Origin of the sequence: Pseudomonas sp. ANT_J28 (assembly GCF_008370005.1) — a bacterium.
GTDB lineage: Bacteria > Pseudomonadota > Gammaproteobacteria > Pseudomonadales > Pseudomonadaceae > Aquipseudomonas > Aquipseudomonas frigoris.
Genome location: NZ_VOBM01000044.1, coordinates 1 through 55353 on the forward strand (window position 1 = coordinate 1; position 55353 = coordinate 55353).

53 protein-coding genes are annotated in these 55353 nt (G+C 58.0%); 20 read left to right on the forward strand and 33 right to left on the reverse strand.

What is annotated here, in order from left to right:
* Positions 1 to 150: 150 nt before the first annotated feature.
* The 9 genes from FQ187_RS24495 to FQ187_RS24535 form a co-directional block, all read right to left on the reverse strand.
* Positions 151 to 480: a GlpM family protein gene (locus FQ187_RS24495; RefSeq protein WP_178122759.1), complete on the reverse strand. Its 330-nt coding sequence runs from the start codon at positions 478 to 480 to the stop codon at positions 151 to 153.
* Between the two features lie 8 nt (positions 481 to 488).
* Entirely contained in the window at positions 489 to 1817 is a 1329-nt protein-coding gene (locus FQ187_RS24500) for a sigma-54 dependent transcriptional regulator (RefSeq protein ID WP_149631451.1), read from the reverse strand.
* Complete coding sequence (locus FQ187_RS24505; protein ID WP_149631452.1) at positions 1814 to 3715, reverse strand: sensor histidine kinase; 1902 nt, start codon at positions 3713 to 3715, stop codon at positions 1814 to 1816. Before FQ187_RS24505 ends, FQ187_RS24500 begins: the two co-directional genes overlap by 4 nt.
* 64 nt (positions 3716 to 3779) lie before the next feature.
* Positions 3780 to 4514 carry an amino acid ABC transporter ATP-binding protein gene (locus FQ187_RS24510; RefSeq protein WP_149631453.1) on the reverse strand — a complete coding sequence of 245 codons (735 nt, stop codon included), beginning with the start codon at positions 4512 to 4514 and terminating at the stop codon, positions 3780 to 3782.
* On the reverse strand, positions 4511 to 5182 hold the full coding sequence (locus tag FQ187_RS24515; RefSeq protein ID WP_149631454.1) for an amino acid ABC transporter permease: 672 nt from the start codon (positions 5180 to 5182) through the stop codon (positions 4511 to 4513). Before FQ187_RS24515 ends, FQ187_RS24510 begins: the two co-directional genes overlap by 4 nt.
* Positions 5182 to 5928 (reverse strand): amino acid ABC transporter permease, encoded by a 747-nt coding sequence (locus FQ187_RS24520; protein WP_149631455.1) that lies wholly within the window; start codon positions 5926 to 5928, stop codon positions 5182 to 5184. Before FQ187_RS24520 ends, FQ187_RS24515 begins: the two co-directional genes overlap by 1 nt.
* Before the next feature lie 350 nt (positions 5929 to 6278).
* Positions 6279 to 7205: a glutamate/aspartate ABC transporter substrate-binding protein gene (locus FQ187_RS24525; RefSeq protein WP_129438050.1), complete on the reverse strand. Its 927-nt coding sequence runs from the start codon at positions 7203 to 7205 to the stop codon at positions 6279 to 6281.
* 325 nt (positions 7206 to 7530) lie between these two features.
* Positions 7531 to 7941, reverse strand: a complete 411-nt coding sequence (locus tag FQ187_RS24530; protein WP_129438048.1) for a DUF4440 domain-containing protein — start codon at positions 7939 to 7941, stop codon at positions 7531 to 7533.
* A complete protein-coding gene (locus FQ187_RS24535) occupies positions 7922 to 9289 on the reverse strand; it encodes a DHA2 family efflux MFS transporter permease subunit (RefSeq protein ID WP_149631456.1) in 1368 nt (455 codons plus the stop codon). Before FQ187_RS24535 ends, FQ187_RS24530 begins: the two co-directional genes overlap by 20 nt.
* Before the next feature lie 105 nt (positions 9290 to 9394).
* Here FQ187_RS24535 and FQ187_RS24540 point away from each other — a divergent pair, with 105 nt between their 5' ends.
* A complete protein-coding gene (locus tag FQ187_RS24540; RefSeq protein WP_149631486.1) occupies positions 9395 to 10282 on the forward strand; it encodes a LysR family transcriptional regulator in 888 nt (295 codons plus the stop codon).
* 62 nt (positions 10283 to 10344) lie between these two features.
* Here the strand turns inward: FQ187_RS24540 and glpD are convergent, their stop codons facing one another.
* The 4 genes from glpD to FQ187_RS24560 form a co-directional block, all read right to left on the reverse strand.
* Positions 10345 to 11883, reverse strand: a complete 1539-nt coding sequence (gene glpD, locus FQ187_RS24545) for a glycerol-3-phosphate dehydrogenase (protein ID WP_129438042.1) — start codon at positions 11881 to 11883, stop codon at positions 10345 to 10347.
* 299 nt (positions 11884 to 12182) lie between these two features.
* Entirely contained in the window at positions 12183 to 12938 is a 756-nt protein-coding gene (locus FQ187_RS24550; protein WP_007916700.1) for a DeoR/GlpR family transcriptional regulator, read from the reverse strand.
* 275 nt (positions 12939 to 13213) lie between these two features.
* Positions 13214 to 14719 carry a glycerol kinase GlpK gene (gene glpK / locus FQ187_RS24555; protein WP_149631457.1) on the reverse strand — a complete coding sequence of 502 codons (1506 nt, stop codon included), beginning with the start codon at positions 14717 to 14719 and terminating at the stop codon, positions 13214 to 13216.
* A gap of 75 nt (positions 14720 to 14794) precedes the next feature.
* On the reverse strand, positions 14795 to 15646 hold the full coding sequence (locus tag FQ187_RS24560; protein WP_129445064.1) for an MIP/aquaporin family protein: 852 nt from the start codon (positions 15644 to 15646) through the stop codon (positions 14795 to 14797).
* A gap of 370 nt (positions 15647 to 16016) precedes the next feature.
* Here FQ187_RS24560 and ybaK point away from each other — a divergent pair, with 370 nt between their 5' ends.
* Entirely contained in the window at positions 16017 to 16487 is a 471-nt protein-coding gene (gene ybaK, locus FQ187_RS24565) for a Cys-tRNA(Pro) deacylase (protein WP_007971306.1), read from the forward strand.
* A 106-nt stretch (positions 16488 to 16593) separates the two neighbouring features.
* Positions 16594 to 17376, forward strand: a complete 783-nt coding sequence (locus tag FQ187_RS24570) for a PhzF family phenazine biosynthesis protein (RefSeq protein ID WP_149631458.1) — start codon at positions 16594 to 16596, stop codon at positions 17374 to 17376.
* Between the two features lie 113 nt (positions 17377 to 17489).
* Here FQ187_RS24570 and FQ187_RS24575 read toward each other — a convergent pair whose 3' ends face one another.
* Both FQ187_RS24575 and argF read right to left on the reverse strand, forming a co-directional pair.
* The gene (locus FQ187_RS24575) at positions 17490 to 18599 is read right to left on the reverse strand and encodes an ABC transporter ATP-binding protein (RefSeq protein WP_149631459.1); all 1110 of its coding nucleotides are present in this window, start codon (positions 18597 to 18599) and stop codon (positions 17490 to 17492) included.
* Positions 18596 to 19516, reverse strand: coding sequence for an ornithine carbamoyltransferase (gene argF, locus FQ187_RS24580; RefSeq protein WP_149631460.1), 921 nt, complete (start codon positions 19514 to 19516; stop codon positions 18596 to 18598). Before argF ends, FQ187_RS24575 begins: the two co-directional genes overlap by 4 nt.
* A 415-nt stretch (positions 19517 to 19931) precedes the next feature.
* Between argF and FQ187_RS24585 the strand changes: the two genes are divergently transcribed.
* The 3 genes from FQ187_RS24585 to grxD all read left to right on the forward strand — a co-directional run bounded on the left by FQ187_RS24585 (position 19932) and on the right by grxD (position 22901).
* Positions 19932 to 20222 (forward strand): hypothetical protein, encoded by a 291-nt coding sequence (locus FQ187_RS24585; protein ID WP_008155590.1) that lies wholly within the window; start codon positions 19932 to 19934, stop codon positions 20220 to 20222.
* Between the two features lie 134 nt (positions 20223 to 20356).
* Positions 20357 to 22462: a molybdopterin oxidoreductase family protein gene (locus FQ187_RS24590; protein ID WP_149631461.1), complete on the forward strand. Its 2106-nt coding sequence runs from the start codon at positions 20357 to 20359 to the stop codon at positions 22460 to 22462.
* 97 nt (positions 22463 to 22559) lie between these two features.
* Positions 22560 to 22901 carry a Grx4 family monothiol glutaredoxin gene (gene grxD, locus FQ187_RS24595; RefSeq protein ID WP_149631462.1) on the forward strand — a complete coding sequence of 114 codons (342 nt, stop codon included), beginning with the start codon at positions 22560 to 22562 and terminating at the stop codon, positions 22899 to 22901.
* 85 nt (positions 22902 to 22986) lie between these two features.
* On the opposite strand, the gene bfr is transcribed toward grxD, so the two are convergent.
* Positions 22987 to 23460: a bacterioferritin gene (gene bfr, locus FQ187_RS24600; protein WP_008155586.1), complete on the reverse strand. Its 474-nt coding sequence runs from the start codon at positions 23458 to 23460 to the stop codon at positions 22987 to 22989.
* Between the two features lie 199 nt (positions 23461 to 23659).
* Positions 23660 to 23878, reverse strand: a complete 219-nt coding sequence (locus tag FQ187_RS24605) for a bacterioferritin-associated ferredoxin (protein ID WP_123368466.1) — start codon at positions 23876 to 23878, stop codon at positions 23660 to 23662.
* Between the two features lie 314 nt (positions 23879 to 24192).
* Between FQ187_RS24605 and FQ187_RS24610 the strand changes: the two genes are divergently transcribed.
* Positions 24193 to 24795, forward strand: coding sequence for a peroxiredoxin (locus tag FQ187_RS24610; RefSeq protein WP_149631463.1), 603 nt, complete (start codon positions 24193 to 24195; stop codon positions 24793 to 24795).
* A gap of 68 nt (positions 24796 to 24863) precedes the next feature.
* On the opposite strand, the gene rnt is transcribed toward FQ187_RS24610, so the two are convergent.
* Both rnt and pyrC read right to left on the reverse strand, forming a co-directional pair.
* On the reverse strand, positions 24864 to 25541 hold the full coding sequence (rnt, locus tag FQ187_RS24615) for a ribonuclease T (protein WP_149631464.1): 678 nt from the start codon (positions 25539 to 25541) through the stop codon (positions 24864 to 24866).
* Entirely contained in the window at positions 25538 to 26584 is a 1047-nt protein-coding gene (gene pyrC, locus FQ187_RS24620) for a dihydroorotase (RefSeq protein ID WP_149631465.1), read from the reverse strand. The genes rnt and pyrC overlap by 4 nt, the downstream gene beginning before the upstream one ends.
* Before the next feature lie 159 nt (positions 26585 to 26743).
* Between pyrC and FQ187_RS24625 the strand changes: the two genes are divergently transcribed.
* Positions 26744 to 27652 (forward strand): OmpA family protein, encoded by a 909-nt coding sequence (locus FQ187_RS24625; protein ID WP_149631466.1) that lies wholly within the window; start codon positions 26744 to 26746, stop codon positions 27650 to 27652.
* A gap of 129 nt (positions 27653 to 27781) precedes the next feature.
* Positions 27782 to 28999: an argininosuccinate synthase gene (locus tag FQ187_RS24630; protein ID WP_007898502.1), complete on the forward strand. Its 1218-nt coding sequence runs from the start codon at positions 27782 to 27784 to the stop codon at positions 28997 to 28999.
* Between the two features lie 184 nt (positions 29000 to 29183).
* Here the strand turns inward: FQ187_RS24630 and FQ187_RS24635 are convergent, their stop codons facing one another.
* Positions 29184 to 29816 carry a hypothetical protein gene (locus tag FQ187_RS24635; protein ID WP_149631467.1) on the reverse strand — a complete coding sequence of 211 codons (633 nt, stop codon included), beginning with the start codon at positions 29814 to 29816 and terminating at the stop codon, positions 29184 to 29186.
* Between the two features lie 579 nt (positions 29817 to 30395).
* On the opposite strand from FQ187_RS24635, the gene FQ187_RS24640 reads away from it, so the two are divergent.
* A complete protein-coding gene (locus tag FQ187_RS24640; RefSeq protein WP_149631468.1) occupies positions 30396 to 31022 on the forward strand; it encodes a response regulator transcription factor in 627 nt (208 codons plus the stop codon).
* An 88-nt stretch (positions 31023 to 31110) separates the two neighbouring features.
* Here the strand turns inward: FQ187_RS24640 and FQ187_RS24645 are convergent, their stop codons facing one another.
* From FQ187_RS24645 to metG, 8 genes are all read right to left on the reverse strand, one after another.
* Positions 31111 to 31290, reverse strand: a complete 180-nt coding sequence (locus tag FQ187_RS24645) for a PA3496 family putative envelope integrity protein (RefSeq protein ID WP_149631469.1) — start codon at positions 31288 to 31290, stop codon at positions 31111 to 31113.
* A gap of 106 nt (positions 31291 to 31396) precedes the next feature.
* The gene (nth, locus tag FQ187_RS24650) at positions 31397 to 32035 is read right to left on the reverse strand and encodes an endonuclease III (RefSeq protein ID WP_149631470.1); all 639 of its coding nucleotides are present in this window, start codon (positions 32033 to 32035) and stop codon (positions 31397 to 31399) included.
* A 25-nt stretch (positions 32036 to 32060) separates the two neighbouring features.
* Positions 32061 to 32648: an Rnf-Nqr domain containing protein gene (locus tag FQ187_RS24655; protein WP_149631471.1), complete on the reverse strand. Its 588-nt coding sequence runs from the start codon at positions 32646 to 32648 to the stop codon at positions 32061 to 32063.
* On the reverse strand, positions 32641 to 33252 hold the full coding sequence (locus FQ187_RS24660; protein WP_149631472.1) for an RnfABCDGE type electron transport complex subunit G: 612 nt from the start codon (positions 33250 to 33252) through the stop codon (positions 32641 to 32643). The genes FQ187_RS24655 and FQ187_RS24660 overlap by 8 nt, the downstream gene beginning before the upstream one ends.
* Positions 33249 to 34241, reverse strand: a complete 993-nt coding sequence (locus FQ187_RS24665) for an RnfABCDGE type electron transport complex subunit D (protein WP_149631473.1) — start codon at positions 34239 to 34241, stop codon at positions 33249 to 33251. Before FQ187_RS24665 ends, FQ187_RS24660 begins: the two co-directional genes overlap by 4 nt.
* Positions 34228 to 35238: an electron transport complex subunit RsxB gene (gene rsxB, locus FQ187_RS24670; RefSeq protein ID WP_149631474.1), complete on the reverse strand. Its 1011-nt coding sequence runs from the start codon at positions 35236 to 35238 to the stop codon at positions 34228 to 34230. The genes FQ187_RS24665 and rsxB overlap by 14 nt, the downstream gene beginning before the upstream one ends.
* Entirely contained in the window at positions 35235 to 35804 is a 570-nt protein-coding gene (locus FQ187_RS24675) for an electron transport complex protein RnfA (protein ID WP_149631475.1), read from the reverse strand. The genes rsxB and FQ187_RS24675 overlap by 4 nt, the downstream gene beginning before the upstream one ends.
* A gap of 142 nt (positions 35805 to 35946) precedes the next feature.
* Positions 35947 to 37998, reverse strand: a complete 2052-nt coding sequence (gene metG / locus FQ187_RS24680; protein WP_149631476.1) for a methionine--tRNA ligase — start codon at positions 37996 to 37998, stop codon at positions 35947 to 35949.
* Positions 37999 to 38179: 181 nt separating this feature from the next.
* Between metG and apbC the strand changes: the two genes are divergently transcribed.
* A complete protein-coding gene (gene apbC / locus FQ187_RS24685; protein ID WP_149631477.1) occupies positions 38180 to 39274 on the forward strand; it encodes an iron-sulfur cluster carrier protein ApbC in 1095 nt (364 codons plus the stop codon).
* A gap of 130 nt (positions 39275 to 39404) precedes the next feature.
* Here apbC and FQ187_RS24695 read toward each other — a convergent pair whose 3' ends face one another.
* On the reverse strand, positions 39405 to 40163 hold the full coding sequence (locus FQ187_RS24695; RefSeq protein WP_149631478.1) for an SDR family oxidoreductase: 759 nt from the start codon (positions 40161 to 40163) through the stop codon (positions 39405 to 39407).
* Between the two features lie 170 nt (positions 40164 to 40333).
* On the opposite strand from FQ187_RS24695, the gene FQ187_RS24700 reads away from it, so the two are divergent.
* The 4 genes from FQ187_RS24700 (at position 40334) to groL (ending at position 43846) form a co-directional block, all read left to right on the forward strand.
* Complete coding sequence (locus FQ187_RS24700; protein ID WP_149631479.1) at positions 40334 to 41065, forward strand: HugZ family protein; 732 nt, start codon at positions 40334 to 40336, stop codon at positions 41063 to 41065.
* Between the two features lie 66 nt (positions 41066 to 41131).
* Positions 41132 to 41611, forward strand: a complete 480-nt coding sequence (locus tag FQ187_RS24705; RefSeq protein ID WP_033057490.1) for an FxsA family protein — start codon at positions 41132 to 41134, stop codon at positions 41609 to 41611.
* A 248-nt stretch (positions 41612 to 41859) separates the two neighbouring features.
* Positions 41860 to 42153 carry a co-chaperone GroES gene (locus FQ187_RS24710; RefSeq protein WP_007948593.1) on the forward strand — a complete coding sequence of 98 codons (294 nt, stop codon included), beginning with the start codon at positions 41860 to 41862 and terminating at the stop codon, positions 42151 to 42153.
* 49 nt (positions 42154 to 42202) lie between these two features.
* The gene (gene groL / locus FQ187_RS24715; protein ID WP_129438004.1) at positions 42203 to 43846 is read left to right on the forward strand and encodes a chaperonin GroEL; all 1644 of its coding nucleotides are present in this window, start codon (positions 42203 to 42205) and stop codon (positions 43844 to 43846) included.
* Positions 43847 to 44046: 200 nt separating this feature from the next.
* On the opposite strand, the gene FQ187_RS24720 is transcribed toward groL, so the two are convergent.
* Both FQ187_RS24720 and FQ187_RS24725 read right to left on the reverse strand, forming a co-directional pair.
* Positions 44047 to 44790, reverse strand: a complete 744-nt coding sequence (locus FQ187_RS24720) for a phosphatase PAP2 family protein (RefSeq protein ID WP_149631480.1) — start codon at positions 44788 to 44790, stop codon at positions 44047 to 44049.
* A gap of 54 nt (positions 44791 to 44844) precedes the next feature.
* Positions 44845 to 46794 carry an LTA synthase family protein gene (locus FQ187_RS24725; protein WP_149631481.1) on the reverse strand — a complete coding sequence of 650 codons (1950 nt, stop codon included), beginning with the start codon at positions 46792 to 46794 and terminating at the stop codon, positions 44845 to 44847.
* Positions 46795 to 46998: 204 nt separating this feature from the next.
* Between FQ187_RS24725 and colR the strand changes: the two genes are divergently transcribed.
* The 5 genes from colR (at position 46999) to FQ187_RS24750 (ending at position 50728) form a co-directional block, all read left to right on the forward strand.
* Positions 46999 to 47682 carry a two-component system response regulator ColR gene (colR, locus tag FQ187_RS24730; RefSeq protein ID WP_008155536.1) on the forward strand — a complete coding sequence of 228 codons (684 nt, stop codon included), beginning with the start codon at positions 46999 to 47001 and terminating at the stop codon, positions 47680 to 47682.
* Positions 47672 to 48949 (forward strand): HAMP domain-containing sensor histidine kinase, encoded by a 1278-nt coding sequence (locus tag FQ187_RS24735; RefSeq protein WP_149631482.1) that lies wholly within the window; start codon positions 47672 to 47674, stop codon positions 48947 to 48949. Before colR ends, FQ187_RS24735 begins: the two co-directional genes overlap by 11 nt.
* 162 nt (positions 48950 to 49111) lie before the next feature.
* Positions 49112 to 49780 carry a class I SAM-dependent methyltransferase gene (locus FQ187_RS24740; protein WP_149631487.1) on the forward strand — a complete coding sequence of 223 codons (669 nt, stop codon included), beginning with the start codon at positions 49112 to 49114 and terminating at the stop codon, positions 49778 to 49780.
* 4 nt (positions 49781 to 49784) lie between these two features.
* Entirely contained in the window at positions 49785 to 50498 is a 714-nt protein-coding gene (locus tag FQ187_RS24745; protein ID WP_149631483.1) for a lipopolysaccharide kinase InaA family protein, read from the forward strand.
* Positions 50499 to 50500: 2 nt separating this feature from the next.
* On the forward strand, positions 50501 to 50728 hold the full coding sequence (locus FQ187_RS24750) for a hypothetical protein (RefSeq protein ID WP_111451973.1): 228 nt from the start codon (positions 50501 to 50503) through the stop codon (positions 50726 to 50728).
* A 104-nt stretch (positions 50729 to 50832) separates the two neighbouring features.
* On the opposite strand, the gene FQ187_RS24755 is transcribed toward FQ187_RS24750, so the two are convergent.
* Together FQ187_RS24755 and FQ187_RS24760 are read right to left on the reverse strand one after the other, a co-directional pair.
* Positions 50833 to 53859, reverse strand: coding sequence for a multidrug efflux RND transporter permease subunit (locus tag FQ187_RS24755; protein ID WP_149631484.1), 3027 nt, complete (start codon positions 53857 to 53859; stop codon positions 50833 to 50835).
* Positions 53860 to 53872: 13 nt separating this feature from the next.
* Positions 53873 to 55021, reverse strand: a complete 1149-nt coding sequence (locus FQ187_RS24760) for an efflux RND transporter periplasmic adaptor subunit (protein ID WP_149631485.1) — start codon at positions 55019 to 55021, stop codon at positions 53873 to 53875.
* Positions 55022 to 55353: the final 332 nt, after the last annotated feature.

Sequence of the window (55353 nt, forward strand, 5' to 3'; positions counted from 1 at the left end):
AGAAGACAGGGATTGATCAATCGAACTATGATTTTTCATGGACTCGCCCTCGCTGTCGTTGGCTGTTTAGACTGCCACCGTGGCGCATTGACGCCTCGGCTTGGGCGAGTCCATCCAATTACAGGCGGGTTTCGGGCAGGATCAAAAATCTCAGCCGTGAAGGCGCACCCAAACGCTGACCAGCACCGTCGCCGCCATTAACCAAGCCACCGCCGCTACAGCGAGCGAAGCCTCCAGCCGCATCCGGTCCACCATCACATACAACGTCGCCAGGTAGATGAAGTAAGGAATGATCGACCACATCCCAAACACGATGGTGGTCTTCAAATCCTCCAGCGAACGGCCCTTGCCGACGATGTAATGAGCAATCAGCGCAAAGGTCGGAAACAGCGGCACCAATCCTGCGATGTAATAGTTTTTGGTTCGGGCCAGGGTGGCGAGGATCACCACCACGGCCGCGCCCAGGGTTGCTTTGAGAATCAGGTCCATCAGTGGCTCAGCCCGTACTTCTTCACTTTGTCGAACAGGGTGGTCTTGGCCATGCCCAGTTCCAGACTGGCCTGGGTCAGGTTGCCGCCGCTGCGCTGCAAGGCGTCGTTGAGCAAGTTGCGTTCGAAGGCTTCCACCGCTTCGGCGAAGGCCAAGCCCTGATTGCTGCCGCTGGTACCGGATTTCTTGAAGGCCGGCAGACCGAGGGCAAAGCGCTCGGCGACGTTGCGCAGTTCGCGTACGTTGCCCGGCCAGTCGTGGCTCATCAGGTTCGACAGGGTCTGGTTGTCGAGGTCCGGCACGGCACGGTCGAAGCGCAGGGACGATTGCTGCAGGAAGTGTTCGAACAATTGCAGGATGTCTTCGCGGCGCTCACGCAGCGGCGGTAATTCAAGGGTCACTACGTTCAAGCGGTAATACAGGTCGCTGCGAAACTCGCCCGCCTTGCTCGACTCATCCAGATCGGACTTGGTCGCCGCGATCACCCGGCAATCCACCGCCACACTCTGGTTCGAGCCGAGGCGTTCGAGGGTGCGTTCCTGCAACACCCGCAGCAGTTTGATTTGCAGCGGCAGCGGCATGCTTTCCACTTCGTCGAGAAACAGCGTGCCGCCGTCGGCGTGTTCGATCTTGCCGATCCGCCGCTTGCCGGCGCCGGTAAAGGCGTTGGCTTCGTGGCCGAAGATTTCGCTTTCGAACAGGTTTTCCGGCAGGCCACCGCAGTTCAGCGCGACGAACTGCTTGGTGTGCCGCCGACTGAAGTCGTGCAGGCAACGCGCAACCAGCTCTTTACCTGTGCCGGTCTCACCTTCGATCAGCACGTTGGCCGACGTATCGGCAACGTTGGCGATCAATTCCCGCAGGTTCTGCATGGCTGGCGAGCGGCCGATGATCCGGCCTTCGAGAGAATCCCGTTCCGCCAGTTGCCGACGCAACGAAGAGACTTCCCGCGCAAGGCTGCGTTGCTCCAGCGCACGGCGCGCCACATCGACCAGACGTTCGGGGGAGAAAGGTTTCTCCATGAAGTCATAGGCGCCTTTCTGCATCGCATCGACAGCCATGGAGATGTCGCCGTGACCGGTGATCAGCACCACCGGCAGGCTGCGATCGCGAGCCTTGAGGCGGGTCAGCAATTCCAGGCCATCGATACCCGGCAGGCGGATGTCGCTGATGACGATGCCGGCAAAGTTATCGCCGACTCGCTCCAGCGCTTCTTCGGCGCTACCGACGCCCACGCAGGGAATGTCTTCCAGGGTCAGCGCCTGTTGGCAGCCGAGCAGCACATGGGGGTCGTCTTCGACGATCAGCACACTAAGGTCGTTGTTCATATTGGCTCGGCGTGAGTGGGGCTTACCAACGGTAAACTGAGGACGAAGGTGGTACCACCGCTGGCCGGGTGCTCGACCCCCAGATGACCGCCGGTGGCGGCGGCCAGGCTGGCGGAAAGGGTCAGGCCAAGGCCCAGGCCCTGTTCGCCGGGTTTAGTGGTGAAGAACGGTTCGAACAAATGTTTGCGTGCTTCGGCGTCGATGCCATGGCCGTTGTCGCGTACACGAAGGCGATATTTGCCATCGAACTCTTCGCCTTCGAGCCACAACTCTGGCAGCGGCTGCGCCTGCATGGCGTCGAGGGCGTTGCCGATCAGGTTGACCAGAATCTGCTCCAGACGCGTCTGGTCGATCTGCACCTGCAGATCGGCGAAGTCTCGGTGCAGTTGCAAATGAGCGCTTTCCACGCGACCACCCAGCAGTTGCAAGGCTGCATCCACCGCTTTGCCGAGGCTGGCCTGACCTTTGTCGTCTCCGCGGCGAGCGAATGAACGCAGGCTGGCGGTGATCCGGCCCATGCGGTCGATCAGTTCGTTGATGGTCTTGAGGTTGGTGCTGGCAACGTCCAGCTGACCGCGTTCCAGAAACCGCACGGTGTTGCCGGACAAGGTCCGCAGCGCCGCCAGTGGCTGGTTCAATTCGTGGGCGATGCTGGTGGACATCTGGCCGATCGCCGCGAGTTTACCGGCCTGTACCAGTTCATCCTGGGCGCGGCGTAGCGTCTCTTCGGCCAGACGCCGTTCGCGGATCTGGCCCTTGAGCCGTTCGTTGCTGGCGCGTAGATCAGTGGTGCGTTCGGTAATCCGACGCTCCAGTTGATTGTTGGCCTCCTGCAAGGCTTCCCGGGCGGCGAGGCGTGTGGCAATGACCTTGCGCCGCTCGTTCCAGGCGATCAGCAGGAACGCCACCAGGGCAAACGCCACCGCCACCAGAATCCCCTGATTGATCGCTTCGCGACGCAAATCCTGCAGGGGGGTGAGCAGGGTGAAATTCCACGGGGTGTCGCTCAATGGCCGGGTTTGCGACAGGTAGCTGATGTCCTCTTCATTGGATTCCACTTCACTGTTGGAGGGGAAGGTGAGTTTTTCCTCGCCTTCGGCCAGTCGTTCACGGGCCAGCGGTTGCAGTTCGTTCAGTGGGAACCAGTAGTACTGAAGGCTGCGGGCCAGTTTTTCCTTGGTCTCGTCGCTCAGCGGCACAACCGATTTCAGGCGCCGTGCCGGATCGCTGGAAAGAATGATGATGCCGTTTTCATCGCTGACGAAAGCTTCCAGCCGCGCGCGCTGCCAGCGTTCTTCCAGGGCTTCGAGGCGGACCTTGACCACTGCGACGCCGATGATCTTTCCGTGTTCTTCCAGTCCATGAGCCAGGTAATAACCGGGCTCGCCGTTGGTGCTGCCGATGCCGTAGAAACGCCCCGGCTGACCACGAACGGCATTCTGGAAATAGGCGCGGAAGGACAGGTCTTCGCCCAGGTAACTGTCGACATCGCGCCAGTTACTGGTAGCCATGACACGGCCGGTGGTGTCCATCACGTAGATAGCCCGACTGCGGCTGCGCCGGTTCAGGCCTTCGAGGTATTCATTGACCGTCTGCCGGTGTTCCGGCGACGGGTCGGCCAACAGCTTCGAAACGCTGGACTCGAGTTCCAGCAGGCTGGGCAGGTAGGTGTATTTGCTGATCTCGCTCTCGACAGCGCGGGCGTGCAGTTCCAGCTGACGCTGGCCGTTCTCGCTGAGGCTGCGGATCCCGTAGTGGTCACTGACCCAGAAGCCGAGGTAGCCCAATCCGATCATCAGGGCGATGACCAGCGGCGGCAGGAACAGATGGCGAATCAGACGGGGTTTCACGGCGAGTGATGGCGGCGCGGCGCGATAGAGAGTGGGGTCGCATTTCATCACAGATGCCTTGGGTCAACCACCTGCATTCCCCGACAATTGCTGTCGGGGAATGCAGCGGGCTTTAGTGCTGCAGAATCTTGTTGAGGAAGTGCTGTGTACGCTCGGCGCGAGCGTTGATGTCGCCGAAGAACTCCTCTTTCTTGCAGTCTTCGATGATTTTGCCCTGGTCCATGAAAATCACCCGGTCCGCCACTTTACGGGCGAAACCCATTTCGTGGGTCACGCACATCATGGTCATGCCTTCGTGGGCCAGTTGCACCATCACGTCGAGTACTTCGTTGACCATTTCAGGGTCCAGCGCCGAGGTCGGTTCGTCGAACAGCATGACGATCGGGTCCATCGCCAGCGCACGGGCAATCGCCACACGCTGTTGCTGACCACCGGAGAGCTGGCCCGGATGCTTATGCGCATGGGCAGACAGCCCGACGCGCTCAAGCAGTTGCAGGCCTTTCTTGGTGGCTTCTTCCTTGCTGCGGCCCAAGACCTTGATCTGCGCGATGGTCAGGTTTTCGGTGATGGTCAGGTGCGGGAACAGTTCGAAATGCTGGAACACCATGCCAACGCGCGAACGCAGTTTCGGCAGGTTGGTCTTCGGATCGGCGATGGACGTGCCATCGACCACCACGTCGCCTTTCTGGAAGGGTTCCAGGGCATTGACGCATTTGATCAGGGTGGATTTGCCGGAGCCGGACGGCCCGCACACCACAATCACTTCGCCTTTTTTGACCTCGGTGCTGCAGTCAGTCAGTACCTGGAAGTCGCCATACCACTTGTTGACATTCTTGATAGAAATCATACGGCAAACCTTTTTTGCAGACGCTTGACCAGCAGCGAGGCGGCAAAGCTGATTGTGAAGTACGTGAGACCTGCAAAGATCAGGAACTCGTTGGAGCGACCGATGATGTCGCCACTGGCACGCGAGGCATTGAGGAAGTCCACCAGACCGACCGCGTATACCAGCGAGGTGTCCTGAAACAGGATGATGCTCTGTTGCAGCAGCAGCGGGGTCATCTTGCGGAATGCTTGCGGCAGGATGATCAACCGCATCATCTGACCATACGTCATGCCCAGGGCTTGGGCTGCACCCATCTGACCCTTGGAAATCGACTGGACGCCGGCCCGGACGATTTCGCAGAAGTACGCCGCTTCGAACATCATGAATGCCACGATGCACGAGGCAAACGCGCCGATCGGGGTGTCTTCGCCGGTGATCCAGCGCAGTACGAACGGCACCGCCAGGTAGAACCAGGTGATCACCAGCAGCAGTGGAATCGAGCGGAAGTAGTTAACGTAGGCGCCGGCAATGTTCGACAGCCATTTGCTGTGGGACAGGCGCATCAGCGCCAGGATCGTGCCGAGGATGATCCCACCGATGACGCCCAGCGCCATCAGTTGCAAGGTCATGACCATGCCGTTCCACAAGCCCGGCAGGGACGGGATGATGCCCGAGAAGTCGAATTCCATCATTTACCCCCTACGGAGATCAGGCCCGGTACGGCTACTTTCTTCTCGACCATGCGCATCAGCAGCATCAGGCCCATGTTCAGCGTGAAGTAGATCAGCGTTGCCAGGGTGAAGGCTTCGAACAGGTTGGCGGAGAACTCGGCGGTCTGTTTGGTCTGCGCGAGCAACTCCATCAGGCCGATCAGCGACGCGACGGAAGAGTTCTTGAATACGTTCAGGAATTCCGAGGTGAGCGGCGGAATGATGATCCGGTAAGCCTGGGGCAGCAGCACGTTCCAGTAGATTTGCGGCAGCTTGAAGCCCATGGCGCGAGCGGCGGATTCCTGGCCGCGAGGCAGCGCCTGGATACCGGTACGCACCTGTTCGCAAACACGGGCGGCGGTGAACAAGCCCAGGCAGACGACGACGCTCAGGTAAGCCGAGGTGGTCGGATTGAGATCCTGCTTGTACCACTCTTGCAGGTCCGCAGGCAGCAGATCGGGCACCAGGAAGTACCAGATAAACAGCTGAACCAGCAGCGGCACGTTACGGAAGAGTTCGACGTAACAGGTCGCGATGCCCGATACGATGCGGTTCGGCACGGTGCGCATGACGCCCAGAATCGAGCCCAGCAGCAGGGCAACGATCCAGGCCACGACGGCGATGGCGATGGTCCAGCCCAAGCCGGAGATGTACCAGTCGAGATACGTCTCGCTGCCCACGCCGGTGGACTTGAAGAACACGCCCCAGTCCCAGTTGTAATTCATTAGGGTCTCCCCTCAGATCGTTCGATGTACAAGTGCCCGCCTGGGGAAGCTCCGTTCCCGCCCGACCTAGGTGGCCTGTGTGGTCAGTTCTGTCAGCTCAACTCCGGCCCCGGAAGTCCATCTCCTGCGTTGCTGTTCCTCGCCATAGCGGGCTATGACTCGTCACAGCGCCTTGGATATGAACTTCCGGCACCGAATTTGAGCTAACGAACTGACCGTACAGGCCACTACGATCAGGCACACACGAGCGGCTCGACAGCCACCGGTTCGAGTGTTTCCAGAAATGCCAGCAGGGAGTGACTATCCCCTGAAAGGGCAGAGCCCTGTCAGGAGATAAGGTTAGTTAGAATTCAGGACTTTTTTTCTACAGGCTTGTCGTCAGCCGCTTTATCGGTCGGATTGGCGATCAGGGCCTTGAGCTCGTTGCTCATCGGGAAGCTCAGGTTCAGGCCTTTTGGCGGAATTGGCTGCATGAACCATTTTTCGTAGATCTTGTTGATCTCGCCGGACTTGTAAGTCGCGACGATCGCGTCGTCGACAACCTTCTTGAACGGCTCGTCGCCCTTGCGGACCATGCAACCGTAGATTTCGTAGGACTGTGGAGTGCCGGTCACGGCCCAGTCATCCGCCTTCTTGGCTTTGGCGGCTTCACCGGCCAGCAAGGCGTCGTCCATCATGAACGCAACGGCACGGCCCGATTCCAGCATCTGGAAGGACTCGCCGTGGTCTTTGGCGGAGATGACGTTCATGCCCATTTGCTTGTCGGCGTTCATCGACTTGAGGATGCGCTCGGACGTGGTGCCGGCGGTGGTCACGACGTTCTTGCCTTTGAGGTCGTCGAAATCCTTGTACGCGGAATCTTTCTTGGACAGCAGGCGGGTACCGATTTCGAAGATGCCGACGGAGAAGTCAACTTGCTGCTGACGCTCGACATTGTTGGTGGTGGAGCCGCACTCGACGTCCACGGTGCCGTTCTGCACCAGCGGGATACGGGTTTGCGAGGTGACCAGGTTGTATTTGACCTGAAGGTTCGGCAGGTCGAGGTCTTTCTTGATGGCTTCAACGATTTTCAGCTGGATATCGTGGGAGTAGCCCATCGGTTTGCCGGAAGCGTCCGCGATGTAGGAAAACGGAATGGAAGCGTCACGATGTCCGAGGGTGATAACGCCGGACTCTTTGATCTTCTTCAGGGTGCCGGTGAGCTCGGCGGCGAAAACTGGAGTGCTGATCAGAGCGGCAGCAATGGCTGCGCCCAGGAGATGGGGAACGATGCGCATCAAATTTTCCTCGACATTGTTTTTATATGGAGCCAGTTCATCGGCCCTTTTTGTGCTTTGAATGCTTGCCGGCTCCTGAAGGGGTGCCTCAGCGGACATTCGTCCAAGAGTGTAGAGCATGACTCGTGCCAGGCCAGGCTGAATAGATCAACTTATTGATTTATAAGGTTATTAAATATTTATGGCGAGAGTTTTGATGCAGGGGGATCCGGTTAACCGAATCGACTGACAGGTCGCGTTCGGAAAACCGAATGGTGTTCGGGGCCGCTAACGTCCTTTCGGCCAGATAATAGAAGAGCCAGTGATCATGCCGTTCATATGACAATCAGCCTCCCTGGCTTAGCGGCGTTTCATGCAGGTAAATCCACTGGGCGTTGTGGTGATGCATGCCAATGATCGCCACCGAAACCCGTGAGCTTTCGCGCTGGTTGAGGCGATGGGTTTCCTTGTAGCGAATCGCCACGCTGTTGCCTTCCTGCCAGACCGTCTGCAGGTCGCTGATGACGATCTCGAGGCCCGGTTTGGCGCCGACCGCACCCTTGAACATCTGTTCGACCATCGCCCGGCTGACGATGGCAGCCGAAGTGGTGACCATGGTGAAGTGCTCGGCGAATGCCGACATCAGCGGCTCGAAAGCGGTCTGCCCCTTACCGTTTGCGTCGGTGAACAGGGTGTGGATCAACTCGTGCACGTGATGAATGCTGTGTTGCGCCTGTTCAACTATTTTGTTGTGCATGACAGTCCTTTTGAGTGTTCAACTGACTCAGTTGAAAGAGTGGAAACAAGCCTGCCAGTGCGGCGATGGCGAAGGTCACGTGGTAGGCCTGGGTGGTATCGAAATGCTTCCAGAGCAGGTTGAAAACCATCAGGAAGAGGGCAGCGCCGATGCTGAATGACATCTGTCGGTTGATGTTCCAGATGACACTGGCCTTGTGAGTGTCATTGCCCTCGAAGTCCATCAGCGACGTGGTTTGTGCTGTGTTGGCGCCGATGCCGCCGCCGATCCCCATCAAGCTGTAGGCGATGACAATCACCAGAAAATCTGAGGGATCGTTCACCAGTAACAGGGTGGCGATGCCGGCGCTGTGCAAGAGCATGCCGAGGGCAAACAGCCGCTTCGCGCCCATCCGGTTATAGACTCGGCCACAGATCAGCATTGCGATGAACGCGCCGATGGCGTACAGGATCATGAACATCCCTGTCAGTCGGGCGCTGAAGTGCAGGGTGTTTTGCAGGAAGAAGATGCTCATCAAGTTGACCCCTGTGAACACACCGGGAATTGCGTAATAGATAAAGATGGAGGTGCTGAGTTTTTTGCTTTTGAGCAGGCTCAGTTCAATGATCGGGTTTTTGCAGGTGCGGTAGTGCAGCCCGTACAGTACGACGAAAGCAACGCCGGCCATGACGAAGAGGGCGGCCACCCATGCCGGAGCGTCGCCGCCATATAACGACATGCCCATCAGCAGGCTGCCGAGTGCCGCGCTGACCAGCAGCAAGCCCTTGATGTCGGGCCGGGGCAAACTCGTCGGCCGCGCTTCGTTGATCCAGAACCAGGACAGCAATGCCGCTATCAGCGAGAACGGGATGTTGCTGTAGAACACCCAGCGCCAGGAGCTGCTGTCGACGATGACACCGCCGATGGTCGGTGAAATGGCGGGCGCTATCAGGGCAACGGCCATGACCAATGTGGATATTTTCGCCCGCTGCTCGCCCTTGAACAGGTTGAACGTCAGCGCCTGGCCGACAGGAATCAACAGGCCGCCACCAATTCCCTGGACGAAGCGCCAGATCACCAGTTCGTTGAAGCTATTGGCCAGCCCACACATCCACACGGAAGCGGTGAATACGATCATCGAGGCGGTGAGGATTTCCCGGCTGCCAAAACGACCGGCCAACCAGGTGCTGACCGGGATGATCAGAGTCAGCCCCAGAATATAAGCGTTAGCCACCCAGGCAACGTCTGAAGTACTAACGTGCAGCGCCGCCGATATACTCGGTAATGCGACCGCCGACATAAAGATGTTAATGCAGTCTATAAAAAAGCCGATCAGAAATATCAGTGCAACTTTGTAGCGATAGGTCATGTTGTTTCCCCTTTGCCGCAAAGCATAGGGGCGGTGGACTTGAACTGTCGATACGACTATCCTTGAAACAATGTTTGACGGGATTTAACAGTGAGCCATATTGCTATGCACACTCATCTTAATCGGGTCCAGACATTCCTGGCCGTTGTCGATTTTGGTTCTTACACCAAGGCTGCCAATTACCTGAGCATCAGCAAAGCCATGGCCAGTCTGCATGTCAAGGCGCTGGAGGACGTGCTGTCAGCGACGTTGTTGATTCGAAATACCCGAAATATATCCCTCACCGAAATCGGTCAGGACTTTTATGAAGAGTTCAAAGGTATTGTCGCGGACATCGATAACGCCTTCGATAATGTATTAAAAGGGCACAATCGGGTGTCCGGTAAATTGCGTTTCAGTTCCACCAGTGAATACGGTGAGGCGTATATTCTGCCGTTGATTCCGCAATTTATAGAACGTTATCCGGAGATAAAACTCTGTTATAACTTTAACTCGTCGCTCAATGATCTGGTGGCGGAAAAGTTAGACTTGGTTATCCGTTTAGGCAACTTGGCGGACTCGGCATTCAAGAGCCGCAAGCTGGCGGATTATGAAATTGTCCTGGTGGCTACCGAGACGTTCCTCGCGCGTCACCCGGTGCAAAAGCCTCAGGACCTGAATTCGGTGCCGTGGATTGCAAACAGCAACCTGCAGGCGCCTACTCAGTGGACACTGCGCCATCCGCAATCGGGTAATGTCGAGATCAATGGGATCAATCAGTTTGAATCCAATTCTTCCACGGCAATCCGCTCCATGACGTTGTCGTCGTTAGGCGTCTCGGTGCTGCCCGCCTGGGTGGTCAAGGACGACATCGCCAGCGAGCGGCTGATCCGGCTGTTGCCCGACTATTCGCTGCCCTCGCAGTCCGTCAACGTGGTGTTTCCCAACAGCCCGCATTTGCCCCACAAATCGAGGGCCTTCATCGATTTCCTGTTGCTGCATCTGGCGCAGTAAGCACCTACAAAAAAGCCCCTGAATCTTGAGATTCAGGGGCTTTGCTTTAACCGGATTGCCGATCAGGCCGCTTCGATCTTGCTGCGGTTCTGCTCGACCTTGCTCAGATAATCCTTGAGCTTTTCCTGTTCCGCCGGGGTGGTGAACAGCCCCAGCTTGCTGCGGCGCCACAGAATGTCATGCGCGGTGGTTGCCCATTCTTCGCTGCACAGGTAATCGACTTCACGGGTGTAGAGCCCGCCGCCGATGTGTTCGCCCATATCGCCGAGATTCTGCACGCCTTCCAGCATGCGCCAGGTGCGGCTGCCGTAGGTGGTGGCCCAGCGGCGGGCGATTTCGGTCGGCACCCAGTCGAACTTGTCACGGATCAAGGCGCACAAGGCTTGCGGGGTGGTCATGTCTTCACCGCCCGGCAGGGTAGCGCTGGCGGTCCAGCTCGGCTTGATGTCCTTGAAGTACGGAGCCAGTTGCGCCAGCGCCGACTCGGCCAGCTTGCGGTAGGTGGTCAGCTTGCCGCCGAACACCGACAACAGCGGCGCTTCTTCGCCGGTGCCCGACAGCGCCAAGGTGTAGTCGCGAGTGACGGCCGACGGGTTGTCGGATTCGTCGTTGCACAGTGGGCGAACGCCGGAATAGCTGTGCAGGATGTCGTCGCGGCTGATGCGTTTCTTGAAATGGGAGTTGACCACTTTTAACAGGTAGTCGGTTTCGCCTTCGGTGATCGCAACTGCAGCCGGATCGCCGGTGTACTCGCGGTCGGTGGTGCCGATCAGGGTGAAGTGGTTCAGGTACGGAATGGTGAAGACGATGCGCTGATCTTCGTTTTGCAGAATGTGCGCGTGTTCGCCTTCGTACAGTTTCGGAACGATCAGGTGGCTGCCCTGAATCAGGCGGATGCCGTACGGCGATTCCATCTTCAGGTCGTCACGAATGAACTTGGCGACCCAAGGGCCGGCGGCGTTTACCAGTGCCTTGGCGCGGATCGAAAACAGACTGCCATCGGCGCGTTCCAGATGCAGGTGCCACATTCCCTTGGTGCGACGAGCGCTGACGCAACGGGTCTGGGTGTGAACGTGGGCGCCTTTTTCGCGGGCGGCCATGGCGTTCAGTACCACCAGACGAGCATCGTCGACCCAGCAATCGGAGTATTCGAAGCCTTTGGTGATTTCGCTTTTCAGCGGGCTGTCCGGGCCGAACTTCAGGCTTTTCGAGCCTTCGAGTTTTTCCCGCTTGCCGAGGTGGTCATAAAGGAACAGGCCGGCACGGATCATCCAGGCCGGACGCAGGTGTGGGCGGTGCGGCAGCACGAAGCGCATCTGCTTGACGATGTGCGGGGCCTTGGCCAGCAGCACTTCGCGTTCGGCCAGGGCTTCGCGCACCAGACGGAATTCGTAATGTTCAAGGTAGCGCAGGCCACCGTGGATCAGCTTGCTGCTGGCTGAAGAGGTGTGGCTGGCCAGGTCGTCCTTTTCGCAAAGAAACACCGAAAGACCGCGACCGGCGGCATCCGCTGCGATCCCCACGCCATTGATCCCGCCACCGATGACGGCGATATCGTAGATCTCAGCAAGAGGGGGCGTAGGCAAGGTAGAAGTGGGCATCGGCTAGCCTCGGGCTTTTATGATTTTCGGTATTGGAATTCGAACATTAATGTTCATTTGCGAAAATGGTAGCCCATAAAGTCGCCCGCAGCCAGTTAACTTCGATTGAAAATACTGATCGAAGAGCCGTTAAAGGAAAATTTTCGAACATTTAGAGGTGCGATAGAGCGCAGAAGATGTGCTGTCTGGACGATCGCCATCGCGGGCAAGCCCGTTCCCACAAGGGTTTGTGCATGACCTGTGGGAGCGTGGCTTGCCCGCGATGGCGCCGGTACAGGCGCCGAAGATGTGAGGGAAGGTTAAACGACTTCGAGTCGAATCTTGTGCTGACTCAACAACTGCGCCAACGCCGGCACAGGTTGCTGATCGGTGACCAGGCAATCAATCAAACTGATCGGCCCCAGACGAATCATGGCGTTGCGCCCGAATTTGCTGGAGTCCGCCGCCAGAATCACCTGTCGGGCATTGGCGATGATCGCCTGGGACACCCGAACTTCCTGATAGTCGAAGTCCAACAGACTGCCGTCTTCATCGATACCGCTGATGCCGACCAGGGCGAAATCAACCTTGAACTGGTTAATGAAGTCGACACTGGCCTGACCGACCACGCCACCGTCACGCCGCACATTGCCGCCAGTCAGCAGGACATCGAAGTCGTCCTTGGCGCTGAGCATCGAGGCTACATGCAGGTTATTGGTGATGATCTTCAGGTGATTGTGATTGAGCAACGCCCGGGCGATGGATTCGGTGGTGGTACCGATATTGATGAACAGCGAGGCGTGATCCGGGATTTGAGCCGCAATGGCTTCACCGATACGCTGCTTTTCATCGCGCATCTGATCGGCACGCATGGCGTAGGCGGTGTTTTCGACGCTGGAATCGTAAGCGGCGCCGCCATGGTAGCGACGCAACAAATTAGCTTCCGCGAGCTGATTGATATCGCGGCGGATGGTTTGCGGTGTAACGACGAACAGCGTAGCCATTTCCTCGATGCTGACATAGCCGCGTTCGCGGACCAGTTCGAGGATTTGCTGCTGACGGGGAGGCAGATTCATGGGGCTTCCTTTGGGCTGCCGTGCAAAATTTGCCCATGATGACGCAGGAATCTGCTCCCTACCAGTTTCCAAATAACGTGAAAGCTACTTCATGCTGGGCACCTTCGGCGTTACGCAAGCAATCCTGCGTTAAAAACAGGCTCGGACTGCTCATTTACAACCTCGTAAAGTCGGGTGCGACCCCAGCCGGTCCTCGCCTGTTTTTGCCTTGTATTACCTTCGATCGCTACGCTTTCACGCTATTTGGACATACAGATACGAGTACTCAGCTTGGCTTATTCAGCGCCTTCATGCGGTTCCCAGTCGCGGGTGCGGCTGACGGCTTTTTTCCAGCCAGCGTAGAGTTTTTCCTTCGCGGTTTCGTCCAGGGTCGGTTCGAATTCGCGTTCGATCACAGCCTTGCCGCGCAACTCATCCAGGCTGCCCCAGAAGCCACACGCCAGACCAGCCAGGTAAGCCGCACCGAGTGCGGTGGTTTCGCGCATTTGCGGACGTTCGACCTGAGTGCCGAGGATGTCGGCCTGGAACTGCATCAGGAAGTTGTTCGCGACGGCACCGCCGTCCACACGCAGGGATTTCAAGCGTTCGCCGGAGTCCTGTTGCATGGCGTCGAGAACGTCGCGGGTCTGGTAGGCAATCGACTCGAGGGCTGCACGAATAATGTGATCCACCCGTACGCCGCGAGTCAGGCCGAACAATGCCCCGCGGGCATACGGGTCCCAGTACGGAGCGCCCAGACCCGTAAAGGCGGGCACCAGGTACACGCCGTTGCTGTCCTTCACCTTATTGGCGAAGTATTCGGTGTCGTGGGCGTCGTTGATGATCTTCAGTTCGTCGCGCAGCCACTGAACAGTAGATCCGCCATTGAACACAGCACCTTCCAGTGCGTAAGCCACTTCGCCGCGCGGGCCGCAAGCGATGGTGGTGAGCATGCCGTGCTTGGACTTCACGGCTTTGTCGCCGGTGTTCATCAGCAGGAAGCAGCCGGTGCCGTAGGTGTTTTTCGCCTGGCCGGGCTCGACGCACATCTGGCCGAACAGGGCCGCTTGCTGGTCACCCGCGATACCGCCGATGGCGATGCCGCTTTTGGTGTGGCCGTAGATTTCGGACGAGGATTTAACTTCCGGCAGCATCTCGCGCGGAATATCCAGCACCTCCAGCATCTTCGTATCCCACTCCAGCGTGTGGATGTTGAAGAGCATGGTGCGCGAGGCGTTGGTGTAGTCGGTGACGTGCACCTTGCCGCCAGTAAATTTCCAGATCAGCCAGCTGTCGATGGTGCCGAACAACAGTTCGCCTTTGCGCGCACGTTCGCGGCTGCCTTCGACGTTGTCGAGGATCCATTTGAGCTTGGTACCGGAGAAGTACGGGTCGGTGACCAGGCCGGTGGTGTCGCTGATGTATTGCTCGTGCCCGTCGCGCTTGAGTTGCTGGCAGATCTCGGTGCTGCGGCGGCACTGCCAGACGATCGCGTTGTAGATTGGGCGGCCGGTAGTCTTGTCCCAGACCACGGTGGTTTCGCGCTGGTTGGTGATGCCGATGGCGGCAACCTGGTCGTGATGCAGGCCGGCTTGAGCCAAGGCCTCGACCATCACGGCGCTTTGGGTAGCGAAGATTTCCATCGGGTCGTGTTCGACCCAACCGGCTTGCGGGTAATGCTGTGCGAATTCGCGCTGGGCGGTGCAGACCACGTTCGCGTCGCGGTCGAAAATGATCGCGCGGGAGCTGGTCGTACCCTGATCGAGGGCAATGATGTAGTTCTTATTCTGAGTGTCGGTCATGTCGATTGCCTTGGACGAAAAAAGGGAGTGAGGTCCGGCGCGTGATCTGATGGGCAGGATCACACGCCAACGGTATCAAGAAGTTCTTGGTTTGCCGTCAATGGCCGGTGCTGCGTCCTTTGTAGCAGGTAGGGCGCTGGGCAGATGACGGGCAATCAGCCCGCGATAAGCTGCAGCACCGAGGCAGGCACCGACAATCGGTGCAAAAATCGGAATCAGGAAATACGGGATGTCGCGCCCGCCGGTGAAGGAAATTTCACCCCAGCCAGCGAAGAAAGTCATCAGTTTAGGACCGAAGTCGCGCGCCGGGTTCATCGCAAAACCGGTCAGCGGCCCCATCGAACTACCAATCACGGCAATCAGCAGGCCGATCAGCAGCGGAGCGAGCGGACCCTTTGGCAAGCCATTGTTGTCGTCGGTCAGGGACATGATCACGCCCATCAGGATGGCGGTGATGATCACTTCAACCAGGAAGGCTTGTGCCGTGGTCAAGGCCGGGTTGGGGAAGGTGGAGAACACTGACGCCAATTCGAGGCTGGCCTGAGTACCACGAACCATATGGTGAGTTTGTTCGTAATCGAAGAATAAATTGCTGTACAGCGTGTAAACCAACAACGCTCCACAGAAGGCACCAGCGATCTGGGCGAGAATATAAAAAGGCAGTTTGCGCTTTTCGAAGTCAGCGAAAATGCTCAGGGCAATGCTGACGGCGGGATTGAGATGAGCCCCGGAAACGCCGGCGGTCAGATAGATCGCCATGCTCACGCCGATCCCCCAGATGATGCTGATTTCCCAAAGGCCGAAGCTGGCACCCGCGACCTTGAGCGCGGCAACACAACCTGTACCAAAAAAGATCAGCAGTGCAGTACCCAAAAATTCGGCCATGCATTGGCTTGAGAGCGACGGTTGTTGTAAAGCAGTTGTCATTGAAAACCTCGTTTTTGTTGTTGTCTGGCGCTTTTTCCTAAGGGACAAAGCGCGATTTTCACCGAGACGGGATCCCCATCCTGTTCTCGGCCTACTGCTGGGTGCTGCGATAGGAACATTCGTACAGTATTCAGATTCGAAAAAATATAGACAAGAAACGCTGCTGTCAAAGGTCGAAAGTGAACCATCAGTCACAATCGAACTATCAGTCACATGAATGACCGCATCGTTCACGCGGCAGGCTGAAGGTGGACGAACGGCATAAGGCGCCGCCAAGCCTTTGAAATAGCGCCGCAATAGAGCCATTTGTCGATCAATGCCCTAGAATCCAGCGCAGTATTTTTCTTCTGCCGCCCAGTCTGGAGCTGTCATGACCCCCGCATTGGATTTGTTGAAAAAAGTTCGTGCCGAACATCGCGTGCACAGTTACGAACATGATCCGAAGGCAGCGTCCTACGGGCTGGAGGCCGCGGAGAAGCTGGGGCTGGATCCGGCGCAGGTGTTCAAGACCTTGCTGGCGGCGAGCGAGAAAGGTGAATTGTTGGTGGCCGTGGTGCCGGTCGTCGGAAGTCTGGACTTAAAGGGCCTGGCGCATGCTGCGGGCGTGAAAAAAGTCGAAATGGCCGATCCTGCCGCTGCGCAACGATCCACCGGTTACCTGTTGGGTGGGATCAGCCCGCTGGGACAGAAAAAGCGCTTGCGTACCTTTATCGATAATTCGGCTCAGCCCTTCGCCAGCATTTTTGTCAGTGCGGGGCGACGTGGGCTGGAAGTCGAATTGGCACCCGCGGTGCTGGCCGAACATACCCAGGCGAAGTTCGCCGATATCGGCCGCGCCTGACGAGGGCTTCCGGCCTGGCGCTGTATGGTGCAAATTTACTGGCTCTGTCACTGGTGCCGGGTTGTCGGCAGCTTCATGCTCCGTGACCTGACAAAGGGAGAAGGTTATGCAGCTTGAGTTTCATCAGGTCGATGCGTTCAGTGATCGGCCGTTCAGTGGCAACCCGGCGATGGTCTATCGCCTCGATGCTTGGCTTGCCGATGAGTTGATGCAGAAGATCGCCGCCGAGCACAACCTCGCCGAAACCGCTTTCGTGGTACGCGAAGGGCAGGGCTGGCACATCCGCTGGTTTACCCCGACTACCGAAGTGCCGTTGTGCGGTCATGCAACCCTGGCCAGCGCTTATGTTCTGTTTGAAATCTATAAAGAGCCGGTCGAGCGCCTGGACTTCGTCTGCAAGTCCGGCCTGCTGAGTGTGAGCCGTGAGGGTGAGCGCTTGTGGCTGGATTTTCCGGCGCTCATTCCGTCGGAAGTGGGCGTGACCCTGGATGTCGAGCGCGCGCTGGGTGTGGAAGCGGTTGATGTGCTGGGGTCGAACGAGTTGTTCGTGGTGCTGGAATCCGAACAGGCGGTGCTCGAATGTCAGCCGGACATGGCGGCACTGGCGAAACTGCCGTGGCCGGGGGCAATTGTCACGGCCAGGGGCAGCCAGCATGATTTTGTTTCCCGCTACTTCGCGCCAGCGATCGGCATCAACGAAGACCCGGTGACCGGTTCCACCCATTGCAGCCTGATTCCGTACTGGTCGAAACGTTTGGGCAAGTCGAGCCTGACGGCTTATCAGCGTTCGGCTCGAGGCGGGGAGTTGTTCTGTCGGCTGGAAGGGGATCGGGTGAAAATCGGCGGGAATGCGACGCTCGTTGCAAGCGGAACGCTAATGCTGAGTTAAACGAACACCCAATGTGGGAGCGAGCTTGCTCGCGATTGCGGACTGTCAGTCGACATCATCATTGACTGACAGTCCGCTATCGCGAGCAAGCTCGCACACAGGAGTTGTGTTTGTCAGTGGGCGCTGCTGTAGCGGCGGACACCGGATTCGACGGTCGGAATCTGCGCCGCCGTACTGCCCGACGCCTGAAACAGCACCAGGTGTTCAGCCGCGACACGAATGCCGACCTCTGAACCCACCTGATGATCGGCATGGCTCGGGAAAATCGACTCTAGCTGCGCGCCGGTCGGCAACTGCAAGCGATATAAGGTGGACGCACCCTGGAAAGACTTGCCGACAATCCGCGCCTTCAACGTGCTATCCGGTGCATAAACGATATCGTCCGGACGCAGCAATACATCCACCGCACCGCCAACCGGCCAGGTGTAGGCACGATTACCGCGTAACTCACCCAGTTCGGTCTGCACCGACTCGGGGCTGCTCAGCTGACCGCGAATGAAATAACCCTGGCCGATGAAGCTGGCCACATAGGGCGTCAGCGGTTCGTGATACAGGTTGTAGGGCGTATCCCACTGCTCCAGGCGACCCTCCTTGAAAACCCCCACATGATCACTCACCGCGAAGGCTTCTTCCTGGTCGTGGGTCACCAGAATCGCGCTGGTGCCACGAGCCTTGAGGATATCGCGCACCTCATGGCTGAGCTTGCGTCGCAGCTCGCCATCAAGGTTGGAGAAGGGTTCGTCGAGCAGCAGCAGTTGCGGTTCCGGCGCCAAGGCACGGGCCAGTGCGACGCGCTGCTGTTGACCACCGGACAGCTCATGCGGGAAGCGCTTGCCGAGGTTTTTCAGGTTGACCAGTTCCAGCAACTCTTCGGTGACGCGATCCTTTTGCGGATGCTTGCGGATCCCGAAGGCGATGTTCTCGGCCACGCTCAAATGCGGAAACAGTGCGTAATCCTGGAACACCATGCCGATCCGGCGTTTCTCCGGGGCGAGGGTGAAGCCGGCGCGGGAGATCGTCTCGCCCGCCAACTGGATTTCACCTTCGTGTACCGGTTCGAAACCAGCAATCGCCCGTAGCGTGGTGGTCTTGCCGCAACCCGAAGAGCCCAACAGGCAGCCGATGTCGCCGGCATTCAAATGCAGGTTGAGGTTCTGCACGACGCGCTGGTCTTGGTAGCCGCAGGCGAGGTTGCGCAGGTTCAGCAGTAATGGATGGCTCATGCGTGGTGGTACGCCGGTTCGACGAGAAATTCGAGCAGGGCCTTTTGTGCGTGAAGACGGTTTTCGGCTTGATCCCACGCGACGGAGCGCTTGTCATCCAGCAGGTCGACGCTGATTTCCTCGCCACGGTGGGCCGGCAGGCAGTGCATGAACAGCACGTCCGGTGCGGCCAGGTCGAGCAGGGCGCGGTTGACCTGAAACGGCGCGAACAGCTTAAGGCGTTTGGCGGTTTCCTCTTCCTGGCCCATGGAGGTCCAGACGTCGGTGCTGACCAGGTGGGCGCCGCGTACGGCATCCTTCGGATCGCGGACGATGGTGACCCGGTCACCGGCCTTCGCCACGAATTCAGGGTTGGGTTCAAAGCCTTCCGGGCACGCGATGCGCAACTGGAAGTCGAACTGGATCGCCGCTTCTATATAGCTGTTGCACATGTTGTTGCCGTCGCCGATCCAGGCCACGGTTTTGCCCTGGATCGAGCCGCGGTGTTCGAGGAACGTCTGCATGTCGGCCAGCAACTGGCACGGGTGCAGGTCATCGGACAGGCCGTTGATCACGGGCACGCGGGAGTTGGCGGCGAATTCGGTCAGGGTACTGTGGGCAAAGGTACGGATCATTACGGCGTCGAGCATGCTCGACATGACGATCGCGCAATCGCCGATCGGCTCGCCACGGCCCAGTTGGGTGTCGCGCGGCGACAGGAAGATCGCCTGCCCACCGAGCTGGATCATGCCGGCTTCGAACGAAATACGGGTGCGGGTCGAGGACTTCTCGAAAATCATCCCGAGCACGCGGTTTTTCAGAGGCTCGAACAGTACGCCGCGGTTACGCAGGTCTTTGAGCTCAACGCCTCGACGGATCACGCTGACCAGCTCTTCGGGCGTGCAATCCATCAGGGAGAGAAAGTGCCTTGCGCTCATCATTGACTACCTTTTTGCAACAGACCGCAGATACTCAAAGCCTTGTTTAACTGAAAAACGGGCGAGACCTGCGGCGTAAGCCGCACGGGGCGACGAAATAGGGGAAGGCGCGATATTGACATTAAATGTCGCGTTTTTCCAATAGGCTACGGTGTTTGGGGATTTCAGAGGGGCTACGGGATGACCGCAGTAGCGCTTTTGAAGCCTGTTTCCTGACAGCAGCCAGTCATTTGTACACTGGGGTCGCGGGGCTTTGCAATCAAACGGGGCGGGGAAGACGTAGCAACGGTCAGTTTCTGACCTTTCATTCGAAACATTTGTACTCAGGATTGATGGATGTGTCTGGTCTGAAACATTTGCTAATGCAAGGTGGCGGGTTATAACTAATCCACGAACGACGCAGGAAGCCTTCGGAATGGAATCGAAAGAACGACAGTTAATGGAATTACTCGGCCTCACCGCCCGCTCTCTGACCCACCTCACCGCGTCCATGACCTCGATGTCCTTCGAGTTGATGCGCAGTGAAGACGAAGTGACCAAGGCTGCCGGCCGGCGGATGATCGACCGCATGGCAACCATCAGCACCGGGCTCGACGAGCACTGGCGGCTGATCGGCGAACTCACCGGTGTCCATGTCGCTCAAGAGCAGATCGAAACCATCCAGGAGATCCAGTTGCAGGCGCCGCCGAGGCTGCCGCCGAACTGATCCCCAGCGGTCATCGGCTGGCCTGATGGCCGCCGATTCACAAGACGAACGTCGCTGGCGCAGCAGTGGATCAGGCGCCATAGTTTTGTTCCCGCGGTCGATATTGCCCGCCCAGAACAAGACAGAGACTGGCCATGACCAAGACTCTCCATCACCGTGCGTGCCACTTGTGCGAAGCCATCTGCGGCCTGACCATCGAAACCACCGAGGTCGAAGGCGCGGTGCAGATCACTTCGATCAAGGGTGACGCTCAGGATACCTTCAGCCGCGGGCACATCTGCCCCAAGGCCGTTGCCCTGCAAGATATTCAGAACGATCCGGATCGTTTGCGTCAGCCGATGCTACGTGTCGGCAGTGAATGGCAACCCATCGAGTGGGAAGACGCCTTCAACCTTGTAGCCGAACGTCTGGCGGCGATTCAGGAGCGTCACGGACAGAACGCGGTGGCGGTCTATCAAGGCAACCCCAGCGTGCACAACTATGGGTTGATGACCCACAGCAATTATTTTCTCGGCCTGTTGAAAACCCGCAACCGGTTTTCCGCGACCTCAGTTGACCAGTTGCCCCATCACCTGACCAGCCATTTGATGTACGGCCACGGTTTGCTGTTGCCGATCCCGGACATCGATCACACCGATTTCATGCTGATCCTCGGCGGCAATCCGCTGGCCTCCAACGGCAGCATCATGACCGTGCCGGATGTGGAGAAGCGCTTGAAGGCCATTCAGGCCCGCGGCGGCAAAGTGGTGGTGGTCGATCCGCGCCGCAGCGAAACCGCGGCGATTGCCGACCAGCATCTGTTCGTGCGCCCCGGTGGTGATGCGGCATTGTTGTTTGGACTGCTCAACACCTTGTTCGCTGAAGGCCTGACCCGCGACAGTCATTTGCCGATGGACGGTCTAAATGAGGTGCGGGAGGCGGTCGCGAATTTCACCGCCGAGGCCATGAGCCCACTATGCGCGGTGCCCGCCGAACAGATCCGCCAACTGGCGCGGGACTTTGCGGCGGCGCCGACAGCGGTCTGTTACGGCCGCATGGGTGTCTCGACCCAGGCGTTCGGCACCTTGTGTCATTGGGTTGTGCAACTGATCAATCTGGTCACCGGTAATCTTGATCGTGTGGGAGGTGCGTTGTGCACCGAACCTGCGGTGGACCTGGTGGCGTCCACCTCAGGCGGGCATTTCAATCTGTGGCAGAGCCGGGTCTCCGGGCGTCCCGAATACGGTGGAGAACTGCCGGTGTCGGCACTGGCCGAAGAGATGCTTACCGAAGGAGAAGGGCAGGTCCGCGCGCTGATTACCGTGGCGGGTAATCCGGTGCTGTCGACGCCCAATGGCCGGCAACTGGAACAGGCTCTTGACGGTTTGGAGTTCATAGTCAGCATCGACCTGTACATCAATGAAACCACGCGTTATGCCGACCTGATTCTGCCGTCCACATCGGCTCTGGAAAACGATCATTACGACACGACCTTTAATATGTTTGCGGTGCGTAACGTCAGTCGGTTCAATCGCGCGATCCTGGCCAAACCTGAAGGTGCGTTGCATGACTGGGAGATTTTCGTGGGGCTGGCCAAGGCCTTTGCTGAGAAGACTGGCAAGGAACTGAAACCGACGATCCCGCCAGCGCAGATGATCGACCGTGGCTTGCGGGTGGGGTTGTATGGTGATGCTTCGGAACAGAAATTGTCGCTGGCTACCTTGTTCGATCACCCTCATGGTGTCGATCTCGGGGCGCTGAAATCTAACCTGGCGCCACGCCTGAAAACCGCCAACCAGCGCGTCCAGGCTGCGCCACCAGCGATCCTTGCCGACCTGGCGCGCTTTGCAGCCTTGCAAGCACCAGCGGCCGATGAGTTGCTGATGATTGGCCGCCGCCATGTGCGCAGCAACAACTCGTGGATGCACAACTATCACCGCCTGGTGAAGGGCAAGCCGCGCCATCAATTGCTGATGCACCCGGATGACCTGGCCAGCCGTGGGCTCAACGACGGGCAGCGAGTGCGGGTCAGTTCGCGGGTCGGTGAGATTGAAGTTGAAGTGCTCGGCAGTCTGGATATGATGAAAGGCGTGGTCAGCCTTCCGCACGGTTGGGGCCATGCGCGGCCAGGCGTACAGATGACCATTGCCTGTGGTCAGCCGGGCTCCAGCGCCAATGACCTGACTGACGAGCGTCAGCTCGATGAGTTGTCGGGCAATGCGGCGTTGAACGGTGTGCCAGTGACCGTGGCGGCGGCTTGATCAAGTCTGTCGGGGAGACCGAGCAGGGTGCTCGGGTTTCCGTTACAATGCGCCACCGTGCCGACCACTGAGTCGGAAAGTTCAGCCGAGGTGCTCCATGGATATCATCGAAACGATTAAAGAGCAGATTGCTAACAACACCATTCTGCTTTACATGAAAGGCTCGCCGAATGCCCCGCAGTGCGGCTTCTCCGCGAAAGCCGCGCAGGCCGTGATGGCGTGTGGTGAAAAGTTTGCGTACGTGGACATCCTGCAGAACCCGGAAATCCGCGCCAACCTGCCAAAATACGCCAACTGGCCAACCTTCCCGCAACTGTGGGTTGGCGGTGAGCTGGTCGGCGGTAGCGACATCATGACTGAAATGTCCGCTGATGGTTCGTTGCAGACCACGATCAAAGCGGCTGTTGAAGCGGCTGCTGCCAACAAGACTGAAGCCTGATTCAGTCTTTGTAGGCATTAAAAAAGCCCCGCCTCTTTAAGAGAGTGCGGGGCTTTTTATTGTCTCGAGCTTAGCGGGCGCTAACTTACTCTTCGCCCATCTGCGATTGCAGATAGTTCTCAAGACCGACTTTATCGATCAGGCCCAGTTGGGTTTCCAGCCAGTCGATATGTTCTTCTTCGGATTCAAGAATATCTTCAAGCAGTTCACGGCTACCAAAGTCGCCGACGGTTTCGCAATGAGCGATAGCCACTTTGAGATCCGCGTGACCGGTGCGTTCGATACGCAGGTCGCACTCAAGCATTTCCTGGGTGTGCTCGCCGATCTGCAGCTTGCCCAGGTCCTGGACGTTCGGCAGGCCTTCAAGGAACAGGATGCGCTTGATCAGCTTGTCTGCGTGCTTCATCTCGTCGATGGATTCGTGGTACTCGTGCTTGCCGAGCTTGTTCAGGCCCCAATCTTCGTACATGCGTGCATGCAAGAAGTATTGATTGATCGCGACCAGTTCATTGGCAAGGATCTTGTTGAGATGCTGGATGACTGTAACGTCGCCTTTCATGATGGGGTCCTGCCCTTTATTAGCTGTCAATGAAGCAGAGTTTGAGCCCCGTAATTAAGAGTGTCAAACCTAAGTTATTGAAACTTAAATGAAAATCAATCGGAATAAGAATGTTTGTGTTCCGCGTCTAGAGCGTAAGCGATTGATTTTCAGGTATAAAAAAACCGGACATCAAGTCCGGTTCTTTGAAATACGGTAGTTACGCGGCAGTAAATTCTACAGGATAGGGAATTGCAGCCTGGGCCGATTGCAGTTTGGTCAGGGTTTCGCGAACGACCTCCTTGGCAAGGCAGGCGCATTTACCGCATTGGCTGGCAACGCCGGTGGCCTGACGGACGTCCTTATAGCTGCAGCAACCTTCATAGATTGCTTCGCGGATTTGACCGTCGGTGACGCCAGTGCAGAGGCAGACATACATAAGTGAAAACCGTCGCTGGTTGTGACTCAATTGCGATGGATCTTAATGTTAACGAGAATGATTGTCAAAGTGCTTTCTGAAAGCTTCGCGTTATAAGCGGGCGCGACTGACGAACGGTTTTCGTCAGGGCAATCTGCCAGTAACCGCGGCGACGGCAATTTTAACGAACCTGCGAAAAACCGTTGAGGACAGCTCAAAAACGCCGTGTATGATGGTCGGTCCTTGCGAAGGGGGTCGTGTCACAGGGCTGTCGCTTGAAGGTGACAGGCTGACGCGAGCCCAGTTCTTCACGTTATTACACCAGGAGATATCCAATGAGCGTACTCGTAGGCAAACAAGCCCCTGACTTCACCGTACCGGCCGTACTCGGCAATGGCGAAATCGTAGACAGCTTCACCCTGTCGTCGGCCATCAAAGGCAAATACGGCCTGGTGTTCTTCTACCCACTGGACTTCACCTTTGTTTGCCCGTCCGAGCTGATCGCTCTGGACAACCGCATGTCTGACTTCAAGGCACGCAACGTTGAAGTGATCGCCGTTTCGATCGACTCGCACTTCACCCACAACGCCTGGCGTAACACCCCGGTCAACAATGGCGGCATCGGCCAGGTTCGTTACACCATGGCTGCCGACATCAAGCAGGAAATCATGAAGGCCTACGACGTTCAGTCCGCTGACGGCGTAGCTTTCCGTGGCGCGTTCCTGATCGACGACAAAGGCGTTGTCCGTTCGCAGATCATCAACGACCTGCCGCTGGGCCGTAACATGGAAGAGCTGATCCGTCTGGTCGACGCGCTGCAATTCCACGAAGAGCACGGCGAAGTTTGCCCTGCCAACTGGAAAAAAGGCGACAAAGGTATGACCGCTTCCACCGAAGGTGTTGCGGCTTACCTGACCGAGCACGCTGCTGCGCTGTAAGGCACGTTTGAGGCATAAAAAAACCGGCTGTTGAGGCCGGTTTTTTATGGGCGGAATAAATCCAACGATCAGTCGTTGTAGTCTTCCCAACCGCCCATTTGTTTCCAGCGATTGACGATGCCGCAGAACAGCTCGGCCGTCTTCTCGGTGTCGTAGCGAGCCGAGTGGGCCTCACGACCGTCGAAGTCGATATCGGCCGCCTGACAGGCCTTGGCCAGTACGGTTTGGCCGTAAGCCAGACCGGCCAGGGTTGCAGTGTCGAAGCTCGAGAACGGATGGAACGGATTACGTTTCATGTCCAGGCGTGCGACAGCGGCGTTGAGGAAACCCAGATCGAAGCTGCTGTTGTGCCCGACCAGAATCGCCCGTTTGCAGCCATTGGCTTTCAGGGCCTTGCGGATGCCACGGAAGATGTCGGTCAGCGCTGCTTCTTCACTCACTGCCATGCGCAGCGGGTGGTCGAGTTTGATCCCGGTAAATTCCAACGCGGCCGCTTCGATGTTCGCGCCTTCAAATGGCTCTACGCGAAAGAAGTAGGTGTGGTCGGGGTACACAAACCCTTTTTCGTCCATGCCGATGGTGGTTGCGGCAATTTCCAGCAAGGCGTCAGTGGCAGAGTTGAAACCACCGGTTTCAACGTCGACAACGACTGGCAGGTATCCACGGAAGCGCTCAGCCATCGGGTGGCGTGAACCACCTCCGCCGCCTTGACCGTCCTGTTCGTCGTCGAAATGGTCTTCACTCACGCGTGTTCCTCCAGCAGGCGCCAGCGCAGTTTTTCACCGGCGCGCAGCGGGATTACGGTCAGCTCGCCAAATGGCAGGCTGGTTGGGGCGGTCCACTCTTCGCGGACCAGGGTAATACGATCGGTGTTCACCGGCAGGCCGTAGAAACGAGGTCCGTTCAGGCTGGCGAAGGCTTCGAGCTTGTCCAGCGCGTTGCGCTGTTCGAAGGCTTCGGCATACATCTCGATCGCTGCATAAGCGGTGTAGCAACCGGCACAGCCGCAAGCGGCTTCTTTGGCGTGCTGGGCATGGGGCGCCGAGTCGGTGCCGAGGAAGAATTTGTCGCTGCCGCTGGTGGCGGCGTCGAGCAGGGCTTCCTGATGGGTGTTGCGCTTGAGGATCGGCAGGCAATAGAAGTGCGGCCGAATCCCGCCCACCAGCATGTGGTTGCGGTTGTACAGCAGGTGATGCGCGGTGATGGTCGCGCCAACATTGGCCGAAGCCTCGTTGACGAACTGCACGGCGTCGGCGGTAGTGATGTGTTCGAACACCACTTTGAGGCTCGGGAAGCGCTCGACCACACGGCGCATGTGCTCATCGATGAAGATTTTTTCGCGATCGAACACGTCGACATCGCCACGGGTGACTTCACCGTGAACCAACAAGGGCATCCCGACTTCAGCCATGGCCTCAAGTGCAGGGAAGATCTTGTCGATGCTGGTGACACCAGAGTCCGAGTTGGTGGTCGCGCCGGCCGGGTACAGTTTGGCGGCGTGAATGAAACCGCTGGCCTTGGCCTCGCGAATTTCTTCGGGCTGTGTACGGTCGGTCAGGTACAGCACCATCAACGGTTCGAAGCGACTGCCGGCCGGGCGTGCAGCGAGAATCCGCTGGCGATAGCCGTCGGCTTCAGCAGCGTTACGCACCGGAGGTACCAGGTTGGGCATGATGATGGCGCGACCAAAGGTGCGCGCGACATCCGCAACGGTATTGGTCAACACGGCACCATCGCGAAGATGAATGTGCCAGTCGTCGGGACGCAGCAGGGTCAGGCGGTCGGACATGAGGGGATTCCAGGCGGGTCAAACTGAGGGGAATGCTACCGGAAAAGACACTTACAGGCACTCGCTATCAAGTTTTGCTGGAAGCTTCCGATATCCAACAGGTATGCCGTAAACATATGTGTGTCGGTCTTTTTGTTGTAGAAGCCAGTGGAGCCTCCCGTGCGCCAGCGTTATTTAGCCTTGCTCAGCGTGTTTGCCAGCCTTCCAGCGATGGCGCTCACTTTCCAGACCCGTCTGGAGAGCATCGAGTGGACGGTCGAAGGAGACAAGTTCGAGTGCCGCCTGAGTCAACCGATCACCGATTTTGGTTCGGGTGAGTTCGTGCACCGCGCTGGCGAGCAAGCGACGTTTCGTCTGAAGTCCTACAACGCGATGATCGGCGGCGGTTCGGCTACCTTGCTGGCGGCGGCTGCACCCTGGCAGCCGGGGCGTGGCGACATCAACCTCGGTTCTGTGCGGATCGGCAGCGGCAACGTGCTGTTCAACAGTTCGCAAGTTCAGGCCGGCCGCTTGATCAGTGGCCTGATGGATGGCCGCAGTCCGGTCGTTCGACATTACTCGGGCGATGGCCGGGTGTCGGAAGTGCGCCTGCTGCCGGTCAAGTTCAGCAAGGCCTTCAACGACTACCAGAGCTGTGTGGCAAAACTGCTGCCGAAGAGTTTCGAGCAGGTTAAGCAATCGCAGATCGGCTTCCCCGGCGAAGGCATCGATCTCGACGCGCAGGCCAAGGCTCAATTGCAAGTGATGCTGGCGTTCATGAAGGCTGACCCGACGGTCAACCACATTGAACTCGATGGCCACTCCGACAACAGCGGCAACCGCCTGACCAATCGTGATCTGTCGCGGCGTCGGGCTCTGGCCGTCATGGAGTTCTTCAAGGCCAACGGCATTCAGGAATCGCAGATCACTGTGCGCTTTCACGGCGAGCGTTATCCATTGGCGCCCAATACCAATTCCGCCAACCGGGCGAAGAACCGTCGGGTCAATGTGCACCTCGCGCGGGTTGCGCCCGCTGAAAAGCCGGCCCCTCAGGCCACGGCATCGGCGAGCGCCGCGTCGACCTCCTGAACCCGCTGTTATCGTCGCTCACTCGACATAATCTGTCGCTTCGTCGTCATAAGCTGTCGCGCCTCTGTAAATTATCCTGCATGACCGGTAGACTTGACCGCTTTCCGTAGAACCCCGTGGAGTGATGGCATGGCGGACGTAAACAAGGTCGTTCTGGCGTATTCCGGCGGCCTGGACACTTCGGTGATCCTCAAGTGGCTGCAGGATACTTATAACTGTGAAGTCGTGACCTTCACCGCTGACCTGGGTCAGGGCGAAGAGGTCGAACCTGCACGCGCCAAGGCACAGGCCATGGGCGTGAAAGAGATCTACATCGACGACTTGCGCGAAGAATTCGTGCGCGATTTCGTTTTCCCGATGTTCCGCGCCAACACCGTTTACGAAGGCGAGTACCTGCTGGGTACTTCCATCGCTCGTCCGTTGATCGCCAAGCGCTTGATCGAAATCGCCAACGAAACCGGCGCTGACGCCATTTCCCACGGTGCCACCGGCAAGGGCAACGACCAGGTTCGTTTCGAGCTGGGCGCCTACGCCTTGAAGCCAGGCGTGAAAGTGATTGCTCCGTGGCGCGAGTGGGACCTGCTCTCCCGTGAAAAGCTGATGGATTATGCTGAAAAGCACAACATCCCGATCGAGCGTCACGGCAAGAAAAAATCCCCGTACTCGATGGATGCCAACCTGCTGCACATCTCCTATGAAGGCGGCGTGCTGGAAGACACCTGGACCGAGCACGAAGAAGACATGTGGAAATGGACCGTCTCCCCGGAGAAGGCTCCAGATAAAGCGCAATACCTGGAACTGACCTACCGCAATGGCGACATCGTCGCACTGGACGGCGTCGAAATGACCCCGGCTACCGTGCTGGCGACCCTGAACCGTATCGGCGGCGAACACGGTATCGGCCGTCTCGACATCGTCGAGAACCGTTACGTAGGCATGAAGTCCCGTGGCTGCTACGAAACCCCAGGCGGCACCATCATGCTGCGCGCCCACCGTGCGATCGAATCGATCACCCTGGACCGCGAAGTGGCTCACCTCAAAGACGAGCTGATGCCTAAATACGCCAGCCTGATCTACACCGGTTACTGGTGGAGCCCTGAGCGTCTGATGCTGCAACAGATGATCGACGCATCCCAGGCCCACGTGAACGGCGTTGTGCGCCTGAAGCTTTACAAGGGCAACGTGATCGTCACCGGTCGCAAGTCCGACGAATCGTTGTTCGATGCCAACATCGCGACCTTCGAAGAAGATGGCGGCGCCTACAACCAAGCCGACGCGGCGGGCTTCATCAAGCTCAACGCGTTGCGCATGCGTATTGCGGCGAACAAAGGCCGGAAGCTTTTCTGAGATCTTTGACGCCGTAGTGGAACGACCGTAATGGAACGACGGTAATAGAGTTGTGGCCTTGTCGGTGACAAGGCCACAATTTCTGAATAAGGGGGAGTTTTCCTGCCGGACATCGTGTTATCAGCGCTCTTTTTGTACCGTAATACCTTCCTTCTGTTTCCTCTCTCTGAATGCTCTTCAAGCATTACCTGCTGCGTGTCAGGTAAAAAGAGTGATCAAGAATCGTCAGACCGTGTGAATTCAAATTGTAAGCAATGCAAAGCGTTGGTCCGCTGCGATTCTTTGCCTGTTTTGATTGCTTGCTTGCGCTTTCCTTCAATAATGCCTCCGAATCGGTACAGGTGAGAAATACGATCACTTGTGCAGGGCGTCCCTGTGGGCGCCGGTTTTTTTCAATCCAGGCACCGAATTCCATTTTCTTGTTTAGCAACCGCGCATCGACGATGTGCAGGTTTTTTAGCGGCTCGGCCAGGCAAACGTGCTGTAGAGCCGAGAGGCCCGTCTGAATACCGATTCGCGCGGGAGGGTCCTTCAGGTTATCGGGCCGCTGACTGCGTTCAGCGTTGTCCATCACTTTTATAAAATGCTTTCCCTTTCCGAAATCGGATGGCGCGTACAGCGACCGGTAGTTGAAGTTGAGTGTGGCGAAGAAAAGAAAAAGCAAATAAAAAGGGAAACTGATCAGGAACCAGACATAGAGCTCCCGCTCCTTATTGTCGAGAAAGGGCAGTGAGACGGCGGCCGATGTTTCAGAAATAGCGGCAAATATTGCAATAACTGTCATGGGGTTGATGATTTTTTTCTTTAGTTTGTTCATGTTTTTGGCTCATGGGAATATTGTTTTTTCTCTGTTGATTAGTGTTTTTGGTTTTCATTTTAATAACTAAGTGGTCGGTGTTTGTATTTGTACAGTACTCCTTTTTAAGTTTTCGATTTCGAAGGTTTGATAGTAGCGGTGTTGAGTGTGTAGCGGGTGCCTCTGTTGTTGATTTTTAGGTGGTGGTAGGGTGGGTTTGTTGTTGAAGTGTTGCCTGGTGTGATTTTTTATTACAACCTTGATATGCGGTGTTTGTGGTATGGGATTTCAAGTGGTAAATATCAGTTACTTTTAAGGGTAGCTCAATAGTCGGTGTTCGTTGGATCGCTTGCGACGAACCCTGTTATTTGGTTTTCTGGTTGTAAATAGAAACAAAAAAACTGCGGATAATCGAAATGTTTTCAGGTTGATAAAGTTTTTACCCTGCCGGTATTTTTGGAAATTTGTAAGACGATTCTTTAATGTCTGTAGGGAATGTCTCTCGGTGCGGGTGGCCGAGGGGGGCGGCATGCCATGGGTGAAACGACTAGGCTATCGTGCGGGCTCTAAAAATTCGAACAGCGAAAATTGGACTTGCCCATGAATAAAGTGCTGATCGTGGATGATCACCCTGTCATTCGTCTTGCGGTGCGTATGCTAATGGAACGTCATGGCTACGAAGTCATTGCAGAGACAGATAATGGCGTGGATGCGTTGCAACTTGCCCGTGAGCATATGCCGGATATTGTCATCCTGGATATTGGAATACCAAAACTTGATGGGCTGGAAGTCATTGCGCGTCTGACATCGACAGCAACGCCCATGAAAGTACTGATACTAACTTCCCAGGCGCCCGGGCATTTCTCTATGCGTTGCATGCAATCGGGTGCTGCAGGGTATGTTTGTAAGCAACAGGATCTCACTGAATTGCTCAGTGCAATAAAGGCAGTATTGTCAGGCTACAGCTACTTTCCGAATCAAGCCTTGCATACCGTACGTTCCAGTTTGGGGAACGCCAGTGAAGCCGATATGGTGGATCGTCTGTCGGGTCGGGAAATGATGGTCTTGCAACAGTTGGCCCGAGGCAAGACCAACAAGGAGATCGCCGATGGAATGTTCCTCAGCAATAAAACTGTCAGTACATACAAGACTCGTCTGTTGTTGAAACTCAATGCCCGCTCGCTGGTCGACCTGATCGAATTGGCTCAACGCAATGGTCTGGTGTGACTGCCCCAGCGTTTGACGAGGCGCGATGAGCGGGGGGGCATCAGGCGGCACTTAGTAAAAAGCCTCCGTTTCGGGAGGCTTTTAGGTGTCATAGATCAAAATCGTAATCGGCCAATTGCTTTTGCAGTCGGCGCTCCTCCAACAGATTGTCGATGGTACGGCGTTTGCTCAGGTTGGTCTTCGCCACTTCAATCACCGGTTCAGCATCATCAGCCTCAACAGGGGTGAAGTCGTCTTCTACGTCCAATTGCTCTTTGCCAGTGCTCATAGTGTTACTCCAGGCTAAGGCTGCCTTTGGCGCTCCTTATATCGATAATCTCCCGGCGGGTAAAAAAGATTTTTTCAATCGATAAATCGAAAAACCTAATAGCGCCTCAATCGTCCGACGTCTTTTTCTTGTATTCGCACAAGTCTTCGATCCGACAACTGCCGCAACGAGGCTTGCGGGCCATGCAAACGTAGCGTCCGTGGAGGATCAACCAGTGATGGGAGTCGAGCAGATATTCCTTCGGCACGAACTTCATGAGTTTTTGCTCAACCTCGACCACATTTTTGCCTGGAGCAATGCCGGTACGGTTGCTGACCCGGAAAATATGCGTGTCCACGGCCATGGTCAACTGACGGAATGCGGTATTGAGCACCACGTTGGCGGTCTTGCGGCCTACGCCGGGTAACGCTTCCAGCTCTTCACGGGTTTGCGGCACTTCACCTCCATGACGTTCCACCAGCAAGCGACAGGTCTCGATCACGTTTTTCGCTTTGCTGTTGAACAGGCCGATGGTCTTGATGTATTCCGACAAGCCTTCGACACCCAGGGCATAAATCGCCGCCGGTGTATTGGCCACCGGGTAGAGCCTGGCGGTTGCCTTGTTGACGCCGACATCGGTCGACTGCGCCGAGAGAATCACGGAGATCAGCAATTCGAACGGCGAGGAGTAGGCCAGTTCGGTCTTCGGTTCCGGGTTGTCTTCGTGAAATCGGCGAAAAATTTCCAGACGTTTTGCGGCATTCATGGGCAGTGCGTTTCCTCGAAGGCGGTCAGTGAGAGGGCGTCGAGCGGGTCCAGGCCTGACGTGCGGCGATCAGCAGTCCCAGCAGAATGAATCCGCCAGGAGCCAGGGTGGCCAGGCGCAAACCACCGTCGGCAGTCAGCACCCAGCCTTGCCAGTCGGCTTGCGCAGTGCCAGCCAGCCATGGCAGATGGCTGCCGAGTGTCCCGCTGCCGATGAGTTCGCGCAGCAAGCCAAGGCCCGCCATCAACGCGCCGAACAGGCCACACAGGCGCAGACGCTCGCGCCAGGTGCTCTGGAAAAAACCGGTGTGTTCCAGCGCAACGCATTGCAAGGCAATTAATCCTGCATAGAACCCTACATGTTGGTGCCATTGCAGCGACCAGACTTGCGCGGCGAGTTCCGTGCAACTGGTCAGTGTGGCCGCCAGCAGGACGCAGGCAAGCAAACGTGTCGCCGGGATAAGTCGGGATCGCAAGGCGCCCATGCTCACTCCAAAGGCACTGATCACCACGATGAACATCAGCCACAAGCCCAGAGCGGACACCAATGAGTCCGTGGCACCGATCAGCGGTGCAAGCATCAGCGAACTCTGCAGCGTCGATGACTTATTCATGAGCGCTGCTCCCGATCAACTGTTGCTGATGTTCGTCGAAATAGCGCAGCGCGTCATGGATGGCGTTGATGACCGCTCTCGAAGTAATGGTCGCCCCTGCCATTTGATCGAATTGCCCCTGATCCTTTTTCAAGGCCCAGCCATTGTCGGCGGGTTCGGTTCGGGACTTTCCGGAAAAAGCCTGAAGCCAGGCATTGGGCCAGTCGGCGAGTCGACCGCCCAGCCCCGGAGTTTCCGATTGCTTGAGCGTTTTGACGCCCAGCACCTTGCCGTTTGCGCCGATGGCGATCAGCAATTCGATGGAGCCCTCGTAGCCCAGGGTCTGGCTACGCAGCAACACGGCGCTGGGTTGGCCAGTCTTGGTCGCGAGGTAGCCACCCAGCAGCGTGCTGTTGGCCAATCCAGAGTTTTCGAGGGCGAGCGGCTGTTCCAGCGGCTGATTGTCGTAGCTTTCAGCAGGGAGCAGGTCCAGCAGGTTACGACCGTCGATCAGGCGCTGTTCGGCCGCAATGCGCGGCGCGCTGGTGAGCTGCACGAGGTAAGTCGCACCAATCCCCAGGCCTGCCAGCAACACCAGGATCACAACGCTCGACGCCCGGCTCATGGCGCACCCCGTTCCAGTTTGGAGGCGGCAAACCGCTCCAGCGCAGGCACACAGAGGTTCATTAACAGCACGGCAAAGGCTACGCCGTCCGGATATCCACCCCAGGTACGAATCAAGTACGTCAGCAGCCCGACGCCCGCGCCGAATAGCAGTCGCGCGCCGGGGCTTTTTGCGCCGGACACCGGTTCCGTGACGATGAAGAATGCACCCAGCATGCTCGCGCCAGTGAGCAGATGAAACAGCGGCGAACCATGGGAGTCGGAGCCCGAGCCGTTCCAGCACAGCAGGCTGATGATGAACAGGCTGGCGAGCATGCCGACCGGCGCATGCCAGCTGAACACCCGTCGTTGCAGCAGAAACGCGCCGCCCGCCAGAAAGGCAAGGTTGACCCATTCCATGCCTCGGCCGCCGAAATGACCGAACGCCGGGTTAGCGGCAAACAGTTCGTCCATGGTCAGGCTTTTGTTGATCCGCAGGCTGTCCAGCGCCGTGGCCTGGACCCAGGCATCTGGCGTCTGCCCGAGGCTGATCCCGAACACCTGCTGCAAGCCTCCGATCAGGTCCAGACCATGGGATGACGGCCAGTGGGTCATCTGTTGGGGAAAGGTCACCAGCACCAGGGCGAAGCCCAGCATTGCCGGGTTGAACGGGTTCTTGCCAACGCCGCCATACAGGTGTTTGCCGAACACCATCGCGAACGCCGTGGCACAGACCGTCAGCCACCACGGGCAATAAGGCGGCAAGGCCAGAGCCAACAGCGTCGCGCTGACCAGCGCACTGCCGTCGCTCAAGCTCGGCTTGAGCGCAAGCTTGCGCAAGCGCAACACGGTCGCTTCAACGGCCAGTGCGGTAATACCCGTCAGAATCAGGTTGATCAACACGCCCCAGCCATACAGCCAGAAAAACACCAGCATCCCCGGCACGGTGGCCAGCAATACCAGTTTCATGGCTTGCTGGAGGCGTTCGTCGACCGATTCAAGGGGCGGCATAGGCATCCACCTGACGCTCGGCTTCATTCACCGCGAGTTCCAGGGCTTCGATCTGCTCTGCCGGCGCTTCGCTGGATTGGGCTTTCTTGAGTTCGGCACGGCGCATGGCCAACTGGATCTTTGCCCGATTCAGCTGCGCATTTTTCGCCGGAACGACGGGGGGGGCGGCTGGCGGTGCAGAGCTTTCCAGTTTTGCCAACGCCTGTTCGGCAACCTCGAATTGCTGTTGCAGGACGATCAGCTGCGACTGCTGTTCGAAGGTCGGCGGATGCCCGAACGCCTTGAGTGACTTGTTCAGTTGCGCCCGACTCATCGCCAGATCGATCTTGGCCTTTTTCAACGCCGCATCCGCATTGGCTGCCTTCTGTGCGCGGACTCGCTCAAGAGCGGCCTGAACCGGGTCGAGTGTCGCTACCTCACTGTGCTGGACGGCGCGCTGGGCTCGGGCCTGACGTTCGGCGATTTTCTGTTCTTCTTCGCGACGCAGACGAGCATTGCGCTGTTCAAAACGGCGCCGCGCGTGATTGCGCTTGGCCGTCCGGGCACGTTGTTCCTCAAGGCTCAACGCCAGGCCGCCGACAATCGGCAGCACCGTGTCCAGCGGCAACGGCCGCATCTCGATGCAATCCACCGGGCAGGGCGCTACGCACAGGTCGCAACCGGTGCATTCATCGACGATCACCGTGTGCATCAATTTCGCCGCGCCGACAATGGCATCCACCGGGCAGGCCTGGATGCACTTGGTGCAACCAATACACTCCGCTTCACGAATAAAGGCGATCTGCGCCGGGGCCGAACCGCGACTGACGTCCAGTTCCAGCACCGGCACTTTCAACAGCTCGGCCAGGGCCGCGATGGTCTCGCTGCCGCCCGGCGGACATTTGTTGATCGGTTCGCCGCTGGCAATGCCTTCGGCGTACGGCTTGCATCCGGGATGGCCGCACTTGCCGCATTGGGTCTGCGGCAAGAGGGCGTCGATGCGTTGAATCAGACTCATGTTTTGATCAGTCCGCTGAATCCGAGAAAGGCCACTGCAATCAATCCAGCGCCGATCAGGTCGATGGGCAGGCCGCGAAAGGGCAGGGGGATATCATTTTCGATGGTGCGTTGGCGCAAGTCGCTGAACAGGCTCAGTACCAGCCAGAATCCCAGCCCGGCACCCAGGCTCAGGGCCAGGGCGTGGAAGAAGCCTTTGTCGTCCTGAGCGTTGAGCAACGTCAAGCCGAGTACGCCAGCATTGCCCAGCAGTAGGGGCCAGAGGCCATCGAACGTAAGCTTTGGAAGTAACCGGGAAAGCACTTTCAGCAGCGGGCCAATCAGCAGAACGCTTAATGGCAGGAAGACGAAAAGGCGCAGCGACGTCAGCTCCAGCGGGACCAGCAACCAACGATAGGCCGAGTAGCCCACCGTGCCGACGATCAGCATCAAACACATCGTCGCAAGGCCCAACGCGTGGACTTGCCGATGCTCGTTGCCCAACAGCGGATCGACGCCCAGCGGCCAGTGCAACACGAGGTTGTTGATCAGGGCGGCGCTGATAAGCGTAAGAACAATTTCGGTCATGATCCTGCCGGCAAGAACGGGGCTTTTTAACGGAGCGGTCAAAAAAGCTTAGGCATTATCTGGCAAGGACGGAGGGTGGGCCAGACATGAAAATCCCACAGTCGCGCCAGGCACGACTGTGGGATCGGTTTACAGCAGAGCCTTACTTGATGCGCTGACCAGGCTTGGCGCCGCTGTCAGGGCTGAGCAGGTAGATTTCTTCACCGCCAGGGCCGGCCGCCATCACCATGCCTTCGGAGATGCCGAACTTCATTTTCCGTGGCTTGAGGTTGGCGATCATCATGGTCAGACGGCCATTGAGCTTGGACGGATCCGGATAAGCGCTCTTGATCCCGGAGAACACGTTGCGTTGCTCGTCACCGATGTCGAGGGTCAGGCGCAGCAGTTTGTCGGCGCCTTCCACGTGTTCGGCCTTGAGGATCAGGGCGACGCGCAAGTCAACCGCAGCAAAGGCGTCGAACTCGATTTCCGGTGACAGCGGATCCTTGGCCAGTTCGCCATTGCCGGCAGGTGCGGCGTCGCCGGTGTCGGTTGCGCTGGCAGTCAGGTCTTCTTTCGAGGCGTCGCTCATGGCTTGCACTTTTACCGGGTCGATACGGGTCATCAACGGTTTGAACTCGTTCAACTGATGGTTGCTGAGCAAGGTAGCGTGGTCGTTCCAGGTCAGCGGCGCGACGTTCAGGAACGCCTCGGCGTCGGCGGCCAGCAGCGGCAGCACCGGTTTGAGGAAGATCACCAGTTGGCGGAACAGGTTGACGCCCAGGGCGCAGATGGCCTGGACTTCGTCTTGCTTGCCTTCCTGTTTGTTCAGCGACCAGGGCGCCTTGTCGGCGATCCAGGCGTTGGCGCGGTCGGCCAGGCCCATGATCTCGCGCATGGCACGGGCGAAGTCGCGAGCCTCGTAGGCCTCGGCAATGCTTGGCGCTGCGGCGAGGAATGCTTCGGTCAGTTCCGGCGCGGCATTACCCGCCACCAGTACTCCGGCGTTGCCTTTGTGGATGAAACCGGCGCAACGGCTGGCGATGTTGACGACTTTGCCGACCAGGTCGGAATTGACCTTCTGCACGAAGTCTTCGAGGTTCAGGTCCAGGTCGTCGACGCCACGGCTCAGCTTGGCTGCGTAGTAGTAGCGCAGGTATTCCGGCGACAAATGGTCCAGATAGGTCCGGGCCTTGATGAAGGTGCCACGGGACTTGGACATTTTCAGACCATTGACTGTCAGATAGCCGTGGACGTTGATGCCGGTCGGCTTGCGGAAACCGGCGCCTTCGAGCATCGCTGGCCAGAACAGTGCGTGGAAATTGACGATGTCCTTGCCGATGAAGTGGTACAACTCGGCGGTGGAATCCTTGGCCCAGAACGCATCGAAGTCCAGGTCCGGACGACGGGCGCAAAGGTTCTTGAAGCTGGCCATGTAGCCGATTGGCGCATCCAGCCACACGTAGAAATACTTGCCTGGCTCGCCTGGAATCTCGAAGCCGAAGTACGGCGCATCGCGGGAGATGTCCCACTGTTGCAGGCCGGCATCCAGCCATTCGGCGATTTTGTTGGCGACAGCGTCTTGCAGGGTGCCGCTGCGGGTCCAGGCTTGCAGCATTTCCTGGAAGTCCGGCAGCTTGAAGAAGAAGTGCTGGGAATCCTTGAGCACCGGAGTGGCGCCAGAGATCGCCGACTTCGGATCCTTCAGGTCGGTCGGTGCGTAGGTCGCACCGCATTTTTCGCAGTTGTCGCCGTACTGGTCTTCGGTGCCGCATTTCGGGCAGGTGCCCTTGATGAAGCGGTCGGCCAGGAACATTTTCTTTTCCGGGTCGAAGTACTGGGTGATCGAGCGCTGGGCAATGTGCCCGGCGTCGCGCAGCTTCAGGTAGATCTGGCTCGACAGCTCACGGTTTTCTTCGGCGTGAGTGGAGTGGAAGTTGTCGAAGTCCACCAGGAACTCGGCAAAGTCGGCGCTGTGTTCAGCCTGGACGTTGGCGATCAGTTGTTCCGGGGTGATGCCTTCTTTTTCTGCGCGCAGCATGATGGCCGAACCGTGGGCGTCGTCGGCGCAGACATAAATGCATTGATTGCCGCGGTGCTTCTGGAAGCGCACCCACATGTCGGTCTGGATATATTCCAGCATGTGGCCAAGATGGATCGAACCATTGGCATAGGGCAGGGCGCTGGTGACGAGGATCTTGCGTGGCTCGGACATGGGGCTCGGCTACTTGATGAAACGGAGGTCGGCCACTATAAAGCGCCAGCGCATATTTTTCACCCCGTGAGCCTCTTTCGATCTACGACAACCGCCAACCGGCGTCGGGCTCTCTCGCCACAAATGTGTGTCCGGCGTAGGATACCCGCCTGATTTTCCAGTCTTGCTATCGGAGTTGCCCATGAGCGTCGTCAATCGCGCAGCGGTGGAAGCCGTCCTTCGCCAATACACCGACCCTTACCTGAACCAGGACCCGGTCAGCGCCGGGTGCGTACGCGGCATCGACATTCAGGGGGATCGCGTCAGCGTCCAGCTGGAGCTGGGTTACGCCGCCGGCCTGTTCAAGAGTGGCTGGGCGCAGTTGCTGCAAATGGCCATTGAAGGGCTGGACGGCGTGACCATCGCGCGCGTCGAGATCACCAGTGTCATTGCCGCGCACAAGGCTCAAGCGCAGATCCCGGGTCTGGCCAACGTCAAGAACGTGGTGGCCGTGGCATCCGGCAAGGGCGGTGTGGGTAAATCCACCACTGCCGCCAACCTGGCCCTGGCCCTGGCCCGCGAAGGCGCCAAGGTCGGGATTCTCGACGCGGACATTTACGGACCGAGCCAAGGCATCATGTTCGGCATCCCTGAAGGCACCCGACCCAAGGTCAAGGATCAGAAGTGGTTTATTCCGATCGAGTCCCACGGTGTCGAAGTCATGTCCATGGCGTTCCTGACCGACGACAACACGCCGATGGTCTGGCGCGGACCGATGGTTTCCGGCGCCTTGTTGCAACTGGTCACTCAAACCGCCTGGGGCGATCTGGATTACCTGGTCATCGACATGCCACCAGGCACCGGCGACATCCAGCTGACCCTGGCGCAGAAAGTCCCGGTGGCCGGCGCGGTGATCGTTACCACGCCGCAAGATCTGGCATTGCTGGACGCACGCAAGGGCGTGGAGATGTTCCGCAAGGTCAACATCCCGGTGCTGGGCGTGGTGGAAAACATGGCCGTGCACATCTGCTCCAATTGCGGGCATGCCGAGCATCTGTTCGGTGAGGGCGGTGGTGTGAAGCTGGCCAACCAGTACGGCGTCGAGCTGCTGGCTTCGTTGCCGCTGGCGATGGCCATCCGCGAACAGGCCGACGGCGGCAAGCCAACGGTGATCGCCGAGCCTGACAGCCCGATTGCGATGGTTTACCAGGAACTGGCCCGCCATGTCGGCGCGCGGATCGTGTTGCAGGAAGCGGTATCGCCTGCGATGCCGAACATCACCATCAGTGACGATTAATTCACTGAAGAAATGCAATCCAATGTGGGAGCGGGCTTGCTCGCGAAGGCGGTAGATCAGTCAACTTATCTGTTGAATGACACACCGCCTTCGCGAGCAAGCCCGCTCCCACATTTGTTTTGCAGTGGCTTTAGATCCGCAACCCGCCATCCAACTCAAGAATTCGACCGGTGAAGTAGTCGTTCTCGAAAATGTACGCCGCCGAATGGGCGATCTCTTCAGGCTTGCCCATGCACTTGAGTGGAATCGCGGACCTTATCTTCTCCAGCGCCTCAGGCTTCATGCTCAGCGTCATCTCGGTTTCGATAAAGCCCGGTGCAATGCCTGCCACACGAATACCGTAGCGAGCCAATTCCTTCGCCCAGGTCACGGTCGCCGCGGCGACACCGGCCTTGGCGGCGGAGTAGTTGGTCTGGCCGGCGTTGCCAGCACGGGAGATCGACGAGATATTAATGACCGCGCCGCTGTTGTTCAGCTCGATCATTTTGGCCGCAACTTCGCGGGTGCACAGGAATACGCCGGTCAGATTGACATCGATGACCGTCTGCCACTGGGCCAGGCTCATCTTGGTCATCTCGCCGTCCTTGACCTTGATCAGCAAGCCATCGCGCAGGATCCCTGCGTTGTTGATCAGGCCATGGATCGCGCCGAAGTCTTCGGCCACCTGGGCGACCATGTGCGTCACTTGCTCTTCATTGGCGACGTTGCACAGGTAGGCGCGGGCTTCGACTCCCTTCGCCTTGCAAGCGGCGACGGTGTCGTCGAGCTTTTCCTGGTTCAGGTCCACCAGCGCCAGCTTCGCGCCTTTACAGGCGAAATACTCGGCCATGGAACGGCCTAAACCCTGGCAACCGCCCGTGATAATGATTACTTTGTCAGTGAGTTGCATTCGCATGCCCCAATAGCAGATCAGAGGAGTGGTTTCCTTTTAGAGAGTAGCCTCTCGATCTGCACCTGATGCGGCCTGGCTGCACATGAGAACTGCCCCGATGGCGTAAGGGTACTTATCCCCAGGCGCCTGTCCGTTTTTTTGACGGATTCTATATAAGGAGTCATAAATTGAGCGTTGAAGCGGCCAAGAATGCCCGAGAATTGCTTCTCAAGGAATACCGTGGAGTGCTCTCGACGCACTCCAAGGCGATGCCCGGTTTCCCGTTTGGCTCCGTGGTTCCGTACTGTCTGGACGAACAGGGTTGGCCGCTGATCCTTATCAGCCGTATCGCTCAGCACACGCATAACCTGCAGAAAGATCCAAAATGCTCGCTGTTTGTGGGCGAGCGCGGGGCTGAAGATGTGCAAGCCGTTGGTCGCCTGACCTACCTCGCCGAAGCGGAAAAGCTCGGGGACGAGGCGGCCATCGAAGCGGCTGCTGAGCGTTACTACCGCTATTTCCCGGATTCGCAGAGCTACCACAAGGCTCACGATTTCGATTTCTGGGTGCTCAAACCGGTACGTCACCGTTACATCGGCGGTTTCGGTGCGATTCACTGGGTCGATCAGTTGACGCTGGCCAACCCGTTCGCGGGAAAGGCCGAAGCGAGCATGGTCGAGCACATGAATGCTGATCACGCCAAAGCCATCGCCCACTACGTCGAACTAGCGGGCCTCCCGAAAACCGAGCCGGCGCAACTGGCGGGTATCGACACCGAAGGCATGCACCTGCGCATTGGCCAAGGGCTCTACTGGTTGCCGTTTCAAGCGCCGTGTAATACGCCGACACAAGTGCGCGAAGCCTTGGTTTTCCTGGCTCACGCCGAACATTGGCCGAAAAATGAAGTGGCCGACGCTTGAATTCACGAATCGGCGACGTCATCTAGGGAAGACTGGCAAGGCATTCTTGCGTTGAGGAACCATTTGATGCGCCCTTTTTTATTGCTCTTTGTACTGTTTCCGGTGTTGGAGCTGTTCGTATTCGTCAAGGTAAGCGGGGCGATCGGGTTTTTCCCGGCCCTGCTGCTGGTCATTCTCGGCTCGATGCTCGGCGTGTTCGTGCTGCGTATCGCTGGTCTGGCAACCGCATTGCGTGCTCGTGAAAGCCTGAACCGCGGCGAGCTGCCGGCCCAGACCATGCTCGAAGGTTTGATGCTGGCACTGGCGGGTGGTCTGTTGATCCTGCCGGGCTTCGTCACTGACGTGCTGGGTCTGATCATGTTGCTGCCGATCTCTCGTCGACTGTTGGCCAATAAAATGCGCCAGCGTGCCGAGGAGGCGGCAATCCGTCAGCGTGCGTTCGCCGACGACCTTCAGCCACGTGGCGGCGGCCCTGCGACCCGCGAGCCGCTGGGCCGTGAGCCCAACGTGATCGAAGGCGAATTCGAACACCGCGATACCAAGTAATCCGCTACACCGGCACGGCACCTTCGGGTGCCGTGTTCGTTTGTGGGGCAGCAACCTGAAAAAATTTGCTTTCTCGCCCTTGTAATAAGCTTATGCGCCCTTATGTAACGGTCACCGCAAGGTTTCTGGCGATTACGCCAGACAGACTTCCGCGTCTCGCTTGTCGAGCCGCACCCGGCACCGCCGGATTTGTTAAACCCGCCGGGAATACACCGGCCGATGAAAACCACAATTAGGAGAGATCGACAATGAAGCTTCGTCCTCTGCATGACCGCGTCGTCGTCCGTCGCAGCGAAGAAGAAAAGAAAACCGCTGGCGGCATCGTCCTGCCAGGTTCGGCTGCTGAAAAGCCAAACCAGGGTGAAGTCCTCGCTGTAGGCCCAGGCAAAGTGCTGGACAACGGTGAAGTGCGTGCACTGTCCGTGAAAGTGGGTGACAAGGTTGTGTTCGGCCCTTACTCCGGCAGCAACACCGTGAAAGTCGACGGCGAAGACCTGCTGGTAATTGGCGAGAGCGAAATCCTCGCCGTTGTCGAAGGCTGATTCCCCGCTCATTTTCCCGCTACTACAAAGTATTTAAGGAATATCGATCATGGCTGCTAAAGAAGTTAAATTCGGCGATTCCGCCCGCAAGAAAATGCTCGCCGGTGTCAACGTCCTGGCTGACGCAGTAAAAGCGACCCTGGGCCCTAAAGGCCGTAACGTGATCATCGAGAAGAGCTTCGGCGCTCCGACCATCACCAAGGACGGCGTGTCCGTTGCCAAAGAAATCGAGCTGAAAGATCGCTTCGAAAACATGGGCGCGCAGCTGGTCAAAGACGTTGCCTCCCGTGCCAACGATGACGCAGGCGACGGCACCACCACCGCTACCGTTCTGGCTCAATCGATCGTCAACGAAGGCCTGAAAGCCGTCGCTGCCGGCATGAACCCGATGGACCTGAAGCGCGGTATCGACAAAGCGACCATCGCAATCGTCAAAGAGCTGAAAGCCCTGTCCAAGCCTTGCGCTGACACCAAGGCAATCGCTCAGGTCGGCACCATCTCGGCCAACTCCGACAACTCCATCGGCGACATCATTGCCGAAGCCATGGAAAAAGTCGGTAAAGAAGGCGTGATCACCGTTGAAGAAGGCTCGGGCCTGGAAAACGAACTGTCGGTTGTTGAAGGCATGCAGTTCGACCGTGGCTACCTGTCCCCGTACTTCGTCAACAAGCCAGAGACCATGACTGCCGAGCTCGACGGTCCGCTGATCCTGCTGGTCGACAAGAAAATCTCGAACATCCGTGAACTGCTGCCAGTACTGGAAGCCGTTGCCAAAGCAGGTCGTCCGCTGCTGATCGTGAGCGAAGACGTTGAAGGCGAAGCCCTGGCGACTCTGGTTGTGAACAACATGCGCGGTATCGTCAAAGTGGTTGCCGTCAAGGCTCCTGGCTTTGGTGACCGTCGCAAGGCCATGCTGCAGGACATCGCTGTCCTGACCGGCGGTACCGTTATCTCCGAAGAGATCGGTCTGAGCCTGGAAAGCGCTACCCTGGAGCACCTGGGTAATGCCAAGCGCGTAGCCGTAACCAAGGAAAACACCACCGTCATCGACGGCGCCGGCGTTGAAGCTGATATCCAGGCTCGCGTTCTGCAAATCCGTCAGCAAGTGGCCGACACTTCGTCCGACTACGACCGTGAAAAACTGCAAGAGCGTCTGGCCAAGCTGTCCGGCGGCGTTGCAGTGATCAAGGTTGGCGCTGGTTCCGAAGTTGAAATGAAAGAGAAGAAAGCCCGCGTTGAAGACGCCCTGCACGCTACCCGTGCAGCCGTTGAAGAAGGCGTGGTACCTGGCGGTGGCGTAGCGCTGATTCGCGCTCTGCAAGCCATCAGCGAACTGAAAGGCGACAACGCTGATCAGAACGTCGGTATTGCTGTACTGCGTCGCGCTATCGAATCGCCACTGCGTCAGATCGTTGCCAACTCCGGCGACGAGCCAAGCGTAGTAGTCGACAAGGTCAAGCAAGGTTCGGGTAACTTCGGTTACAACGCTGCTACCGGCGAATACGGCGACATGATTGAAATGGGCATCCTCGACCCTACCAAAGTGACTCGTTCTGCTCTGCAGGCTGCGGCGTCCATTGGTGGCTTGATGCTGACCACCGAAGCCATGATCGCTGATGCTCCGGACGACAAACCAGCTGGCGGCGGCATGCCAGACATGGGCGGTATGGGCGGTATGGGCGGCATGATGTAAGCCAGCCTTACCCCTATAAAAAGCCCCGCCTGCGATCAGCAGGCGGGGCTTTTTATTGCCTTCGATTTACCTGGATCTTGAAATTGCACCGGACCACTGTGGGAGCGAGCTTGCTCGCGATAGCGGCATAACAGTCACCATCAATAGTGAAGGTTATGGCCTCATCGCGAGCAAGCTCGCTCCCACATTGATTTTGTATTTCAGGCGTTGACTGGTGATGCTTTAGCCGCTCGATCGGCCTTGGAAACCGGGCGATAAAGGATGTAGTAATACGACCCCAGACAAATCAGCCAGCAGAAAATCGCCGTCCACACATTGTGCGAAAAGAAGTGCGCGCCCTGCATCATCCGGCCGATCGAAAACACCGAGCCCAACGCGAAAGCGAACACAAGCGCCTGGCGCGCCAGACGCGGACGACGGTCCCGCAGGACGAAGAACAGCGCAAACAGTGTGAAACCGGTCGCCGCATGACCGCCGGGCCAGCAACGACCCGGTTTATCGGTGTGCGGGCGAGGGCTGAGCAGTTCGCTGTAGGTTTCGTGACCGCCGAATTGCTCAAGGCTCCACGGGCATTGCACGGCCGTCACCGCTTTGACTGGCGTGACAAAGGAGGTTGCCAGCGCCAGAGACAGTACCAGGCAACCCAATTCCCGTTTGATCGGTTTGAGCCGGTCCATGAAAAAGGAGGCGATGAAACCGAAGATGGCCAACACCGAGAAGGCGATGACCACCTGCTTGGCGCGGTCATGCACGATCTCTTCCAGGAAGTAACTGTGCCGCCCGATGAAATCCCCCGCGACCGGGTCATAAAGCAGCTTGGCAAGGTACATGTCCAGGGACGTCAATTCGAGCAGCATCAGAGTGATCGCTGCGATGGCGGGAACGCCCAGGCACACCCAGAAATTCAGCGGGCGGGAGGCGGGGCGGACAGCAGTGGATGACATGGTGGATCCTGAACTGAGGAAAAAGCCCCGGGGCATCAGCCCGGGGCGATTCGATTAATGTGCGCTGACTTGGCCGCTGCCCTCCTTGGGCGCCTTCCAGCCAAGCAGCTGTTGCTTGAAGCCATAACTGGCGGTTTGGTAATAGGTGATAGCACGGGCAATCAACGGGTCGCTGGCGGTGGCCCGGGACTCGCGGCTCTCGGTCAGTGCTTCATCATGGCGGCGCAGCCCTTGGCGAGGGCTCAGGATCGCCAAATCCTTGCCGTCGAACAAGCCCAGATGCTGGTAATTGCCAACGACCACGCGGGGCGGCAGTGGATTGTCCTGCAGTAAGTTGCGGCCAAAGAAGGTCGACTGATAATCCAGGTTCAGCAATCCCAGCAAGGTCGGCGCCAGGTCGATCTGACTGGCCAGTTGCGCGGTTTCCCGTGCATCGATCAGCTTCGGGGCATAGATGAACAATGGAATCTGATAGTTGCTGATCGGCAAGTCTTCCATGCCGGCGCTGCCGGCCGTGTGGTCTGCGACGAAGACGAAGATTGTATTGTCAAACCACGGCTTTTGGCGCGCCTGATCGAGGAACTGACCAATGGCATAGTCGGTGTATTTCACTGCGCCGTCGCGACCATTGCCGGATTTGATGTCGATCCGGTTGTCCGGGTAGGTGTAAGGACGATGGTTGGAGGTGGTCATCAGTTGCAGCAGAAACGGTTGCTGTTTCGCGTAGTCAGCGTCGGCCAGTTTGAGGGTCTGCTTGTACAGATCTTCGTCAGCCATGCCCCAGGCATTTTTGAAGTGGATCTCTGATTCATCGACGCTGGTCTGGTCCACCACACGGTAACCGTTGCCACTGAAGAACGCGTTCATATTGTCGAAGTAACCGCGTCCGCCATAAACGAACACGCTGTCGTAACCCACGGCGGTGAGTTGCTGGCCGAGGCTGGCGAAACCGCTTTCACGCCCCACACGCTTGACGATCGACCGCCCTGGGGTTGGCGGGATCGCCAGGGTAATGGCCTCAAGGCCGCGATCGGTGCGGGTGCCGGTGGCATAGAAGTTGTTGAAGTACAGGCTCTGCTTGCGCAAGGCATCGAGGTTGGGTGTCAGGTTGCGGGCGTCGCCGTTACTGCCCATGTACTTGGCGCTGAAGCTTTCAATCGTTACCAGCACAATGTTGGGTTTGCGCACAGTGCCCGGGTTGTCGATCATCCGGCGAATGTCCTGCGGATCCTCGCCAATGAAACTCGCGTTGGGTTCGCTCAATTCGGCACGAATCTGCTGAGCAACGATTGCCGGCGGCAGGCTGCTGTAGAACTGCGGGTAATCCAGTTCGTTGTTACGGAATGCAGCGAAGAACTGATAGGGCCCATTGCTCGCCAGTTCGTTCTGATAGGCGTTACCGCCTTGGGCGCGCGGCGAATCCTGGCTGAGCAGTTGCAAGCTCAGGCCCGCGACGATCAACAGGCCCAGCGCATTCAGCAGGCGCCCGCGCAGTGGTGGCAACGGTGCTTCCAGCGCGGCATTAAAAGTTTTGCGCAACGCAAAGCTCAGGGCGATGGCCAACACGGCAAGGATGCTCAGCAGCGTGCCGATCGGGTAGGACTCAAGCAGGTTGTTCAACACTTCGTCGGAGTACACCAGGTAATCGACGGCGATGAAGTTGAAGCGCACACCGAACTCATCCCAGAACAGCCACTCGGCTACCGCGGTGAACAACATGGCGAACAGGCTGACGGTCAGCAGTCCCTGAAGGAACCAGCGGTGGCCGCGGCGGCGCCATAAGGCTGGTGGGCAGAGCAGCAAGTAGAGGCCCATCGGCAGCGCTGCGTAGGCAATGAAGCCCAGGTCGTAAAGCAGGCCGATTCCAAACACCGACAGAAATCCGCTACCGGCCTCATCCAGATGGGTGAGCAGCAAAACCGTGCGGGTCAGCAAGAAAATGACCAGCCATGAGCCGGTCACAAGCAGGAGAAAGCGCATTGGCGCGGTCTTGAAGAGCTCCATTGTGTGTACATTCCTTAACAACAATTGTGTGGGATTCTCGCGCCACCACTGTAGTCGGCTTGTGAATCGACAGTGAAAAACTTGTTAATCCTATCATTTGGTTGAGCGGATTGATTCCAGGCACTGTGACCCTAGCCCTGAGCCACGCTTGGCCTTAAGCTGCGCGGGCCACGACGGCCGTTACTGTGTACGCAGGAGATACCCATGCGAATTCTATTGGTTGAAGACAACCGCGATATCCTGGCCAATCTGGCCGATTACCTGGGGCTCAAGGGTTACACCGTGGATTGCGCGCAGGACGGATTGTCAGGCCTGCACCTGGCGGCCACCGAGCATTACGACTTGATCGTGCTCGACATCATGTTGCCTGGCATCGACGGTTACACCCTGTGCAAACGCCTGCGCGAAGACGCGCGCCGCGACACGCCGGTGATCATGCTCACCGCCCGCGATCAATTGGACGACCGGCTGCAAGGTTTCAAATCCGGCGCCGATGATTACCTGATCAAACCCTTTGCCCTGTCTGAATTGGCGGCGCGCATCGAGGCGGTCATGCGTCGCACCCAGGGTGGCGGTCGCCGTACTTTGCAGGTCGGCGATCTGAACTACGACCTCGACACCCTGGAAGTCACCCGCGAAGGTCGTCTGCTCAAACTCAACCCGGTGGGCCTGAAGTTGCTGGCCGTGCTGATGCAGAAAAGTCCGCATGTACTGCGCCGGGAAATTCTTGAAGAGGCGCTGTGGGGTGATGACTGCCCGGACAGCGACAGCCTGCGCAGCCACGTCCATCAATTGCGCCAAGTGATCGACAAGCCGTTCGCCAAACCGTTGCTGCAAACCGTGCACGGTGTGGGTTATCGCTTGGCCGAGGGCCGTGATGGAGTTTAAACAGAGCCTTGCTCAACGGATCATCATCGCCTTTGCGCTGATGAGCGCACTGGTCGCGGGAGCCTTTGCCATGGGCATTGTGGCGACCGTGCACCTGGTGGAAGAAAAACTGATTTCGGCAGGTCTGGGGGGCGATTTACAACGGCTGTTGCTGATGGACAGTGTCACGGACTGGAGCCATCGTCCCGAGCCGGACCAGCTGTTCTATTTCAGCGGCGGGCCGGGCGATTTTCAGTTGCCCAAGGATTTACGCCATCTGGAACCGGGCTTTCACGAAGTATTTCGCGAACAGCTGTCGTATCACGCGATGGTCGAAGTCGTCGACGGCCGGCGTTATGTGCTGTTACAGGATCAGAGCGATTTCGAAGAGCGTGAACGGGTGCTGTTTGCCGTGGTGCTGGTGGGCTTCGTTCTGAGTCTGGCGTTGGCGGTGTCTCTCGGCTGGGTGCTGGCACGCAAAGTGATGGCGCCTGTGGTGCGACTGGCCCGTCAGGTCCGTCACCGTGATCAATTATTAGGTCTGGCGCCACCGCTGGCGCCGGATTACGCCGCTGATGAAGTGGGCGAGTTGGCCGTGGCCTTCGACGCCACTCTCGGGCGCTTGCGCCAGGCGTTGACCCGCGAACGGCTATTCACCAGTGACGTCAGCCACGAACTGCGCACGCCATTGATGGTGCTGGCCAGTTCCTGCGAGCTGCTGCTGGAAAACCCCGGCATCGATCAGCGTGGACGTGCTCAGGTCGAGCGAATCGCCCGCGCCTGTGAAGAGATGCGCGAGCTGGTGCAAACCTTTCTGATGTTGGCCCGCAAACAACGTGAAGACGCCAGCATGTCGCCCCAGCAGAACCTGAACCAGGTCGCCGATGGACTGCTCAATCTGTGGCGCGAGCCGATCGAGTCCAAGGGGCTGGCGCTGATCTTTGAACCGGGCAACCCGGCAAACACCAGCTACAACGCAACCCTTCTGCACGCGGTCATGGGCAACCTGCTGCGTAATGCGCTGCATTACACCGAGCGCGGGTTTATTCGCCTGACGCTGACGGCCACCGGTTTCATAGTCGAAGACAGTGGCGTGGGCATTCCCGAGGATAAACGCGAGGCGATGTTCGAGCCCTTCGTGCGGGGCAGCGAGAAACGCGGTGAGGGCTTGGGGCTTGGGCTGTCACTGGTGCAGCGGATCTGTGAAAACCAGGGTTGGAGCGTCAGTCTGACGAACATGGAACCCAACGGCTGTCGTTTTCAGGTGGAATTGTCAACGAGTAGTTGATCGCCTTATTGAAACGCATTAACCCGGTGCAATCGTTTTCATCCTGTAAATCCTCGAAGTAATTCGGGGTTTCGCATGACATTTTTTTCACAACGGCATGACCTGACGCCGACACGGCGCTACCTATCGTGGGTGCCATCAGCAGCTCAGGAGAACTTGATGATGGACGGCCCGATCAAACTTGATTTTTCCGAGAAATACGACGATCAACACGCTCAACGATACCTGCGCAAACACAAGGATGGCGTGGGCCGCCGCCTGTCCCACTGGCGTGACGAGCAACTGGCGCGCAAGGCGTTGGCACTGGCCGGTGAGCCGGGGCTGATCCTCGATTTGCCCTGCGGTGCGGGGCGCTTTTGGCCATTGCTGGCGGAAAAAACCAATCGTGCGATCATTGGCGCCGACAACTCCGAATCGATGCTGAAGATTGCCATGCAGGCGCAACCTGCCGATGTGGTGAAACGGGTACAACCCTTGCACACTTCTGCATTCGACATTGCCTTGCCTGATAACGCCGTCGACAGCATTTTCTGCATGCGTTTGCTCCATCACATCGGTGAAGCCGAGCACCGACTGGCTATTTTGCGCGAGTTTGAGCGAGTCACTCGCGACAGCGTGATCCTTTCTTTGTGGGTGGACGGCAATTTCAAAGCGTGGAAACGCAAGCGCCTCGAGAAAACCCGTGAGCAGCAAGGTTACCAAAATCGATTTGTGTTACCGGCTGCTACGGTTGAAAAGGAATTCGAGCAGGCGGGTTTTCAGATTCAGGAACAACTGGACTTTTTACCGCTCTATGCCATGTGGCGGGTCTACGTATTACGCAAGAGGTAACAGAATGGCAGTGCAATGTGCAGCAGAAACGGAAGTCGCTCCTCAGGACCGCTTCGATTATTTCTGGAATCAGCGCGGTGAATGGGTAGAAGAACCCAACGTTCGTCGCGGTGGAGAAAGCGGCGTGCAGCGCGTCGTGAGCAGCAATGGACAGCTGCTTTACGTCAAACGTCAGACCGGGCATATCCATCGCAGCTTGCAGCACCCGTTCGGTCGGCCGACAGTGTTGCGCGAGCGCGATGCGCTCATCGGCCTGAACCTGCTCGACGTTCGCGTTCCGGAAATCGTTTTCTGCGGTGCACAGCGCGATCCGGTGCATAAATGGCGCGCATTGCTGGTCACCAAGTCGCTGGACGGCTTCGAGGAAATCGAACACTGGTACGCTGGCGGCGGTCGCGAGCGTCACGGTGAGGCCGTGCATGATCGAGTGTTGAAGGAACTGGCCGAGAGCCTGGCCCGCATGCACAAGGGCCGCTGGCAGCACAGCTGCCTCTACTTCAAGCACGTATTCGTGCGCATCACCGGCGAAGGCGAGGCTGCCAGGATTGAAGTGGCCTTGATCGATCTGGAGAAATGCCGGCAGCGTTTGACCGCCCGGCAAGCGGCTACGCATGACATGAAGCAACTGCGTCGCCACTCGTCGTTCAGCACGACGGACTGGCAGAAACTCGTCTACTTTTATAAGACGGCGTTTGGCAGCGCTATCAAGGGTTTATAGCAATGAAACTCGAAATTGCACGAGGTGTATTTTTATTAGGAGCCTTGGCAGTTGCTTCACTGGCGGTGGCGGCTTGGGAGCAGCCCCGCACGCAAGTCCTCAGTTCAGTGAATGGCGACGCGCACTGTCCGTTGCCACGCGTTGCGAAGGCATCCGTGGCATCCCAACCCGATCATGATTTATTGCTGTTCATGTTCGGACTTTCTCAAGGATTGAGGCCACAAAGTTGAACAGATTGAAGCCCAAATAAAAGGCCTCGCTAATGCGAGGCCTTTTTTTATGTCTTGAAGACTTGCACAACTCAATGTGGGAGCAAGCTCGCTCCCACAGGTTTTCAGGGTTTATCGGGTTTTGCCAAAAGCGTGTACACGCACGGCAGCACAAACAACGTAAACAACGTCCCGATCGACATCCCCGTGGCGATCACCGTGCCGATGTCGAACCGGCTGACAGCGCCCGCCCCCGTGGCGATGATCAACGGCACCATGCCGAACACCATCGCGGCAGTGGTCATCAACACCGGACGCAGACGAATGGCCGCCGCTTCCTCCACGGCCTCGCGCGGCGTCAGGCCTTTGTCCTTGCGTAACTGGTTGGCGAATTCGACGATCAGGATTCCGTGCTTGCTGATCAGCCCGATCAACGTCACCAGGCCGACCTGGGTGTAGATGTTCATGCTCGACCAGCCCAGGAACAGCGGGATCAGCGCACCACAGATCGACAAGGGTACGGTCACCAGAATCACCAGCGGATCGCGGAAGCTTTCGAACTGGGCCGCCAGTACCAGGAAAATGATCGCCAGCGCCAAGGCGAAGGTGACCCACAGCGCACTGCCTTCCTGGACGTATTGCCGGGATGCGCCGGCATAATCGAAGGCATAACCCACCGGCGCCTCTTCCCGAGCGATCTGGCGCACGGTGTCGATGGCTTCACCCATGCTGACCAGCGGCACCCCGGACAGGATGGCCGAGTTGAGTTGCTGGAACTGGTTCAACTGCCGTGGACGCGCCCGGTCGGTCACGGTGATCAGGGTCGACAGGGCCAGCAGTTGGCCTTGGGTGTTCTTGACGTAGTAATTGTTCAGCCAGTCAGGGTTATCCCGGAAGGGCCGTTCGACCTGAGCGATGACTTTGTAGCTGCGACCTTCAATGGTGAAACGGTTGATCTCTGCCTCACCCAGCAACGTCGCGAGCGTCCCGCCCAGGTCCTGCATGGAAACACCCATCTGTGCGGCCTTGGCGCGATCGATATCCACCACCACTTCAGGTTTGTCGAACGCCAGGTCGACGTCGACGAAGGCGAACTTGCCGGACTCCATCGCGCGTTTTTTCACTCGGTCCATCACCTGCAGCAGCGACTCGTAATCGTTGGCTGAGTTGATGACAAACTGAAACGGCAACCCTTCGCCCGTGCCGGGCAAGGAAGGCAGGTTGAAACCGAAGATCTGCAACCCGGAGATGCTCTCCAGTTTGCGCTGGACCTCGGGCAGGATTTGCATCTGAGTGCGGCTGCGTTCGTTCCACGGTTTGAGCAGGAAGCCGCCGATTCCCGATTGCACGCCGTTGAAACCATTGATCTGGAACGACGAGTAGTACTCGGGAAACGTCTTGAAGATCGTGACGAATTCGTCGGTGTAGGTGCTCAGGTAGTCGAGGTTGGCCGGTTGCGGGGCGTTGGCTATCATGAAAATGATGCCCTGGTCCTCGTCCGGCGCAAGTTCCGACTTGGTAAACGTGAGCAGCACGGGAATCAGGCACAGCACGATCACCGCGAACACCAGCACCACCGGCCGGGTGTTGAGGGTGCCGTGGAGCATGCTTTGGTAACGGCGCTTGAGGCCTTCGAATATCAGGTCCAGTCGATGCGCCAGGCCGCTGGGATTTTCGTCGTGGCGCAGCAAGAAGGCGCACATCATCGGCGACAGGGTCAGGGCGACGATGCCCGAAATCACCACCGCCCCGGCCAGGGTAAGGGCAAACTCCTTGAACAGCGCCCCCGTTAGCCCCGTCAGGAAACCGATCGGCGCATAGACCGCCGCCAGGGTTATGGTCATCGAGACCACCGGCATGGCGATTTCCCGAGCGCCTTCGATGGCCGCATCCAGCGGCGTTTTACCTTCTTCGATGTGCCGGTGGATGTTTTCCACCACGACGATGGCGTCGTCCACCACCAGGCCGATGGCCAATACCATCGCCAGCAACGTCAGCAGGTTGATCGAGTAGCCCATCATCTGCATGAAGAACATCACACCGATCATCGACAGCGGGATAGTGACTACCGGGATCACCACCGACCGCAGCGCGCCGAGAAACAGGAACACCACCACGATGACGATCAGCACCGCCTCGAACAATGTTTTGATCACCTCGTTGATCGAGGCCTGGATAAATAGCGTGGCATCGTAGGCGATTTCACCTTTGAGGTTCGGCGGCAGCTGGGCTTCCAGGTCCGGCATGATCTTGCGCACTTCCCTGATCACGTCCAGCGGGTTGGCGCCGGGCGTGGCCTTGATGCCGATGTACACCGAAGGGGTGCCGCCGAAAGAACTGATCGAGTCGTAGTTTTCCGCACCCATTTCAACCCGCGCCACATCGCTGAGCAGTACGCGACTGTCGCCCTCGACCTTGAGCGGAATCGCCGCAAAGGCTTCGGCGGACTTGAGTTCGGTATTGGCGTTGATGCTGGTGACGACGTACTCGCCTTTCACTTCGCCGGCGGCGGAGAGGAAGTTGTATTTACGCACGGCATCGGTCACGTCGCTGGCACTCAGGCCGAAACCGGCGAGCTTGACCGGGTCCAGCCACAAGCGCATGGCAAATACCTGGTTGCCGAGAATCTCGGCTTCGGCCATGCCTGGCAGGGTCGCCAGTTTCGGCTGAATGACCCGCGACAGATAGTCGGTAATCTGCGGGTTGCTCAGCTCCTTACTGAAGAAGCTGATGTACATCAGTGCCGAGGAGTCGGCGGCTTCCTTGCTCAGCACCGGGTCTTCGGCGTCCTGGGGCAGTTGGTTCTTCACCTCGTTGGCCTTGGCCAGCAGTTCGGTGAACAAGCGGTCGCTGTTGGAGCCGATGCGCGCGTAGATCGAGATCACCGAGAAGTTCTGGCGACTGACCGAGGTCATGTAGTCGATGCCCTCGGCACTGGCCAGACTTTGCTGCATCGGTTGGGTGATGTAGCCCTGAATGGTTTCGGCGTTGGCCCCGGGGTAAGCGGTGGTCACCGTGATCAGGGCGTTTTCCATTTGTGGATATTGGCGCAGCGGCAACTTGCTCCAGGCCTGGAAGCCCAGCAGCACAATCAACAGGCTGACCACGGTGGCGAGGACCGGGCGGCGGATGAACGGGTCGGTAAAAGCCATGGGGATTCCTTGATCAGTCCGCGCGCGGCGGGCTGTTCTTCTCGGCTAAGGTCTTGTCGTCGCTGATCGCGATATGTGCGCCGTTGTCCAGTTTGATCTGTCCGGCCGTGACCACTTTTTCGCCGTTCTGCACACCTTTGGTGATCATCACTTGCCCATCGCGGCGCTCGCCGGTTTCGACGAAGCGCCGTTCGGCGATCAGGATTGGTTGGCCCTTGTCGTCTTTTTCCAGGCTGCCGTCTTCGGCTTTTTTCTGTGCGACGACATAGAGCGAGTTGCCGTACAGCGTGTAAGTGATCGCACTTTCCGGCACGACGATGCGCGGCTGCGGGTCGGGCAACAACACTTGCAGGCTGGTGAACATCCCCGGCAGCAGTTTGCCGTCGGGGTTGGCCAGGGTCGCGCGGACCTGGACATTGCGGGTGCTGTTTTCGACTTTCGGGTTGATCGCGCTGATGGTGCCGGGGAAGGTTTGTGTCGGGTAGGCCGCGACAACGATCTGTACCGGCTGGCCAAGGGCGATCTTCGGTATCGCCTGTTCGGGCACGAAGAAGTCTACATAGAGGCTGCTGAGGTCTTGCAGGGTGGCGATCATGGTGCCGCTGGCCACGTAGTCACCGACGTCCACCTGACGAATGCCGATGGTTCCGCTGAACGGCGCGACGATGCGTTTTTTCTCAAGCGAAGCCTTGAGCTGATTGACCGTGGCCTTGTTCTTTTTGAATACCGCCGAGAGTCGGTCGAACTCGCCTTTGGAAATCGCCTGGCTGCCCACCAACTGGCTGCCACGGTTGTAATCCACTTGGGCCAGTCCGAGGTCGGCGAGGGCGGTTTCCAGCAGGGCGGTTTCCACGGCGCTATCGAGTTGGACGATCGGCTGACCGGCCTTAACCTTCTGCCCCGACTCGAACTGCACATCCGTGACGGTGCCGGCGATTTCCAGGCTCAGGTCGACGCCTTGCAGTGCCTTGAGGGTGCCGACGGTCGGCAGGCGGGCTTGCCACGGCCGTTCGGTAGCAGTGGCCACAGCAACACTGATCGCCGGTTTCGGCACAGCAAAGCCCTGAATCATCGTATAGATGGAGAAGGCTTTGTAACCGGCCAGGACCAGGACGATCAGCAAAACAACACCCAACATGATCAGCATGCGGCGACGCAGCATATTTCCACTTCCTTGGAGAAAATCAGGTGAGACAGTGGGGCACATTACTCCGAGTGTGGCGGGGATTCCAACTGGCAGAACTTACAGGTAGGCGTCACCCCGACCTGTAGCAGCTGGCGCAGCCTGCGTTCGGCTGCGAAGCCGTCGCAAATCCATGCAACGTGGTTTGTCTGATACACCGCGTCGTCGGATCTCACGACGGCTTCGCAGCCGAACGCAGGCTTCGCCAGCTGCTATGTATGGACTCGCCCCCACTGTCTACCCGCTTTTGAAAAACCGCCGCCCCGTTGCATCTATGTATCAGGCCTATTCGAAGAAGCCGTCTTCGGCTT

Coding starts and splice junctions, on each gene's coding strand:
- FQ187_RS24500 (WP_149631451.1), bottom strand. CDS start 1,817: ATGAACAACGACCTTAGTGTGCTGATCGTCGAAGACGACCCCCATGTG.
- FQ187_RS24505 (WP_149631452.1), bottom strand. CDS start 3,715: ATGAAATGCGACCCCACTCTCTATCGCGCCGCGCCGCCATCACTCGCC.
- FQ187_RS24510 (WP_149631453.1), bottom strand. CDS start 4,514: ATGATTTCTATCAAGAATGTCAACAAGTGGTATGGCGACTTCCAGGTA.
- FQ187_RS24515 (WP_149631454.1), bottom strand. CDS start 5,182: ATGGAATTCGACTTCTCGGGCATCATCCCGTCCCTGCCGGGCTTGTGG.
- FQ187_RS24520 (WP_149631455.1), bottom strand. CDS start 5,928: ATGAATTACAACTGGGACTGGGGCGTGTTCTTCAAGTCCACCGGCGTG.
- FQ187_RS24525 (WP_129438050.1), bottom strand. CDS start 7,205: ATGCGCATCGTTCCCCATCTCCTGGGCGCAGCCATTGCTGCCGCTCTG.
- FQ187_RS24530 (WP_129438048.1), bottom strand. CDS start 7,941: ATGCACAACAAAATAGTTGAACAGGCGCAACACAGCATTCATCACGTG.
- FQ187_RS24535 (WP_149631456.1), bottom strand. CDS start 9,289: ATGACCTATCGCTACAAAGTTGCACTGATATTTCTGATCGGCTTTTTT.
- FQ187_RS24540 (WP_149631486.1), top strand. CDS start 9,395: ATGCACACTCATCTTAATCGGGTCCAGACATTCCTGGCCGTTGTCGAT.
- glpD (WP_129438042.1), bottom strand. CDS start 11,883: ATGCCCACTTCTACCTTGCCTACGCCCCCTCTTGCTGAGATCTACGAT.
- FQ187_RS24550 (WP_007916700.1), bottom strand. CDS start 12,938: ATGAATCTGCCTCCCCGTCAGCAGCAAATCCTCGAACTGGTCCGCGAA.
- glpK (WP_149631457.1), bottom strand. CDS start 14,719: ATGACCGACACTCAGAATAAGAACTACATCATTGCCCTCGATCAGGGT.
- FQ187_RS24560 (WP_129445064.1), bottom strand. CDS start 15,646: ATGACAACTGCTTTACAACAACCGTCGCTCTCAAGCCAATGCATGGCC.
- ybaK (WP_007971306.1), top strand. CDS start 16,017: ATGACCCCCGCATTGGATTTGTTGAAAAAAGTTCGTGCCGAACATCGC.
- FQ187_RS24570 (WP_149631458.1), top strand. CDS start 16,594: ATGCAGCTTGAGTTTCATCAGGTCGATGCGTTCAGTGATCGGCCGTTC.
- FQ187_RS24575 (WP_149631459.1), bottom strand. CDS start 18,599: ATGAGCCATCCATTACTGCTGAACCTGCGCAACCTCGCCTGCGGCTAC.
- argF (WP_149631460.1), bottom strand. CDS start 19,516: ATGAGCGCAAGGCACTTTCTCTCCCTGATGGATTGCACGCCCGAAGAG.
- FQ187_RS24585 (WP_008155590.1), top strand. CDS start 19,932: ATGGAATCGAAAGAACGACAGTTAATGGAATTACTCGGCCTCACCGCC.
- FQ187_RS24590 (WP_149631461.1), top strand. CDS start 20,357: ATGACCAAGACTCTCCATCACCGTGCGTGCCACTTGTGCGAAGCCATC.
- grxD (WP_149631462.1), top strand. CDS start 22,560: ATGGATATCATCGAAACGATTAAAGAGCAGATTGCTAACAACACCATT.
- bfr (WP_008155586.1), bottom strand. CDS start 23,460: ATGAAAGGCGACGTTACAGTCATCCAGCATCTCAACAAGATCCTTGCC.
- FQ187_RS24605 (WP_123368466.1), bottom strand. CDS start 23,878: ATGTATGTCTGCCTCTGCACTGGCGTCACCGACGGTCAAATCCGCGAA.
- FQ187_RS24610 (WP_149631463.1), top strand. CDS start 24,193: ATGAGCGTACTCGTAGGCAAACAAGCCCCTGACTTCACCGTACCGGCC.
- pyrC (WP_149631465.1), bottom strand. CDS start 26,584: ATGTCCGACCGCCTGACCCTGCTGCGTCCCGACGACTGGCACATTCAT.
- FQ187_RS24630 (WP_007898502.1), top strand. CDS start 27,782: ATGGCGGACGTAAACAAGGTCGTTCTGGCGTATTCCGGCGGCCTGGAC.
- FQ187_RS24635 (WP_149631467.1), bottom strand. CDS start 29,816: ATGAACAAACTAAAGAAAAAAATCATCAACCCCATGACAGTTATTGCA.
- FQ187_RS24640 (WP_149631468.1), top strand. CDS start 30,396: ATGAATAAAGTGCTGATCGTGGATGATCACCCTGTCATTCGTCTTGCG.
- FQ187_RS24645 (WP_149631469.1), bottom strand. CDS start 31,290: ATGAGCACTGGCAAAGAGCAATTGGACGTAGAAGACGACTTCACCCCT.
- nth (WP_149631470.1), bottom strand. CDS start 32,035: ATGAATGCCGCAAAACGTCTGGAAATTTTTCGCCGATTTCACGAAGAC.
- FQ187_RS24655 (WP_149631471.1), bottom strand. CDS start 32,648: ATGAATAAGTCATCGACGCTGCAGAGTTCGCTGATGCTTGCACCGCTG.
- FQ187_RS24660 (WP_149631472.1), bottom strand. CDS start 33,252: ATGAGCCGGGCGTCGAGCGTTGTGATCCTGGTGTTGCTGGCAGGCCTG.
- FQ187_RS24665 (WP_149631473.1), bottom strand. CDS start 34,241: ATGCCGCCCCTTGAATCGGTCGACGAACGCCTCCAGCAAGCCATGAAA.
- rsxB (WP_149631474.1), bottom strand. CDS start 35,238: ATGAGTCTGATTCAACGCATCGACGCCCTCTTGCCGCAGACCCAATGC.
- FQ187_RS24675 (WP_149631475.1), bottom strand. CDS start 35,804: ATGACCGAAATTGTTCTTACGCTTATCAGCGCCGCCCTGATCAACAAC.
- metG (WP_149631476.1), bottom strand. CDS start 37,998: ATGTCCGAGCCACGCAAGATCCTCGTCACCAGCGCCCTGCCCTATGCC.
- apbC (WP_149631477.1), top strand. CDS start 38,180: ATGAGCGTCGTCAATCGCGCAGCGGTGGAAGCCGTCCTTCGCCAATAC.
- FQ187_RS24695 (WP_149631478.1), bottom strand. CDS start 40,163: ATGCAACTCACTGACAAAGTAATCATTATCACGGGCGGTTGCCAGGGT.
- FQ187_RS24705 (WP_033057490.1), top strand. CDS start 41,132: ATGCGCCCTTTTTTATTGCTCTTTGTACTGTTTCCGGTGTTGGAGCTG.
- FQ187_RS24710 (WP_007948593.1), top strand. CDS start 41,860: ATGAAGCTTCGTCCTCTGCATGACCGCGTCGTCGTCCGTCGCAGCGAA.
- groL (WP_129438004.1), top strand. CDS start 42,203: ATGGCTGCTAAAGAAGTTAAATTCGGCGATTCCGCCCGCAAGAAAATG.
- FQ187_RS24720 (WP_149631480.1), bottom strand. CDS start 44,790: ATGTCATCCACTGCTGTCCGCCCCGCCTCCCGCCCGCTGAATTTCTGG.
- FQ187_RS24725 (WP_149631481.1), bottom strand. CDS start 46,794: ATGGAGCTCTTCAAGACCGCGCCAATGCGCTTTCTCCTGCTTGTGACC.
- colR (WP_008155536.1), top strand. CDS start 46,999: ATGCGAATTCTATTGGTTGAAGACAACCGCGATATCCTGGCCAATCTG.
- FQ187_RS24735 (WP_149631482.1), top strand. CDS start 47,672: ATGGAGTTTAAACAGAGCCTTGCTCAACGGATCATCATCGCCTTTGCG.
- FQ187_RS24740 (WP_149631487.1), top strand. CDS start 49,112: ATGGACGGCCCGATCAAACTTGATTTTTCCGAGAAATACGACGATCAA.
- FQ187_RS24745 (WP_149631483.1), top strand. CDS start 49,785: ATGGCAGTGCAATGTGCAGCAGAAACGGAAGTCGCTCCTCAGGACCGC.
- FQ187_RS24750 (WP_111451973.1), top strand. CDS start 50,501: ATGAAACTCGAAATTGCACGAGGTGTATTTTTATTAGGAGCCTTGGCA.
- FQ187_RS24755 (WP_149631484.1), bottom strand. CDS start 53,859: ATGGCTTTTACCGACCCGTTCATCCGCCGCCCGGTCCTCGCCACCGTG.
- FQ187_RS24760 (WP_149631485.1), bottom strand. CDS start 55,021: ATGCTGCGTCGCCGCATGCTGATCATGTTGGGTGTTGTTTTGCTGATC.